Source organism: Vibrio sp. TH_r3 (genome assembly GCF_033101115.1).
Lineage (GTDB): Bacteria > Pseudomonadota > Gammaproteobacteria > Enterobacterales > Vibrionaceae > Vibrio.
Map to the genome: position 1 here is coordinate 1 of NZ_JAWMPW010000020.1, position 57,671 is coordinate 57,671.

Consider the following 57,671-nt stretch of genomic DNA (forward strand, 5'->3'; position numbering starts at 1 on the left):
CAGCGTAAAAACGCTGCCCTCAACTATAAAACGTCTGACTATTTACATCGAATCATTTCGACAAGCCGTCACCTCATTTAGCGAATTCTTCACCAATAGTTATATCGCCATTTAATGTCTCTAACATTCCATCAAGTGCTTGTTGTTCAAATACACTCAATTCACCGTAGCTTAATACTTCTTCAACTCCTTCTTTACCTAACTTAATAGGTTGAGCAAAGAAACGAGTGTGTTCACCAGCACCTTCTACGTACGCGCATTCAATAACATTCTCGTCGCCATTTAAAGCGTTAACTAGAGCTAGGCCAAAACGACAAGCAGCTTGCCCCATAGATAAGGTAGCAGAACCACCGCCAGCTTTTGCTTCAACAACTTCTGTTCCTGCATTTTGAATACGAGTTGTTAATGCTGCCACTTCTTCTTGTGTGAATTCAACCCCTTCAACCTGAGATAGTAGAGGTAAAATGGTAACGCCAGAGTGACCACCAATAACAGGGACACGAACATCGCTAGGATCTTTATCTTTTAATGCAGCAACAAAGGTTTCAGAACGAATAACATCCAAAGTCGTTATACCGAATAAACGACGTTTATCATAAACCCCTGCTTTTTTTAGTACATCAGCCGCAATAGCAACGGTTGTATTCACTGGGTTAGTGATAATACCTACTAGCGCTTTAGGACAAGTTACAGCTATTTTTTCAGCTAAAGATTTAACAATACCAGCATTGACATTAAACAAATCGGCACGGTCCATACCTGGTTTACGAGCAACACCTGCAGAAATAAGTACGACATCAGCACCTTCTAACGCTGGCGTTGGATCTTCACCTGCATAACCTTTTATAGAGACAGGCGTTGGAATATGGCTTAAATCTGCAGCAACACCAGGTGTAACTGGCGCGATATCATATAGGGCTAAATCAGTACCAGCAGGAAGGCGGTTTTTAAGTAATAGGGCAAGAGCCTGGCCTATACCACCAGCGGCACCAATAACGGCTACTTTCATAGTAGTTCTCCTTGATAAGGTTAATTTTTAATTTTGAATCACGTATTTTTATTAAAAGTAAGGTCTATACAGAAATTAAAGGAATCACTAATCGAATACAATTAATTAACGTCAGCTTTGCGACTTCGCGCAATTCACAGACAACGTGCTACAAAAGTTGCATTGAAATCTTCAACTTACCCAATATAGCACTTGTTAACTAAGTGTTGCCAATATGTTTATTGTTGGTTTTAATATTCAATGATAAAAATAACAAATATCAAGCGATTATTTGATGCTTATAGAAAAAATATGAGAAGATGTCCTTCTCTAATGGTATGAGACGAATAAACATCATGCGCAATACAGAAAAACAAGATAATTTAGTAAAAGCCTTTAAAGCTATTTTGAAAGAAGAAAGATTCGGCTCTCAAGGCGAAATTGTTGATGCTTTACGGATTGAAGGTTTTGACAATATAAACCAATCCAAGGTGTCTCGAATGCTCACTAAGTTTGGAGCAGTTCGAACCAGAAATGCAAAAATGGAAATGGTGTACTGCTTACCAGCTGAACTAGGCGTTCCCACCACATCTAGCCCGTTGCGTGAACTTGTTTTAGATATTGACTATAACAATGCTATTGTCGTCATTCATACAGGACCAGGAGCGGCGCAACTGATCGCAAGATTACTAGATTCACTAGGAAAGTCAGAAGGAATTCTTGGTGTAGTGGCTGGTGATGATACGATATTTATTACCCCAACTATTACCGTCACAACTAAGCAGTTATTTAATTCCGTTTGCTCTTTGTTTGAATACTCAGGATAGAATCTTTTAGAGACCCTGTAAAAATCTTACTTAGGCTATTTTGTTGCCTAGATTTTATATCGTATTTATCATTTTATTATTTTTCATCATTTTGAAAAATGGGCTACTGTACCCGTAACAATAGTAAAGATAAAATAAGCAATTGATTTTTAAATATTAAATAAAAAATTCGACTCACCGCCAGTCTCCTTGCATCTTGAATGTTTTGTATTAATAAGGATTATTATAATTAGATCTGTTTTTTTGGTATTATACGCGCGCTTTTTCGAGATATATCTTGAAAAAATGCCTTTTCCAAAAGGAAAAATCTGTAAATAGCCAGTAAGTTAGCGCTAACTACAGGGACTATAATGAATAAAAAAGGAACATGCATGGCATTTAAAAAACTTATTCAATTTGGCGCTATTGCCATTACTGTATTAGGCGTACACGCTGCAAATGCACAGTCATTCATTACGATTGGTACTGGTTCAGTGACTGGTGTTTATTACCCTACAGGTGGAGCAATCTGTAAGTTAGTTAACAAAGGTAGAAAAACGCATAACATTCGCTGTTCTGTTGAATCAACCGGTGGATCTATTTATAACATCAATACGATGAAAGCAGGCGAACTTGATTTCGGTATCGTTCAATCTGATGCTCAATATAATGGCTATAATGGTACTGACAAATTCCAAAATGAATTTAAACAATTACGGGCCATATTCTCTCTACATACTGAGCCGTTTAATATTATTGCGCGTGCTGACTCTGATATTAACAATGTCGCAGACTTAAACGGTAAGCGCGTTAACATTGGTAACCCTGGTTCAGGAGATCGTTCAACTATGAGCGTGGTTATGGACGCATTTGGTTGGACTCGAGACAGCTTTAAACTTGCCTCAGAACTAAAAGGTTCAGAACGTTCACAAGCCTTATGTGACAATAAAATTGATGCCTTTATTTACATGGTTGGCCACCCGAATGGTTCTATCAAAGAAGCAACAACATCTTGCGATGCAAAACTGGTTTCTGCTACAGGTCCAGAAATCGATAAAATTGTTTCTGAGCATCCGTACTATGCGTACACAAATCTACCTGCCGGAACTTATCGTGGGACAGAGAGTGACATTAATAGCTTTGGTGTAGCCGCGACAATGGTTACCACAACTAACGTGTCAGACGATATCGCCTATAATGTAACCAAAGCTGTGTTTGAAAATTTTGACACATTTAAGCGTTTACACCCTGCCTTTGCCCAGCTTAAAAAAGAACAAATGGTGCAAGCAGGCATTTCTATTCCCCTCCATCCTGGAGCGGAAAAATACTATAAAGAAATTGGCCTCCTTAAATAGTTTTTTATAAGCCAATTAAAAATTAAGGAGGCGATAGCCTCCTTATTCGTTTTAGTGCTGAATGTATTACTAGGCACTCATTTTTTTAATCAATTACTTTGCTACACTTGATCAAACTAACTTGGTTGAATTTTTTGATTCACTGTCCATCATTCTAGTTTTGATCTGTAACAATAGACCGTCACTATAAGGAAAAAGTACATGACGCAGGCAACAAAACCGTCTCCAGATGTGCAAGAAATGGTGGCTCAAGTCGATACCGGTGCTCGAAACCCAAAAGGTTTTCCAGGACGTATTTTATGGCTTGTACCACTTTGCTGGTCACTCTTTCAACTTTGGTACGCATCCCCACTACCGTTTATTTTTAATTTTGGTGTATTGAATGACACGGAAGCTCGCTCTATTCATTTGACGTTTGCCATTTTCTTAGCATTTACTGCTTATCCAGCACTAACTAATTCTCCTAGAGATAGAGTCCCGTTAATCGACTGGATATTAGCATTAGCAGGAAGCTTTGCAGCGTGCTACATCTACCTGTTTTATGCGCAACTTGCCGAACGTTCTGGTGCACCAACCACTTTTGATATTGTTGCAGCGGTCATTGGCATGGTATTGCTATTGGAAGCCACTCGACGCGCCTTAGGTCCACCACTCATGGTCGTTGCCGCTGTTTTTTTACTTTACACCTTTGCTGGTCCACATATGCCAGACGTTATTGCCCACAAAGGAGCGAGCTTAAACAAAGCAATGTCTCACCTGTGGTTAACCACAGAAGGTGTATTTGGAGTTGCGTTAGGTGTTTCTACTTCTTTTGTCTTTTTATTCGTTCTGTTTGGAGCGATGCTTGATCGAGCAGGTGCAGGTGCTTACTTTATAAAAGTCGCTTTCTCTTTACTTGGTCATATGCGCGGTGGCCCGGCAAAAGCTGCGGTTGTGGCTTCGGGGTTATCAGGCCTAGTATCCGGTTCTTCAATAGCAAACGTAGTGACAACCGGAACCTTCACTATTCCTTTGATGAAAAGAGTCGGATTCCCAGGGACAAAAGCCGGTGCAGTAGAGGTTGCAGCTTCTACTAATGGGCAATTAACACCTCCAATTATGGGCGCTGCTGCTTTTCTCATGGTTGAATACGTTGGTATCTCATATGTAGAAGTCATTAGAGCGGCTCTTTTACCTGCGCTGATTTCTTACATTGCTTTACTGTACATTGTTCACTTAGAAGCGTGTAAAGCGGGTATGACTGGGTTACCACGTCGCCACACACCAAAACTGTTACATAGCATGCTCTCTTTTGTTGGAACTATCCTAGGTTTATGCATTATCAGTGCTGCAGTTTATTATGGTGTAGGTTGGACAAAAGACGTATTTGGTGAAGCTGCCACTCCTATTGTCACTGTTGTATTGCTCATGGCTTATGTTGGCTTAGTGAGTATTTCCGCTCGCTATAGAGAACATGCTCTTATGTCGATAGACGAAGAACTACTCGAAGTACCAGAAGCGGGACCGACAATTAAATCCGGATTGCACTTCTTATTACCGATTGTTGTGTTGGTATGGTGTTTAACGGTAGAACGTTTTTCTCCCGGCTTATCGGCTTTCTGGGCAACGGTGTTTATGATCTTTATTTTATTAACACAACGACCTCTTATGACCTTATTTGCTAAAGAAGGGGATATTAAGCAAAGTATTAAAGAAGGCTTTATCGACCTTTCCGAAAGTTTGGTCTCTGGTGCTCGCAACATGATAGGTATTGGTGTAGCAACAGCAGCGGCCGGCACAGTAGTTGGCGTAGTAACTTTAACAGGCATCGGTTTAGTAATGACCGACTTTGTTGAGTTTATCTCAGGCGGTAGCATTATTTTAATGTTGTTATTCACTGCTGTTATTAGTTTAGTTTTAGGTATGGGCCTTCCAACAACGGCTAACTATATCGTTGTGTCTACCCTTATGGCTCCGGTTATTGTGACACTTGGGGCGGCACATGGACTGATTATTCCCTTGATTGCTGTTCACTTGTTTGTGTTCTATTTTGGTATTCTTGCCGATGATACTCCTCCGGTTGGTCTGGCAGCATTTGCTGCAGCAGCTATCGCAAAGTCCGATCCTATTCGAACGGGTATTCAAGGTTTTACCTATGACATTCGAACCGCAATATTGCCGTTTATGTTTATATTCAATACCCAATTATTACTTATGGGTGTGGATACATGGTGGCACTTATTCCTCACAATAATGTCTTCAATCACAGCGATGCTTATTTTTTCCGCTGCGACTCAAGGATGGTGGTTCACTAAGAATAAGTGGTGGGAAACACTGCTCCTTCTCGTGTTAACCTTTACCTTCTTCAGACCGGGGTTTTGGTGGGATATGATTTATCCAGCGAAAGATCATTACCCTGGAGTTGAGATAGCTCAAGTAACCGAAAATCTCGCTGTGGGACAATCACTTGAGTTAAGAGTTGCTGGTGAGACCCTAGAAGGTAAAGCGACTGAGAAAACCGTAATATTACCATTTGAAGATGACGCAAAAGGTTCAGAGGAACGCATTGCATCAATGGGTTTAATGTTAATTGAAAAAGATAACAAGATGATCGTTGATATGATTGAATTTGGTAGCCCAGCAGAAGCCGCCGGTATCGACTTCGACTGGGAAATACAATCGGTAATCTTACAAGCGGATAGACCAATGAAAGAATGGGTTTTTGTCCCTGCTTTACTGATATTGTTTGGTCTAGGCTTTAACCAGAAACGCCGTGCTCGTAAGGATGAACTGAGCGCATAGTACGTCTAATCGCATAGTATGGTTTATATCGTACTATGCGAAGTACATACGATATTAACAAACGATTTAAGCTGAATTATTTTCTGCTGCTCTTGTTGTTAAGATCGTAACGTAATGAATAGGGATAACTTGGGGTAACTCCCTTCCTAATTGTAGAGATAACGAAATGTATAAACAAATCCTTGTTCCTGTCGACTTAAATGATAAAGGCTTTTCTGATAGAGCAATTGAGCTCGCGGTATGGCACGCGAAGACATCCAATGCAGAGGTGCACTTATTAACCGTTCTTCCTGGAATTCATATGTCGATGGTTGCTACTTACTTCCCAAAAGATGCTGCCAATAAAATGAAGCAGGACGTAAAACATCAACTGCAAAAATTTGCCATAGAACATATAGATGAAGATATCGTTTATAAAACCCACGTAGCAGAAGGAAAACCTTACGCTACGATTTTAGAGTACGCAAGTAAATTGGGCGCAGATTTGATTGTTATGCCTAGCCATAAACGCTCTAAAGTTGATAAAGTCGTATTAGGTTCAGTGGCAAGTAAAGTCGTTCAAAACTCACCAATTAACGTTTTAGTCGTCAAGCCTCAGGGCTAGCTAACCACGAGATTAACTGCTGGTTAATAGCTTATAATCGGGCAGTATTTTAGTCGCACTAAAATGCTGCCAAATTTGTTCTTGCGCGGCTTGATAAAAATCACACGCCACAAAAGCACTGGTTAATTCATTATTGCTTGGATGATAGTAACTCAACTCCGTTGAATGAAGTTGCAATCGGTCTGAATACCCTTTCGCTGCTGGGTGTGCATAAAATTCATCGCCAACGATCGGATGACCAAGTTCCATCATATGAACTCGAAGTTGATGCGAACGGCCTGAAATGGGTAATAGACGAACCAGCGTGGTTTCTTTCTCTCTTTCAACCACCTGATAGTTAGTTTGAGATGGCTTACCATGTTCGTAACAGACTTTTTGTCTCGGTCGATTTGGCCAATCACAAATAAGCGGTAAATCTACGCAACCTTCATCTTGCTCTACCTGTCCCCATACTCTTGCATAGTAAATCTTATGCGTTAAACGATATTGAAACTGCTTTTTAATGTGTCGTTCAGCTTGTTTGGTCAAGGCAAACAGCATTAAACCTGATGTTGCCATATCCAAACGATGAACGACTTGAATATCAGGATAATCCACCACCAACCGGCTCCATAAACTATCGTAATGTTGTGCTAGTCTTCCGGGAACAGACAACAGTCCGGCAGGTTTATTTGCCACCAAAACATGTTCATCTTGGAATGTTATTTCAATGGGTTGCTGTGAAGGAGAATAGTCGATCATAGGTAATGATTATCTTATTAAAATAGAGAAGTAAATAAACCGCAAGCACTCTCAATACTTTGCTTACGGTTTGTTGACTACATCATGAATATACTGAGTATTAATTATGTGAAACAACAATAAGTCGTAATGAATCCAATTGGATTTGCGCCTGAGAAATATAACCCGTGAGTTGTTGGATTTGATTCTCGATGGCTTGTAGCTCTTCATCACGAATATTTGGGTTCACGGCCTTTAGCGCTTGTAACCGCTCTAATTCTGCGTTTAGCGAACTCGACATTTCGTTTTGCGCTTTCTCCCGTACTGCATTCAATTTACTATCAATACACTTCTCACCCGCTTCAATCAGCTTGTGAATATCCGCCTGAACACTTGATACAAGCTTATTAGCCAGATGACGATTTACTGGGCTCAATTGACGATTAAAACTGTCAAATTCAACTTGCTCAGAAAGATCATTGCCTTTGCCATCCATCATTAAACGAATTGGAGTTTTAGGCAAATACCCACTAATACCACTGCGTTTAGGTGCTTGGGCATCCACTAAATAAATCAGCTCCAGCAACATGGTTCCCACTGGTAACGCTTTATTCTTTAGCAAAGATACCGCTGTTGCTCCTACTCCTTCACTCAACAAGAGATCAATCCCTCCTTGAATCATAGGGTGTTCCCAACTCATAAAGTTCATATCTTCACGAGAAAGTGCCGTTTCACGATCAAATGTTATGGTTGCACCATCGTATGGAAGCCCCGGATAACTCGGTACCATCATGTGCTCCGATGGTGTCACAACCAACGCTTTATCACCTTTGTCATCTTGGTTTAAACCAATCGTGTCAAACAAGCTCAACGCAAAAGAGACCAAATTAGTGTCTCCATCAGTGCTAGCGATCTTTTCTACTAATTCTAATGCTTGCTCACCGCCATTAGAATGCATTTCTAATAAGCGATCTCGTCCGCTCTCCAGTTGCGCTTTAAGAGTTCGATTTAACTTATTTGACTCCTCTATGAGTTGCTCTAAATCGTGCTCTTTTCCACCAGCCAATAAATCGATCAAATCATCTGAATATTGATCATAAACCGCTCTTCCTGTTGGACAAGTCTCGGAAAAAGCTTGTAACCCTTCTTCAAACCAACGAGCAAGAATACCTTGTGAGGAACCTTCTAAGTACGGAACAAAAATATCAATATCACGTAACTGACCAATCCTATCAAGGCGACCAATACGTTGTTCTAGCAAATCTGGATTAAACGGTAAATCAAACATAACTAACTGATTTGCAAATTGGAAGTTGCGTCCTTCTGAACCAATTTCAGAACAAATAAGTACCTGAGCTCCCCCTTCTTCTTGAGCAAAATACGCCGCAGCTTTATCTCGCTCAATAATCGACATTCCTTCATGAAATACCGTTGCACGAATCCCTTCACGTTCTCTCAACGCTTGTTCTAATTGCAATGCTGTGGTCGATCTTGAGGCTATTACCAATATTTTTTCTGAACGTTTTTCTTTTACTTTATCAATCAACCAATTAACACGTGAATCAAATTGCCACCATGATCCACCTTCTAGTTCCTGAAAAATTTCTTCTGGATAAAGCTTTCTCATTGCTTGGGCTTCAGGCAATAAATCTTTATCTAACATATTGGAAACACGGATCGCGCGCGCATATTGATCCGGCATTTCCATCGGTAGAAGATGGACATTCCTTTGTGGAAATCCTTTGATTGCAGAGCGGGTATTTCTAAACAGAACTCGTCCTGTTCCATGACGATCCATTAGATTTTCAATTAACTCATGACGAGCATTAGCTTTGTCTTGTTCAGAAGCATCGGATTCAATAATTCTAAATAAAGGTTCTACATCCTGCTCCGAAAGCAACTCTGTTATTTGGTTTTTAGCGCTATTTTCCAGTGTTACACCTGAAAATAAATTACTCACCGCATCGGCAACCGGCTCATACTGTTTTTCTTCTTGCACAAACGCTTGATAATCATAAAAACGATCTGGATCTAACAAACGCAAACGCGCAAAATGACTCTCATGTCCTAATTGCTCAGGCGTGGCGGTTAATAACAATACAGACTCGGTATTATTAGCTAAACCTTCTACCACTTGGTACTCACGGCTAGGCGCATCAACACTCCATTCCAAGTGGTGTGCTTCGTCCACAACTAAAAGATCCCAATTACCATCCACAATCTGCTCAAAGCGCTTTTGATTTTTAGTTAGAAAACCTAACGAACACAGTACATACTGAGCTGTGTCGAAAGGATTAGACGCCTCAAAACAAGCTTCTATACAGCGTTCTTCATCAAAGATAGAAAAATGCAAATTAAAACGGCGCATCATCTCGACCAACCACTGATGCTGCAATGTCTCCGGTACAACAATCAACACTCGTTCAGCTCGACCTGATAAAACTTGTTGATGAATAATCATCCCGGCTTCAATGGTTTTACCTAGCCCTACTTCATCGGCCAATAAAACACGAGGCGCATGCCTACGTCCGACTTCGTGGGCAATAAATAACTGATGTGGAATAAGCCCAGCTCGCATGCCACAAAGACCACGCATTGGGCTTTTATGCTGCTGATATTGGTTGTGTAACGCGTTATAACGCAAGACAAAATTATCCATACGATCTATTTGACCAGCAAATAACTTATCTTGTGGTTTATTAAAGCGAATTTGATTACTCAGAAAAATCTCACGAAGCGCAATCTCGCTTTCTTGATTATCTTGTCTAGTACCTACATAGGTAAGCAAACCCTTATCTTCTCGTACTTCTTCGACGAAAAGAGACCAACCTTCTTGGCTTTCAATTGTATCTCCAACATGGAAAATAACTCGTGTTATTGGGGCGTCTTTTTGGGCGTAGACTCGGTTTTCTTCTGACGCAGCAAACATCAATGTTACGGTTCTTGCGTCTTGTTCTACGATGGTACCTAAACCCAAATCGCTTTCTGTATCACTTATCCAGCGTTGACCCAAAGCAAATGCCATATACTTGATTACCTCTATATTGGAGTAGACCGATTTAAGTGTATCGATTCTGGTCTATCTATTCTGTAATGCCTACCTGTACATATTATAGGCTGATAAAAACAACGATTCTGCATTTTATCTGCAAAGAAAAGTCGAGAATTTTTAAGGTCGCCAATATTACTTCAAGCCGTGATGCAGGTCACGACTAAAAGAGAATAAACTGACAATTATCAAATCGAATAGATATTTACATAAAACCGTCATATATCTATGAGAAATCTAAATACCAAGTTCACATTTATTACATATACTTATAATGGATGTACCATCAATATCGGCGCATCGAATTGGATAAATTTTGGCCAAAACTGGTTTGTCACTAACGAACAGAATCAATTATTAGTAACAAATATGTTAATTAAGCTAACCGCAATACGCGGTAAAGGAGACGCTTATGGGCGATACCGATAGGAAAATTTTTGTTTTAGATACCAATATTCTTCTGCATGAACCTTTCGCAATCTATTCCTTTCAAGAACACGACGTAATTATTCCCATGACTGTCCTCGAAGAATTGGACAGAATTAAAGACAGCAAACGAGACGTAGCACGCGATGCTCGAGTCGCTATTCGCGCTTTAGAAGATATATTTCGCGATGCAACCCCAGAACAAATTTCCGAAGGCATTCCATGTTCAAAAGAGATCAGCGCAACAGGAAGTATTGCTATTCTGGCCGATTTTGGCTTACAAGAAACCGTTAAGGCATTCGCCGATAAAGCAGGTGATAATCGTATATTAAACGCCGTATTATCTCTCCAAAATAAAAAGTCATCACGAGATGTTGTATTAGTAACCAAAGATATCAACATGCGCTTGCGAGCGAAAGGAGCTGGAGTCCGTTTTGTTGAAGATTACCGTTCTGACCAATTAATCGATGATGTGCAATACTTAACCAAAGGTTTTTATAATTACACAGGTAACTTTTGGCAAAATTTAGAAAATGTCGATAGTTATAACGTTGAAGGCCGTACTTATCATTCAATCGATAAAGCGGCGTTACAACCAACCTACATAAACCAATATTTGATCGATGAAGAAACAGATTTTGCAGGGCGAGTAGAATCAATAAAAGATGACAAAGTCGCAATAAAGGATCTCAGTAGAGAAAGGATAATGCATAGAAAAGTGTGGGATATTACACCGAAAAATGTCTATCAAGCAATGGCATTTGACGCTTTAATGGACCCAGAAATCGACCTTGTTATCTTAACTGGCGCAGCAGGTAGCGGTAAAACCTTGCTCGCAATGGCTGCTGCACTGGAACTTTCTATCGAAAAATTTCAATTTGATAAAATAATCGTTACTCGCAACACACCCGATATTGGAGAATCTATAGGTTTTTTACCAGGAACAGAGGAAGAGAAAATGCTGCCTTGGTTAGCCGCTGTTACCGACACTCTTGAAGCATTACACAAACACGATCATTGTAGTGAGGGTTCTCTCAAATATATTTGCGAGAAAGCAAATATTCAATTTAAATCAATCAACTTTATGCGCGGTCGTTCTATTCAAAACGCCTTTGTTTTGCTAGATGAATGCCAAAATCTAACCGCTTCACAAATTAAAACCATTATCACGCGTTGTGGAGAAGGAACCAAAATCGTTTGCTCCGGTAACCTAGCACAGATCGATTCACCTTATTTAACACCTGTAACCTCTGGGCTTACTTATATGGTGGAACGCTTTAAAAACTTTGAAGGAAGCGCCAATGTGCATTTAAATGGGGTAGTAAGAAGTCGCTTGGCGGAATTTGCAGAAGAAAATTTGTGATTAACCGTCTCACGATAAGTTATTAAACGCTATTCTGAGATGCCTTACGGTGTACTCAGATTAGCGTTGTTGTTTTATCAATAATAGAGGTAATGAAGATCAGGAAGCGAACAAGAATACATCATCAGCATAACAGCTATAAAGTATTACTCAGCAAGTGGAGGATAACATTCTAAAATTTCTACGCCATCGCTCGCTTCTACAGTAATAGAGTCGATACCATGTGGGCAGAAAAATTTATCAAATCGAGTTAAACGTGTTTGTTCACCACCACAAGTAATCGTACATTCACCGTTGACGATTAAACCAATATAGAAATCTGGTTCCGATTTTTCCACCACACCTTTAATCACCGATTTACATACACGAAAGCTTTTGGTTGCTCTAGAATCAACCAGTGATTCTTTATGTGATTGCTCATTATACTGAGTCAACAGTAACGGTGTTTGTTGGTATCTTTGGTAAACGTCTTGTTTAGATACCTGTTCAAAGTTAAATACATCTAAGCAAAAATCCAGATCGCGACTCATAAATCGTGCTTCTTCAGGCATAACATAACCTGATTTTTCAAATTCAAAACGCACAGCAAGATCAGAAGGTTCCATGATTTCAATAATAAGTAGCCCTTCCCCAATCGCGTGAGGAACACCACCAGGAATATAAAAACTATCTCCTGGTTTTACCTCTATTTTCTCAAAGCAACCGCTAATCGCATCAATATCCTGTGCTTCGATCATTGATTTTAACTTGTCTCTTTCTGGTGGATGTTGAAAACCTAAATAAATATATGGTTGAGCAACCTCCTCTCGAGCTTGCAGCACATAGTAAGCTTCGGCTTTACCACAAGGAGAATTCAAATTTTCCTGAGCAAATTCGGCCGTAGGATGAACCTGAAAATGCAATCTAACGGATGAATCTAAATACTTAACCAGCAACATAGGATTGTTACCGAATTTATCTACATGATGAGCGCCCAAAAAATAGTGTGGATTAGAATCAATTAAGCAATCAAACTTAACCACTTCATCATTAATAATAACAGACGAGACACCTTCAGAAATATGCTCTCTTCCTTTGTTGGTTGCTTGTGTTGTAGAACCGACCCAATCTTCAGGAAAGTGATTATCTTTAGCAACATCGACATTGGCAATTTGGTCTAAGGTTCGTCCTCCTGTATATGTTCTCCAAACTCTATTTTGAGTAAAAGTTAGTACTTTTCCTTCATAATTCATGTGTCACTCACTTATTTTTAATACCAAAAAACCAAGTCACTTTTTACCGATACAAATAGCTTTATAAATTAAGATAAGATCTATGAATAAAAGCAGTTCGTATAAAGATAAATAGCATCAATAATGCAAAAACATCAATAACTTAGTAAGATTATATTAATCAGACAACAACAGTTTAATTGTTTTTTTAGCCCCGTTAGCGTTCAACAAATCATATTTTTTGAGAACCGATGTTACAAACTGCTCATCTTTAATTAACTCCACACCAAAAATAGATGTTATTGCCAGTAGATTAAGCCCAATATCTCGACTCTCTGGGTATTTTTTATAAATAATGTCAAATTGTTTTACTAACGGGTCAACAACGTCGATAGTTCTACCAAGGTCGTCACAACGGCCAACATATTTCATCCACGCAGCAATACCTAAACTCAACCATTTAGTTGATTTATGTTTGGCTTTCAAAATAGAGATTGATTCACAAAATCTAGGCGGTACTTTCTGGCTACCATCCATGGCTATTTGCCATGTTCGATGCTTTAAGCTTGGGTTAGAGAAACGTTCAATAAGCCTATTGGCGTACTCATTCAAATCGATATCTGGTGGCGTATTTAAAGATTCAGCTTGCTCATTCATCATTAATTCATACACAGCCGATCGAAAGTTTTGGTCAGTAATAACTTCAGAAATGTAATCATACCCCGCTAAATAGCCCATATAAGCCATAAATGAATGACTACCATTTAACATGCGTAACTTCATCTCTTCAAAAGGCGCGACATCGGTTACAAACTGAGCGCCTACTTTATCCCACTCTGGTTTTCCATTAACAAAATCATCTTCAATCACCCATTGTCTAAACGGTTCACAAACAACCGCGCAAGGATCGCTATAGCCTAAGATAGTCGCGATGTCTTTTTCATCTTCAGCTGTGACAGCAGGTGTAATGCGATCAACCATGGTGCATGGAAAGGTAACATGTTGGTCTATCCAAAGGCCTAAAGCCGGATCGATAAGGTTAGCGTAATCTAAAATCACCGCTTTCGCTACGTGACCATTACTATTGATATTATCGCAAGACATGACGGTAAACGGTTGTATGCCTAGGTCTTTTCTTATTCTTAAGCCTTCAACTATATATCCTATCACCGAGCAAGGTTGATGTGGATTAGCCAGATCTTTTTCGATCAAACTATTGCTAACGTCTAATTTTCCACTAACAAAATCGGCACAATAACCTTTTTCAGTAATCGTCATAGAAACGATCGCAACCTGTTGCTCTGTCAATTTTGCTATAATGGCGGCTGGGCCATCAAGATTGGCATGCAGAGATTCATTAATTGAACTGGAAAGTTTTAAAGTATTAGATTCTGCTCCCTTTTCTAATACATGATAACGATGGTCTTGCTGGCGTAGCTGCTCTATATTTTTTTGGCCAAATAAATCAACTTCACATATCCCCCAATCTCCACCAACCAAATTGTGTAACTCGCTAGTATAAAGAGCTTGATGGGAACGATGAAAAGCACCAAAACCAAAATGAACAATACGGCTCTTCAGTAGAGAATTTTGATAAATGGGCGCTTTTTTCTCTTGTTGATCGTCTTTATCTAACATATTCACTTAGCCTTAAAGATTGTTTATTGTCTGATAATATGAATAAGTAAAATATATCACCAACAAAATTGGTCAACCTAAATAAGATAAAAACATGATTTTAGTCAACCAATTCTGTTTATTATTTGAAAAAAGCCAGAAAAACGAACGTGAACGGATTGAGAAATTCTAACCGCCCATAATTGGTCGACCAAAAAAACAAGATAGATAGGTATGAGACAATAGTGAGTTTAATGTCATGCTACGCTAGATTTATCAGACCATCCTAATTGGACAAAGGTGCGCAGTTTTTCATTGTTATGCTTATGACTTAATGAAGATATAGAGTCATACACTAACACTTTTAATTCATCAACAAAGATAAAATCAGTAGCGATAGCTTTTGCATCGCTAACATGATGCGTCACCATGACAACAGTAATGCCTCTTTCTTCAGCAAGCTGTTTAACCAAAAACAGCATTTCATTTCTTAAAATAGGATCTAACGCAGAAAAGGGTTCATCTAGCAGCCAAATTGAATGTGGTTGAACAAAGCAACGCGCCAATGCGACACGCTGTTTCTGACCACCAGATAGTTTTTCTGGTGTCCGATCTAGTAACTCTTCAATTCCAACCTGTTTTGCAGCCGAAACCACTTGTATTTTTTGCTTGTTTGTTAGCTTTAAACCCGGGTGTAAACCTAAACCAATATTTTCTCGAATCGTTAAATGACTAAATAAATTGTGCTCTTGAAATAACATGGAAAAAGGTCTTTTATGAGGAGGTATATTAAGTAACGATTTACTATCCACTTGTATGTCTCCTTTCTCTGGCTGTATAAAGCCAGCAATTAAAGACAATAAAGTCGACTTACCCGCGCCACTCGGGCCCATCAACGCCACAATACTTTCATCGTTTATCGATAAGTCGAATTGAAAAATATCTTTATGATAGCGGTATTGAATATCATCAACTCTGAGCATGTGCTCTCCCAAATAGCTTTTCTACTAACGTGAAACTGCCAACACTCAATAAAAGAAGAACAAGCGAGACAACCGCAGCAGCTTCCATTTGATAACTGCCTAACAGTTGGAACAAATACAACGGTAACGTTTTAAAATCTTGACTACCAAATAAAGCTATAGCACTTAGATCTCCAATGGAAAGCATAAAACTGATAGTAAACGCTTGTGCAATGGGCTTTCGTAGTGCTCGCCATTCAATCAATAAAAAACGACGCCATCCTTTCATCCCTAAACTCATAGTAAGCAGCTGGTACTGTTGTACTATTTGAAAGAAAGGTTCAGATAACGTTTTAATCACATATGGTAATGCGGTTAAAGCATTCACCGCTACCACAATAAAAAATGCGAGACTGTAAACGTCTGTTGTTTTTCTCAACAACAAAAATAACCCTGTACTTATCACTAAACCAGGCGTGACCAAAATAATGGTTCCCATCATCTCGATGCTGTTCGCCAAATTTAGCCTGCCCTGTATTCTCCATATTCGGCTGGTTTGCAATATGCAGATCCCTATAAAAACAGCTGACACACTGGCAAGGCTCGCAATGCTCAATGATGCTTCAACCGCTTGCCAAAACTGACTATCTTGTAGTACTTGCCATAGTTTTGAATTAATACCACTAATCACCACCATCAATAATGGGGGTAAGACAATCAATACAGATAACAGAACCCACAAAACGTCCCAACATTGAGATATTTTTCTGTCATCAGTGAGTGGAATTAGCTGAAAAATGGCTTCAATCGACAATCTATTTTTTTTACTTACTTTTTGTATTACTAAAGACACACCCCCGCATAACAACATTTGCCATATCGCCAACAATGCACCTGCTTGTAAATCGAAATCAAACTTTATCGCCTGATATATTGCGAGTTCGATGGTGGTTGACTTAGGCCCTCCACCTAATGCCATTACCGTCGCAAAACTGGTAAAACAGAGCATAAAAACCAAACCACAAACATGAGGAAGTTGTTGACGCAACCTTGGCCATTCAACCCATTTAAACTTATACCAGTGGCCCATACCGAGATGAGCACAGAGTTTATGTTGCTCTATAGGTACCCCCTCTAAAGACAGTAATAATAAACGGCTAGCGTAAGGTAAATTAAAGAAGATATGCGCCAGTAAAATACCGTTTAATCCATAAATTGAGAAAGGTAATTCGTTGTCAAACCAATCAAACAGCTTGGCTAATAATCCATTATTGCCATAAATAGCTAGTAGACCAAAAACACCAACTAATACTGGTAAAACCAAGGTACAAGAAAATAATTTAAGCAACAGTGATTTACCCATAAACTGTCGTCGTGACAGAGCATGAGCAACAGGAATAGCTAACCCGACACTGAACACGGTCGACAATAACGCTTGATAAAAACTAAACTTGGTTACATGTAGATAGTAAGGATCAGAGACAATTTGACTTAGATTGAGATTAGGAGCGTAGGAGATTAACGCTCCTAACGCCGAAAGCACAAATAAAGCAATACATACCGCAATAATCAGTCCTAATTTCGGCGCTTGGTTCATAGGGTTATTTCACTAACGCAGACTGCCATTCACGGATCCATGTTTTACGCATTTTTGCCACTTCATCGGGAGTATAAGACAAAGATTGTTGTGGGGTAGTAAGAGTTTCAAACCCTTCTGGTAAGGAGACATTCGTAACAGGGTACATCCAGTTTCCTGTTGGCATTACCGTTTGGAATTCATCACTTAAAATGAAATTCATAAACTGATCGGCCAGTTTAGGGTGACGAGAACTTTTCACTTTAGCTGCGACTTCCGTTTGCATGTAGTGTCCTTCACTAAAGTTAGCGGCAGCATATTTATCGTCATTTTCTGCAATCAAGTGATAGGCAGGTGATGTGGTATAAGACAAGACTAAATCCGATTCTCCCTCTAAAAACATAGAGTAAGCTTCTGACCAACCTTTAGTGACTGTAACCGTCTTTTTAGCCAGTAAACTCCATGCTTCGCTAGATTCATCTCCATATACGGATTTCATCCATAACATTAAACCTTGGCCCGGAGTCGATGTTCGCGGATCTTGATAAATAACCTTCAAGTCATCACGTTTTTCAACCAATTCTTTTAGGCTGGTTGGTGGATTTTTTAAGGTTTCTTTGTTGTAGACAAAAGCAAAGTAACCAAAATCGAAAGGAACAAAGGTATTATCAGACCAACCATTAGGTAAAATAGTTGCAGAGGTATCAACACGGTGTTCAGCTAACAACCCAGTACTTTTTGCTTCAGCCATCAAGTTAGTATCTAAACCTAAAATAACATCTGCTTTGCTATTAGTGTCTTCTAAGCGAAGACGATTTAAAATTGAAACACCATCATCTAAGGCAATAAACTCTAAATCACAGTCACACTGTACTTCAAACGCTTTTTCGATTTTAGGCCCTGGCCCCCAATCGGAAGCAAACGAATCGTAAGTATAAACGGTTAATTTATCAGCGGCGAAAGTAGAAAATGAAAGGGTTATTGCTAAAGTTGAAATTGTGTATTTCACTGGGCGCTCTCCATGTCTATGAGCGGCACAGGGTTGAGGGAGGATGTCGATAAATCCTAGCTCAATTCCTACGCCAGTATTATCTGGTTCAGGTGTACGGGTTCTAAGAAAACTTAATCTCAGCCCAATAGTTTTTGATTGAAGAAAGCCAATAACTATGAGCACCCCGATGAGTCGGTAGTGATTGTAACCGCAAAGCCAAAAGTTTGCTAGCAAGCAAAAAACGACAAAAAAAGTAAAATAAAACCTACAAAATTCAATGGATCATTTACTTATCGATTATCGTATCCCCAACGCGCAACCAATTTTTGCTCTATTTCAAGATGGTCTAATATTCTTGCTACCATAAAATCAACCAGATCATCAATGCTGGTTGGTTGATGATAAAAGCCCGGTGCAGCGGGCATAATGGTCACACCCATTTGGGATAATTTATGCATATTACCTAAATGTAGAGTAGAGAATGGCGTCTCTCTGACAACCAATAAAAGCTGACCTCGCTCTTTCATAACAACATCGGCAGCTCGTTCAATTAAGTTATCCGACATACCATGAGCTATTGCTGCCACCGTACCGACAGAGCAAGGACAAACAATCATTTTCTTAGGCGCTGCACTTCCTGACGCAACAGGAGAAAACCAATCTTCTTTACCGCATACTACTAATAATTCTGGTTTACATTTTAAATGCTTCACCAATGCTTGTTTTGCAGCATCTGGACCACTAGGTAACTTTAAACCATGCTCTGTCGCTAATACCACTCGAGCTGCGGATGAAATTAGCAAGTACACGGTATAATCAGCTGCGAGTAAACATTCTAGTAGGCGCAACCCATATGGAGCACCGGACGCACCAGTAAATGCCAATGTAATTGTTTTTTTTGTACTCATGAACATTCTCTATTTATTTTCATCACATTATTCACGACGCAAAATTATTATAAACGTCATACAGTTAATAAGGCTTATTGCATTAATGTTAAACCATTTATGATTTTATCGTGTATACCTTCAAACCCACCGTTACTCATGACCACAATTTGATCCCCGTGTGAGGCTTCCTTAAGAATCTCAGACACAAACAAATCAATGTCATCACTAACAAAACTCTTCTGTGGTGCGTTATTTGATTGGTTATCTTGTAAACACAACTTAGCAACATCCTCTACTGACCAATCTATATTCTTAGGCTGAAATAAATACACCGAATCGGCCAATGATAATGAATCAGCTAATGTCGCTTTATGAACGCCCATTTTCATCGTCGCCGATCTTGGTTCTAAAACGGCGATGATTTTTTTATCTCCCACTTTATTACGCAAGCCATCTAAGGTTAATCTTATCGCAGTAGGATGATGAGCAAAGTCGTCATACAGTGTTACCCCTGCTATTTCACCTTTTAATTCTAACCGTCTTTTGGTATTGATAAATCGAGACAAGGATTCACAAGCTAAATCAACCGTTACGCCCACATGTCTTGCTGCTGAAATCGCCATTAATGCATTATTTACATTATGATCACCCACCAAATCCCAACTCACCGTACCAGCTAATTTATTATGTAAAAACACATCAAATGCACTGCCATCTTTATTGGTTTTTTCTACCGACCAATCACAAGACTGGTCACCAATGAACTCTTGTTCACTCCAACAGCCACGTTGTAAAACATCTTGCACCGCATTATCAAATTTAGGTGAAAAAATACGTCCATTGCTAGGTACAGTACGAACTAAATGATGGAATTGTTTTTTAATGGCTTCAAGATCATCAAAAATGTCCGCATGATCAAATTCAAGATTATTGAGCACTAACGTTCTTGGATGATAATGAACAAACTTAGAACGCTTATCAAAAAAAGCACTGTCGTATTCATCAGCTTCGACAACAAAAAAGGGGCTGTTGCCAAGACGGGCAGAAACACCAAAGTTTCCTAACACGCCACCGACTAAAAAGCCCGGTTCATAACCACAATCTTCTAAAATCCATGTCAACATACTTGAGGTTGTGGTTTTACCATGCGTTCCAGATACGGCGAGGACCCATCGTTCATGGAGTAAAAACTCGTGTAACCATTGGGGCCCCGATGTGTATTTAAGATTATTATTTAATAGATATTCGACACATGGATTACCACGGCTAAGTGCATTACCAATAACCACTAAATCAGGTCGAGGTTCTAACTGTTCTGGGTCAAATCCTTTTATAATCTCAATACCTTGAGACTCAAGCAAGGTACTCATTGGCGGGTAAACATTAGTATCACTACCCGTCACTTTATGTCCCAATTGTCGAGCTAATACAGCCGCTCCGCCCATAAAAGTCCCACAAATTCCCAATATATGAATGTGCATTAACTATGTATCCTAAATTTATTCATTGCTGATTATTGTTATTAGCCATTAACCGCTTTCTTGATTTTTCATTTAACCGTTCCCGATCTATTCGCCTGTTCATCAATACATAAATAAGCTAATACACTAACTGCTGATTTATTTTTTAATGTCAATCGTCATCGCGGCTTAATACAAAACAGTGAATAATGTCTCATAAATAAGTAATCATGAAACATTTTTACAAAATTTCTGTGATGGAAATAAAAAACAATTTACATATCATTGAGTTACTTCATTACTCATAAAAAGTTTTTTGTCATACAATTGACACTGTTACTAATAATGACTAAAGCTATAAGCCATTGTAACTAAAAAGTCTCCTAAATAATCAGAAAACGTAAAGGATATAACATGTCTGAATTTCGCACGCTGGGCGAATTTATCGTAGAGAAACAACATGACTTCCCTCACGCAAGTGGCGAGCTATCTTCATTATTAGCTTCTATCCGTCTTGCTGCAAAAATCGTAAACCGTGAGATTAACAAGGCAGGACTCGTTGATATTACCGGTTCGGTTGGCGCTGAAAATATACAAGGTGAAGAGCAACAAAAATTAGATTTATACGCAAACGATAAATTCAAAGCAGCACTAGAAGCCCGAGATCAAGTTTGTGGGGTAGCCAGTGAAGAAGAAGATGAAACTGTTGCATTTAATAAAGAGCTCAACAAAAATGCTAAATATGTTTTGTTAATGGATCCATTGGATGGTTCAAGTAACATAGATGTTAACGTATCTGTTGGTACGATTTTTTCTATTTACCGTCGAGTTTCTCCAGTCGGAACCCCTCCAACACAAGAGGATTTCTTGCAACCAGGAGAGAAACAAGTCGCTGCTGGATATGTAATTTATGGTTCATCAACCATGTTGGTTTATACAACCGGTAATGGTGTTCATGGCTTCACATATGACCCTTCTATTGGTTCATTTTGTTTGTCTCATGAGAAATTGGTAACACCAGAAACAGGGAATATTTACTCAATTAATGAAGGAAACTATATTCGTTTTCCTTTAGGCGTAAAAAAATACATTAAATATTGCCAAGAAAGTGTTCCAGAAGATAATCGTCCTTATACCTCTCGGTACATTGGATCTCTTGTTGCTGACTTCCATCGAAACTTATTGAAAGGCGGGATTTATCTATACCCAAGCACAGAGAGCCATCCGAATGGTAAACTTCGTCTTTTGTATGAATGTAATCCAATGGCCTTTTTAATTGAACAAGCGGGTGGGATAGCTTCAGATGGAAAACAACGAATTATGGAATTAAAACCAACTGAATTACATGAACGCGTGCCTTTCTTTGTTGGTTCTAAAGCTATGGTAGAGAAAGTAGAAGAGTTTATTGCGAAATATCCGAACGAATAATCTGTTGACGCACCTATCTTAATAGGTAGTCGCGTACTTTTTACTTTTCTGCACGACCGTTTTATATAGGGTATTTATACGTCAAAGCCGTTCATAATAAAATGAACGGCTTTCTATTATTTAACTTTCTACCATTAAGATAGCTTTAAACAAAACAGCTAAAACTAATCAAATTCAAATTGATATAACAGATCCACAGCACTATCAACTCCAGATACTGCTTCTAAATATAGATCTGTCAACAACTTATACCTAACGGTAAACTCACCAAAAGAATCAAAAATACCCACGCCATATTTCAGTTGAAGCTCTGGAGTAATATAACCACTTACCGTTACTTGAGAGTCATCTCCAGAACCGGCTGTATCTAGCTGTAAGTCTGATACGCCAAATGTTTCTCCTATCTGTCCAACCAAACGCCCACTCTTAGCAATACTCAATCCTATCAATGCAGTTGTCATACCATTACCGCCAGAAGATGCATCTAGATCTTGGCCTCTTAACAAGTAAGAAAGTGCATTTTGTTGAGGCATAGATGGTTCAGAGTAGACCTCTATCGACGGTTCATTAGCAGGTCCGGTAACACGAATGCCTGCCACCACGTCATCTTGTGTATTGTCTGGATTCCGCACCGCTTCGATAGCTAAATAAGGTTGATCTGCGGGCCCGTTCATTAGGACTTTACCTTCTTCGATAATCAAATCTTGACCAAAAGATCGATAAGTCCCATTAACAATTTCAATTTCTCCAACAATAAAAGGGCCTTTATCCTTTTCTGTTACATTTAACTGACCGACTAACTCACCTTCTAATCCAAAAGCAGCTAACGTAAACTCATCACCAATATGAATATTCACATCTGTTTCTATCGCCATTGGTATCGGGTTTTCAGCTTCTATCGGCTCTAAATTCTTATCTAAAATCACTTCATCAGAAGAAACAGACACAGCACTTGGTGGCAACTCTTCTACTACAATTTCACCCCATGGCAAATAGATGTCACCTTCTATTTTAGCCAATTGAGGATTAACAATTATCGTCATATCGGGCTTAACTTTAATATCGACCATTGGAGGTAGCTCAACATTAAGCTCTTCTGCAAAAACACGTACTTTACTATTCCAAGCTTGCAAATCACGCCAATTAGCATCACCGTCAATTTTCAACACCCCATCAGCGGTTTCTATATCGGCATCAAGTAATGCATCATAACCAGAAAAATCAACTTGAAGTTTACCGAGTAAAACTTCTACTGGTGTAATATCACCTTGAGCAATAATGTTATCTACCGTAAATTGACCATTAACACTAGGATGCTTAACCGGTCCCGACACTTTAATATCGGAATGAATATCGGCATTCACCTTACTGTATTCTCCCAGTAAAGGTTGAATCATATCCAAATTGATATTATCTAAAATCAATTGTGCATCCAGAGCCTCCTCAATCGATTGCACATCTTCAACAGTAATGTTCCCTTTAATATCACCGTTATCCGTTATATCTAGCTGCCAATCGGCCAGTAATTTATCATTATGTAATTGCGCATTAACAGCAATGGACTCCCAGCCAACAATTAAAGGTTGGTCAGCAGAATACAGCACGTTCCCTTGAGGAAGTTGAATGGTAACATCAGCGTTAGGGCTTTCATTGGGTGACCAGCTAGCAGAAGCAGTGAGGGCGACTTCACCATCTACGTCAATATTTGGAGGGATAAACATATCCAGTTGATTAAATGAAAAGTTTTCTACAGCTAAATGGGCATCACCAGATTGACCTGCACTCAAATCTTCGGTTAAACAAATTTTTGAGTTTGATTGTAACCAACAGTGAGCTTGGACATTGAGCAATTGGCTATCCACAATAAAGCCCAAATCAACTTGATGATCAATTCGCCATGTTCCTTGTTGAGTTGAAAGATTAGCATTCTCTAACACGCCTTTCCAAGCCAATTCCGGCTCTTGCTGTAAGCCACCTTGAATACGAATATCGGTGGATAATAAGTCCGATAACAAATCTAAACTCAATTGATGATCGGTTTGTGTACCAGAAAGGGACAATTCAACATTATCGATTTTTTTACCTTGGTAAAGTACCTCTCTAACCTCGATATCAAGATTGCCATCAGGAGAAGGTAATGGTTTCAAATTACTCGAGAGCTTCAAGTTGGCCACGTCCACCAAATCTAAATATTCAATTTCGGTTGCAGATATATCTGTAATAACTTGAGGTATATCGAGACTGCCTCGTAAAGAAACTGTTCCACTAATACTCCCTTTTACACCTTCAATGGATTTTTCAATATCAGGAATATTTACCAACGTGTCTATCGCTAGGGCTTCATCTAGTTTTCCGGAAATTAGAATACCATTAGGACCATGATTTATGCCTAGTCCTTCTGTTTCTATCTTTATATCCCCTTTACCGGACGGATCACTGGCCGACAACTGCCCTTCTATATCTAATGGGTAATCTCTTAGGTTTCCATTAATATCTAACAAAGGTAAATCAACCAACCAACCACCAGAGTCTAATAACTTACCAGTGGTTGATAATGAGCCATTAATGATTCCTTCAGCTTGTTCCCATTCCATACCGGGTTGAATATCCTTCAAGCCTAGCGTCGCTTGCCAGTTAATTGGGCTTTGCCAATTGGCTATGACTTGACCGGAAACTTCACCACCTAACGTTTTAATTAATAACGATTCCAGCGTGATTTCGTTTAAGTTACCATCGCCTTTAATAGCAAGATCTAATTCAGGAATAGATTCGCCATCAACAACCGTTGCAATATTTAGGTGGTAACCATCTAATGAACCGGCAACTTTTATTTGCTCAACATCAACAACGTAATCTGCCTGCCCAGTAAGTGGCCACTGCATCGCACCATTAGACAGTGCAAAATCAAAAGGTAAATTTGATTTTAACGGTTCTAATTGTCCATTAATCGCTAATTCAATGACCCCAGAAAGAGTTGAATCTAGTTGTAGATCTGCCACGCTACCTGTCGCTGAAAGCTGTAATTTTTGTCCTTTCAACTCTGTTTGTTTTACCTGTGCTTTCGCATCAAGAGTTAGAGGATAATTATCTTTCAGATCAACCTTTGAACTGAGTTCTACATCAGCTTGAGGTACATCTAAAACTAATTGGTCAATATTAACGTTGTACTGATGTACATTAGCCGATAATCCTAAGTGATTAACAACAACAGGCGTCTCTCCTTTTAAGGTAAAACTTTTCAAATCAAACTGTTGTATATCAATTTCTAGAGGAACAAGAATATCAGGCAATACGATATCTTGCTTAACTTGCTTCTCAGTCGCTGTGCTCTGCTCTTTTGAAGACGGGTTACTCTCATTCGTGGATGTCAACTCTACATTGACCTGCTCAAACAAAGTAGGATAAAGCGTTAATGTGCTGTCAACCATAGCTATTTTGCTAGAAAATGTTTTCCAGTCGACGACATTACCAAGCACATTCAGATTGATATTCGTAAGTTTTAACTCATTAATATAAATAGGAAAAGGTACTTGAACTTCCGTTAAAGGCTCAGAAGGTGGTTCCGGTTCTTCTGTGTTTGAGGGAGGAAGCTCTGAAAAAACCACATCAAGTCCGTCAATTTGAATTAGCTCAACACACACAGAAGGCGTTAAAAAACATTTCGGTGTAATTCCTAATGTAAGCGCTTTGCTTTCAACAGTAAGATTCAAGTCTTCATTTTTGTATTTAACATCATAAAGAGAAAACTGCGGGAAAAAAGATCCTTTAGAGTCGGCTATTTGCAACTCTGGCAATACTTTCTCTAGGCTCCAAATAACTGTGTTTAAGCCACTATTGGTCGAAAGGCCTGCAACTAAAAGTGTTAATATCAATAATATTAATACAAATAAGGCCAGTACTGTTCTTAGCAGCCACTTAACTAAACGACTCATAATTCAGGCCCTAAAGCAAAATGAATTCGAAATTGATCGCTACTTTCTAGAGCTAGCCCCCAAGCAAAGTCGAGCCGAACAGGGCCAACCGGAGAGGCCCAACGAACACCAAATCCCGTTCCCAGTTTTATATCAACTGTTGAGGTCCAAGCGTCACCAGCGTCAACAAAGGTGGCCAACCACCAATCCCCAACCAGTCGGTATTGATACTCTAATGAACTGGTTGCCATATACTTAGCCCCAATTAAAGCACCAGTATCATCGGTAGGAGAAATCGATTCATAGTCGTATCCACGTAAACTATTATCGCCACCAGCAAAAAAACGAATCGAAGGAGGAACGTCTAAAATATTGTCGACGATATTGGCTGATAAATCGATCCGAGCAATACCTCTATGATTACTACCAAGGCTATTAATCCACGAAGATCGGGTCTGAATTCTAAACATACGCGCTCTAGAAACAATGTTTTTATCTGAAACTTCAAAACTAACAGAATATTTATTGCCCGATGTAGGCATCGCCCCACCTGATGTTTTAGTTCTAGAAAAACTAATCCCAGGGATGATCATTTTTATATCATCATCTTGAGATCCTTGGGTAAAGTCTTCATGAAGATATCTTAAAAAAACATTTCTATGCCAACCATTATCGAGCTGCCAATGCCTTTCTATTACCGCATTCGCCTCTAAACTATCGGTATCGAGGTTATCTTCATATTTCATACCATATTGAAGTCGATAATATTCATTCAAGACGTCTTCTAATGGAATGGTGTAACCTGCAACGATCGTTTGTTCTGGTTCTGAAAGCGACAAACTGGAATCAAAGCTATGTCCGTACCTGTTCACCCATGGTTTATTCCACTTTAACGTACCTCGAATCCCAACATCGGTTGAATAACCAATCCCAGTTTCTATTTGATTCTGTGACTGTGGTGCCAATGATGCCACCATAGGTAATACTTGATCTGACTGAACGTGTTGCATATCGGGTTTAACGAAAACAGAGGAGAACCACTCGGTATTAGACAAATTCTGATTAAATAGACCAACATCTGAGGCCAAGTAAGGGTCACCCTGTTTATAAGGAATAAGAGATCGAACTTTTTCTTCTTCGATTTGACTACCAATAATTTCAGTTTTTCCAAATCGGTATCTAGCACCACTGTTATAATGCAAATGAACAAAAGCCTGATGCAATTCAGGAACGACTTCTAATGTTGTTTTGGTATAGTCGCCATCAAAATATCCCTTGGACAAAGCCAAGTTTCGAATTGCCGATTTAAGTCCATCATATTGGCTATGATTCAATATCGCCTGTTGCTTCAAGCCAGATTGATTGATTAAAGCTAAAAATTCATCATCATCCTTGGCTTCGCCGGTCAACTGAATATCAACAATCTCAATAAGAACGGGGTCGCCTGCGGCAATATTGACCGTCAGGGTTTCTTCATCCTCTGAAATAATAAAATCAATAGTAGGTTGGTAGTATCCTAATGCCTTGAGTGCCGTTTTGATATTATCTCGCAGCCGAGATTGAAAACGCAATGACGTTGCATAATCCTCTTCAGGAATAGCCGACAGATAAACGTCCACATTGTCACTAAGTGCACCTTTCAACCCTTCTACTTTCAATGACATACTTGCCCAAGTTTCCATACTACATGATAGAAATAGCAATAAAATACAGATATTTTTTTTCATTATTTCGACATATTGGTACACAGCCTAACTCTTACCTATAACCATTAAAGAAACGACTATTAAAAAATAATCTTGAACAAATAACCTAAATAACTCACGTTACCATTACGCGAATCTTGTTGCACAAAGCTTACCCGATAACGAGACAAGGTTATAGCAAAGTGTTTTAAAGATGCTACCACTATGATAAAAACAATATCAATTCAGTTATAACCAAACGGATAGAGTTCGCTTCGAAAAATAAATAGACGTAACTTATGAGCACAAAGTTACGATATAGTGGAAGTCATATATACCAATAAATGTCGTTAACATTAGACATAGATAGGTTATATGTATTAATTTGTTTTTATCCTATTTTGATATAAGGAAATTAACATTCCTTCTTCTATACTGCTTTTCTAATGCAAAAAACACATCTTGTAACGCACAAAATATGGATAAAATAATGTCAGCTGAACACACTAAGATTACAGAAGAAACGGCAATTAAAGGTCGCAAGGTAGCAATATCACTCAATAAACCTCACTTTGTAAATGGAACAGATTTATTGGCTGCACCAACTGATAGCCAACAAGAAATTATATTTGGTTTAGGCTGCTTTTGGGGAGCGGAGAGATTATTTTGGTCACTAGATGGAGTCGAATCAACATCAGTGGGATATAGCGGTGGCTATACCAAAAATCCAACTTATGAAGAAGTTTGTACTGGCAATACAGGCCATACCGAAGTAGTACGCGTTATTTTTAACCCTAGTAAAATAACGTTATCTCAATTGCTGAACCATTTTTGGGAAAATCACGACCCAACCCAAGGAATGCGACAAGGTAATGATATTGGCACACAATATCGATCCGCTATCTATTATTTTAATAAAGCACAATTAGACAATATAAAAGAGAGCAGAGCGATCTATCAAGCCGCATTAACAGCCGAACATAAAGGCACTATTACTACCGACATCTCCGCTTTTGAAGACTATTATTTTGCTGAAGAATACCACCAGCAATATTTAGCAAAAAATCCTGAAGGATATTGTGGGCTAGGTGGAACAGGTATTTGTTTCCCTCCAAATCTATAACTGTTTATTTTATAAACCGTCTATTTTGTAAATTCATTACTGTAGACAGTGAAATTTTTACCGCCTGTTATGCCATTTTTACTATATAACAGGCGAAGACAAACTAACGTTCTTTTTATGCGGTAGCCATTGTCAGGTTATCGATAGTGTCATTCACCTCTCTCATTATCGATAGCTTAGCCTTCTCAGATAAGTCTGGAAGCAATACTTTTCCACTATCAAAATAGAACATACCAATACCTTCTATAATAAATTCACCCTTAAAAAGGGTTTTGACAAAACGGGCAACTTGAACTGGACGATAAATAGAAAATACTCTCGACATAATGGCCTTATTCTCTTTTAATTATTCTTTATTTCAGCAAGTAAATGCAAAATTCAAGCCACAACTAAAAACATAAAAAACTTCAGTTAAAAAAGTATTCACCTCTTAGATAACAATGAAGATAACCTCTTTTTTGTCTAAAAAAGTAACACTTTAGAAGTGAATGCGAATATAAAAAATAAGTTGCAGTGCATCAACACTGTGCATTTCACCATTATTGGGCTTTAGCCAGCTCAAGAATAGCCAGTTAAGAGCGTTCATTGTTAAAATAAAGCTTATGGATTGAATGATAATCAATTCATCTAAGATATAGTTTCCCTGTAAAGCATTTTCTTACACACAATTACCTTGCAGAATAATTGTTATATTATTACATTAACGACTAAACATTCATCTGAACGCAAACAAGACTTCATGCCAATCGATACAAATCGCTCCTCGATACAATGGCTACCTTCAATCGTCCTAGTACTTGTGCTTTGGACCGGTTTTGCGTTTCTCGATCATATGGTCGACATCGATTCATCTCATCATGAGCATCACCATTGTCAACTTTTTGCACAAGCATTACATGGCATAACTTCGCCTTTTACGATATTACCTCTCATACGCCAAAAACCAATTGAACATAAACCTAAGATAATTGCCGAATTATTCAAACCATTACCAAACAAAAAAGCACGTTCACCACCAAAAATATCGAATCAATTACTACTTTTTACTTAGATATTAATTTTTTAAATTGAGGTTTACCTTATGCAACGTGTAATAAAATATTCTTTACTAACCACTCTTATTCTAGCGGCATCTAGCCAAGCAGAGGAAGGTTTCCGACAGCATAGCGCCCATGTTCATGGCCATGTTGAGTTTAATATTGCCCAAGACGGCGATGAATTATTGGTAGAAATTACAGCACCTGGAGCCGATGTCGTCGGGTTTGAACATGCACCAACTAATGAACAACAACATTTAATGTTCGACAAAGCAAAACAGACTTTAGCCGACTCCAGTCAACTTTTACGCATATCTCAACAAGCTGGTTGTCAAATTGAGCATACTAGTGTGACAAGTACACTGGATCATGATGACCATGATCATGAAGAGCACGCCGATCACGATGACCATAATCATGAAGAACACGCCGATCACGATGACCATGATCATGAAGAGCACGCCGATCATGATGACCATGATCATGAAGAACACGCCGATCATGATGACCATGATCATGAAGAACACGCCGACCATGATGACCATGATCATGAAGAGCACGCCGATCATGATGACCATGATCATGAAGAGCACGCCGATCATGATGACCATGATCATGAAGAACACGCCGACCACGATGACCATGATCACGAAGGTTCAACTCATAGTGAATTCACTGTTGAATACCATTTCGAGTGTAATGATATGAGCAAATTACAAAACATTGAAACAACTTGGTTTACACATTTCCCTTCAACTGACAACATCGCAGTAAATCTGTTGACTGATACTGACCAAAAAGCATTAGAGCTTAATGAAGATGATTATGTAATCTCGTTCTAGGTTTATATGTCTTATCAGACACACTTGAAGTTAATAAGATTTAATTGACTAATGTGTTGGTAATCAAGCTTTAGATGAATAAACTTCAAGTTAAAATTTTATAGAAAACCTTTGTGACTACTTACTTTTAATAAAGAAGAAGTAAGTAGTCACTACTTTCACATTGGATATAGGCCATGGACACAGTCAAAAAAGTAGTTTCTTTGTCTGATATTGAGTTCAGTTGGGCAGAGCAAGAGACCCCTACTCTCAAATTCGATTTGCTAGAGATAAATCAAAATGAGCACGTATTTATAAAAGGTCCGAGTGGTAGCGGAAAGTCGACACTGCTTGGACTATTAACCGGAATTATGTCTCCTCAACAAGGCAAAGTTCAAATACTTGCAACCGATATCTCACAACTAAAGCAGAATCAGCGGGATAAATTTAGAGCGGATCACATAGGTTATATTTTTCAACAGTTTAACCTATTGCCTTATTTATCTGTGATTGACAATGTGATTTTACCTTGCCATTTTTCTAAAATTCGAAAAAAAAATGTAGCGGGTGATCTAAAAGCAAAAGCGATTCACTTATTAGATCGCTTGCATTTAGATACAAATCTACTCCACAAACCAATCATTGAACTTAGTATTGGTCAACAACAACGAGTTGCCGCTGCAAGAGCTCTTATCGGTCAACCTGAACTATTAATAGCGGATGAGCCTACTTCTGCTTTAGATTTTGATAATCGCAGTGCATTTATCGAATTATTAATGGAAGAAGCTAAACAAGCTAATTCAACCCTTATTTTTGTTAGTCATGACCCAACTTTAGAATCTTTGTTTGATACCAGTATTCATCTCAATCAATTGAACAAACAAGCACAAATGATAGCTAAGGAGGCGAAATGAAAACCATGGCGCAACTAGCATGGAAAAGCCTAGCTAACAGAAAAGCAACCGCATTACTCACTATATTGACTGTGGCAATTTCGGTTATTTTATTAATGGGTGTAGAAAGAATTCGAACTCAAGCAAAAAGTAGTTTTGCCAACACCATATCAAGTACAGATCTAATTGTTGGAGCTCGTTCTGGTTCAGTTAACTTATTGCTCTACTCTGTATTTCGAATAGGCAATGCCACAGCAAATATTGATTGGAAAAGCTTCGAAGAATTAAGCCAACAACGCTCTGTAGACTGGGCAATACCGATTTCTTTAGGGGACTCTCATAAAGGGTTTAGAGTAATGGGGACTAACCAAGATTATTTTAAACACTTTCGGTATGGTAGAAAGCAACCACTAACCCTACAACAAGGGAGACCGTTCAATCATCTATTTGAAACTGTACTAGGATCAGATGTAGCAAAAGCACTTGGTTACAAAATAGGCTCAGAAATTATCATCGCACATGGTATCAGCGATGTAGCATTTAGCCGGCATGAAAATCTTCCTTTCAAAGTCGTCGGTATCTTCGAGCCAACGGGTACTCCGGTGGATAAGACGGTTCATGTTTCCTTAGAAGCGATAGAAGCAATACATGTAGGTTGGGAATCGGGAGCCAACTTAGGTAACACACCTGATGCTGAATTTTTACAAAAACAATCTTTTCAACCAAAGCAGATTACGGCTATTCTACTTGGACTAAAATCTAAAATTTATACCTTTGCTTTACAAAGACAGATAAACACCTATAAAAAAGAGCCATTGAGCGCTATTTTACCGGGTATCGCTCTTCAAGAACTTTGGGGAATGATGTCGATAGCTGAAAAAGCATTAATGGCGGTATCTGGTTTTGTTGTAGTTGCTGGATTACTAGGGATGCTTAGTAGTTTGCTCACCAGCTTACAGGAACGACGTCGTGAAATGGCTATCTTACGAGCGATGGGAGCAAGACCAAAACACATCTTTATCTTATTAGTCAGTGAAGCTAGTGCATTAACGTTTATTGGGATACTTGCTGGTACACTTGGGTTATATTCTTTGCTTGCAATTGCTCAACCTATTATTCAACAAATGTATGGTATAAATATTGAGTTATCATTATTGAGCAGTCACGAATGGATGCTACTCGCACTCGTTCAACTAGCTGGAATCATTATTGGTTTTATTCCTGCATTGAGTGCATATCGAAAATCACTATCTGATGGCATGACCATCAGGATATAAATATGGCGGAAAAAATGTCTAAATTAATGTTAATAGCCTGTTGCTTGGGTATCTTTTCATTACCCATCCAAGCAAATTCAAATACAGATACATCTCAGGTAGAACAATCTGACATACTGCAATTAGAGTGGATTGACCTAATCCCAGAAAGCGAAAGAAACTTAGTCGACAGTGTAGGGATGCCTCTACAATTAGATCATACTCAAGATGCGCCAGCACAATCAACCTTAGGTAGTGTTAGACAAGAACTTAATGGAAGTCTGGTTAAAATCCCGGGGTTTGTTATTCCGTTGGAAGGGGATGATAAAATGGTCACAGAGTTTTATTAGTACCATTTTTAGGGGCTTGTATTCATGTTCCACCCCCACCACCAAATCAACTAATCTATGTTCGTTTTAAAGAGGGTGCGCCAATTCAAGAGCTATGGGATGTCGTTTATATTGTAGGAACATTGAGAACAGAAACCGTTAACCACGAACTTGCCGAAGTTGGTTACGTTATTGATGGAGTCTCTCTAGAAGCATACGATGATCTATAACTCTCAGGCACTTTATACTAAAAAGTTGGATAAATAAGCCAAAACAGCAATATAGACCATAAACAGTAACGTAGTAGATAGTTGCCTTTTAAACTTATTGTTGTTTTTAAACTTATTATTGTGTGGTTGCGCCATTGCAGCCTCCAATTATTTAACAAATTTAACATTTAATTATCAAATCATAGCAGAGTAACCTAATAAAACGAATAAAACCGTATCGTCAATTCCATTGGTTTCGGTTATTAATCAAAAATAAGACAATTTCAAGGCTAATGATGATAGTTAACAAAAACCACCTACAATGATTAAATCAGTAGCATAACTCTCAATAAAACGTTACATTTTTGATGATTATATTTAAATAGGACGACTTGGCATGGCTGGACACAAAGCACCCGTGACGATTACTCAAGACCAATCTGATCCTGACAGTCATTCCAATAAAAAATCCACCTACATCAAAGATAGTGGCAGCAGAGTAAAAAGCATTGCAGAAACCTATGGGTTAGATGCAAGGTTAACGTCGACTAAATCAGAAAAGTCCACTTTAGAAAGAGCGCTAAACAGAGATAGACAAAGAAGAGAACAGAGACAAAAAAATCTAGAAAAAATAATTCAATATTCACACACCTTTTGCAACGATGAAGCTGCGGGCGATCCTGATCAAGATTGGCTAAATCGATTTTTTGATATGGCACAAGACATTCACAACACTTCAATGCAAAAATTGTGGGCTCAAATACTTAAACTGGAAGTCACTAATCCTGGTTCAACTTCTGTCAAAGCACTCAAGGTACTAAAAGATATGACGCCCAAAGAAGCACAGTTCTTGCAAAAAGCGGCTTCATTATCTTGTAGTTTTGGTCATGGCGATAGTAATAAGAAACTACTTATCGGATATAGAACTCAAACCGGATTATTTTCACTGACCAAACGTGATATTGAAGAAACTATAAATCTTGGTAGTTATCACTTACCCTATTCGAGTATTCTACTATTAGTTGAATTAGGTCTAGTCATTGGTACTGAATTAGAATCAGGCGAAATCGAATTCGATCCAGCATTAACACTGAACTACCAAGGGAAAATAATTTCATTGCAACCAACAGGCAAAGGTAGCAGGTTGCTTTATTATCGGTTAAGTCCGGTTGGCAACGAGTTGTGTAAATTATTAGGCAACAAACCTAATATGAAATATTTTGATCAATTGGTTAATTTACTAAACCACAAGTTCACCATCCAAACTGAAGTAAAAAATACCGTAAACCAAATTGTTTAGTGCCACTACGAATTCATTTCCTACCTCTTGATTTTAGGTACTGCATAAGTCTTATTCAAATCATTTCATCCCGATTTAAATTGAATCAAAATAGTTGAAAAAGAGATAATGCATACAAAAATACAACATTTATCCAACCAATGTCACATTTTGTGAGCTAGTTACAACAAATGTTTCATAAAAATCTGATAAGTTCGACATATCACCGATGGATCAGCTATACAGTCTAATAGACCTTACCAACTAGACTATACACCTGCATCCCAAATTCAATACGAAATGGAGTTATTCGATGAGCATTAAACCACTCTCTCTTGCGGTCTTATCTGGCATATTAACTTTGTCCGGTTCTACTTATGCACAAACAATTAACCTACGAATAATAGAAACAACTGATATTCATGGCAACGCTTATGCCTTTGATTATTATAAAGGTAAGGCCTCTGAAAAAATTGGTTTGTCGCGTGCAGCAACACTCGTTAGACAAGCAAGAAACGAAGTCAAAAATAGCGTTCTTGTCGATAATGGTGACCTTATTCAAGGCAGCCCAATGGCGGATTATATGGCTTCAAAAGGCATTATTCCGAGTGAAATCCATCCTGTATACAAAGCAATGAACCAACTAGGTTATGAGGTAGGTAACCTTGGTAATCACGAATTTAATTACGGCTTAGATTTTCTTGCCGAATCAGTAAACGACGCAAATTTTCCGTATATAAATGCAAATGTTTATGATAGCTCAACTGGTCAAAACTACTTCACTCCATACATAATCAAAGAGTATTCCTTCAAGGATTCAGATGGATTCCCGCGCTCAATTCGCATTGGTTACATTGGTTTTACCCCACCACAAATACTAACTTGGGATAAAAAAAATCTCAGCGGTAAAGTTATTGCCAAAGATATTAAACAAACTGCTGAAAAATTTGTTCCTGAAATGAAAGCACAAGGTGCAGATGTAATCGTAGCAATTCCGCACTCTGGTATATCTAAAGACCCTTACAAAAAAGGGGCAGAAAACTCCGTAATCTACTTATCGGAAGTGGAAGGCATTGATGCTATTGCATTCGGACACTCCCATTCAGTATTTCCAGGTAAAGGATTTGATGGAATTCAAGGCGTAGATAATAATAAAGGAACGGTTAACGGTGTTAGTGCCGTCATGCCGGGTCGTTGGGGCAGCCATGTTGGGATAATGGACCTTGAGCTTAACTTCGATAAGAATAAGGGTGAATGGAACGTTGTAGATAGCCAATCTGAAGCTCGTGCAATTTACGACAATAAAGCAAAAACATCTCTTGCTGCCAATGATGAATCAATCGTAAAAGTACTAGAAGCGGATCACTCTGCTACTCTCGAATTTGTTAATCAACCTATTGGTCAGGCTAATGATGTAATGTACAGTTATTTGGCACTCGTACAAGACGACCCAACTATTCAAATCGTCAATGCAGCACAAAAAGCCTACGTAGAAAAATTTATTCAAGGCGACCCAGATTTAGATGGTCTTCCAGTATTATCTGCTGCTGCACCCTTTAAAGCCGGCGGACGTAAGAATGATCCGTCTGGTTATACCGAAGTTGAATCTGGCCAATTAACATTCCGGAATGCTGCGGATTTATATTTGTATCCAAATACATTAGTAGCACTTAAAGTGACTGGCAAAGAAGTAAAAGAGTGGTTGGAATGTTCTGCTGGACAATTCAACCAAATAGATGCAACTAGCTCAGCACCACAATCATTAATTAACTGGGATGATTTCCGCACATATAACTTTGATGTCATTGATGGCGTAAATTATCAAGTCGACCTCACTCAACCAGCAAAATATGACGGCAGCTGTAAAGTAATTAACCCTAACTCTCAACGGATTGTAAACCTAACTTATCAAGGTAAAGCCGTAGACATGTCAAAAGAGTTTATCATTGCCAGTAACAATTACCGAGCATATGGTGCCAAATTCGCTGGAACTGGGGCAGAGTTTGTTGCGTTTGACTCTCCAGACGAAAACCGTAGTATTCTAGCCGCTTATATTAGTGAAGTAAGCAAAGAAAAAGGTGAAGTAACACCAAGTGCTGACAACAATTGGTCTTTTGCTCCAATAGTGAGCGAGCAAACATTGGATATTCGCTTTGAAACATCACCAACAGAAAAAGCGACCGAATTTGTGCAACAAAAAGGTCAGTACCCAATGGAAAGAGTAGCGACAGATGATGTGGGCTTTGCTGTGTACCGTATTAATTTACAAAAATAACCATGGTCCTATAAAGCCACTATTGTTTTACAAGTAACACCGAGAGCTGAGCAGGTTTTGATTTTTCAAAACCTGCTCAATCTAACAAACTAAAACATTTTATTATCTAATCATTCAGAGAGCTCCATATGATAACTTGGCAACGAGTCCCTTTAGAACAATTAAGTACCAAACAGTTATATGAAATTCTAAAGATTAGAGTTGATGTGTTTATCGTTGAACAAAACTGTGCTTATCCAGATCTAGACGGCATAGACTTGCTCACAGGTGTATATCAGCTAATAGGTTATGAAGATAATGAAATAGTCGCTGTAGCTAGATTAATGAAACCTGGCCTGCATTTCAGCAATGCTTCAATTGGTCGAATCGCAGTCAAGGTAAGCGCTAGAAAGAAAAATTTAGGCCACATGTTAGTGAAACGAGCGCTAGAAGAATGCCATATTTTATGGCCAGAACAAGACATTGACATTCAAGCTCAAGAATATTTACTGAATTTTTACCAGCAACATGGATTTAAACCATATAGCGAGTCTTATCTTGAAGATGGAATTCCCCATGTCGATATGAGATTGAGAAAGTAAACAACTATTAAACTATTTACTTCTGCCATATCCACCATCAGATAACCGGAAAAACATAACTGATGTCCCTGATTTTTCTAACTGTAAAATATCTAAATGTCCTTCAGACGCCAACTTAAAACGAATCAGTTGGCCTTCGCGAATTTTACTTAATGGCTTGTCTAATCCTTCTATATCCACTAACGCGTTTAGATCTGCCATAGGTAGGTTATTTGCTCGAAAAACTTTGGCTAACGTATCGCCACTTTGTACCACGTACTCTTGCCATTGCTCTGTTTTAGTCACTCTTGGCTTATTATTTCCTTCTTCACTCAATGACACGGTTTCTATCGCAACCTCTTTACGAGTCGAATCAACCTCAACCACTGAGGATTGAGTAGTTGAAGGGGACATATTTGGGGTTGGCAATAAGATAAGAACCAGTACGATAGGAGACAAGATCATCAATGCTCGTTGATGAAACTTAGGCAAGTTAGCCCAGAATTTGATTCGTGAATGCGGTTGAGATTGCTCTATATTATCTGAATCAATGTCTGCTGAATCTGCAGCCCCAGAATTAGTGCTAAATTGAGTGACCTTTTTTTGAATTCGATCAAACAGGCTAGTTTTATTTTTGTTCCTATTTCGACGATTCATTGAACTGGCTCCCTATACGTTTCAACACAACAATATAATGATTATTAACAACATAAAAATCAATTTCGATTATTCAATTATAGATTTTTCAACCAATACAAGATAGTCATTAATCGCATGCCGTTCGATAGTTTCTTATGTAGGCTATTACTGGTATCCTGTCGGACTTATTTACCTCAAACATAATTAAGAGAGAAGAGATGTCTGACATCAAATTGGAAACAGTAGAACAAAAAGCAAGCTACGGTATTGGTTTGCAAATGGGTCAACAACTTGCTGGAAGTGGCTTAGAAGGTCTTAATGTTGATGCAATTGCTAAAGGCATTGCAACATCACTTACTGGTGATATGCCAGAAATTGAAGTTGACGAAATTAACGCTGCACTTCAAGAAATTCATACACGTGCTGAAGCTGCTCGTGCTGAATTATCTAAAGCCGCTGCTGCTGACGGTGAAGCGTTTCTAAAAGACAATGCTCTTCGTTCAGAAGTAACCGTTCTTGAATCAGGTCTACAATACGAAGTTATTACGCAAGGAACTGGTGATATCCCTTCTTCAGACAAACAAGTTCGCGTTCACTATCACGGTCAATTAACTGATGGTACGGTTTTTGACAGCTCAGTTTCACGTGGTCAACCTGCTGAATTCCCTGTAACAGGTGTTATCCAAGGTTGGGTAGAAGCATTACAACTTATGCCTGTCGGCTCTAAGTGGAAACTATACATCCCACAAGATCTTGCTTACGGCGAACGCGGTGCAGGTGCAGCAATCCCTCCTTATGCTGCATTAGTATTCGAAGTGGAATTACTTGCTATACTGTAAGTTATTTAGATTATGATTAGTTAGCGGTATTTTTATCGCTAACTAATATTTTTTCATCCAAACCATCGAAACTTCAATTTTTCCACTAACAATAACTCACTAAGCAAATACTAAAGCCTACCCACTAGTCTTTTTTACAATAGATTGTCCAAAAGTCTTATATATAACTCATCTTTCTAATAACTTTTTTGTTGCTACACAGCTATACTAGTGCACTTCAAATTATTGATATAATAATTTTTTATGGAGAAACAACGTGAATAAAATTAAACTAATCACGCTAGCAGCAACACTACTACTATCAATGCCAAGCCATGCTCTATTCGGCTTAGGTTCCGATTCTGATACCAAAGTCGATACTGATGCAGCAAAATCCTTCGCATCTGGTCTTCTAGAAGAGGCCACCCAACAGGATGAATCATCAATAATTAGTGCACTAACAAGTCAATTAGATGTATCAACCGAACAGGCAACAGGCGGAGCAGGTGCACTTCTAGCACTAGCATCAAATTCATTATCAAGCAGCGAATCGTCGGAACTTAATAACTTAATTCCAGGAATGAGCAGCTTAACCAGCTCTGCAACCAGTTTACTTGGTATGGCAGACAGTATGAGTGCTGTTACTGATATCTTTAATAAACTCGGCTTAGATGCGTCGATGATAACAGAATACGCGCCAGTTCTACTTGAATACCTAACCGAGCAAGGTGCATCAACTGAACTCCTAGGATCATTAAGCTCTCTCTGGTCTTAGCATAAATAAGCTAAATTCGTCTACTAGGCGAATTTAGCTCACACAAAATATCAATCCTCTATCTAATCACTTGTTTATTACTTTCTATTTATGCGATTCTGTTATCCCTATATCAAGGAAGAACGAAGAGAGCATAAAATGAGAGATGAAACATTATCCATCCATTTTGGTTATGACACTGACCCTACAACAAAATCTGTTGCAACCCCAATTTATCAAACCGTCGCATATGAATTCGACAATGCACAACATGGCGCCGATCTGTTTAATTTAGACGTTCCGGGCAATATATACACACGTATAATGAATCCAACTAACGATGTGCTTGAAAAACGTATGGCAGCACTTGAGGGTGGTATCGCGGGTTTAGCGGTAAGTTCTGGAAGTTCAGCAATTCATTACTCTATTTTAACACTCGCAAAAATTGGCGATAACATTGTTTCCACACCCCAGCTATATGGTGGTACCTATACGTTGTTTGCTCATATGTTACCCAACATGGGTATTGAAGTGCGTTTTGCTAAAGATGATAAACCTGAAAGCATAGCCGAATTGATTGATGACAATACCAAGGCAGTGTACTGCGAATCGATCGGCAACCCCGCGGGCAACATTATTGATTTAGAAAGGCTTTCTGAACTAGCGCATGCCCAAGGGGTTCCAGTCATTGTTGACAACACAGTCGCAACACCAGCAGTGTGTAAACCTATCCAGTTTGGTGCCGATATCGTCGTTCACTCATTAACTAAGTATGTTGGCGGCCACGGAACAACACTAGGCGGAATCATTATCGACTCTGGTAAATTCCCGTGGGCAGAGCACAAAGGCCGTTTTCCACAACTAAATGAACCCGAACCCTCTTATCATGGAGTGGTGTATGCTGATGCATTTGGACCTGCAGCCTTTATTGGTCGAGCAAGAACGGTTCCACTGCGTAATACTGGTTCAGCGCTTTCACCAATGAATGCCTTTATGCTTATGCAAGGTCTAGAAACATTATCACTACGTATGGAAAGACATTGTCAAAACGCTTTGAAAGTTGCTCAATTTTTACAACAACATGAAAAGGTGAGTTGGGTTAGTTACGCTGGTCTTGAGGAGTCTCCTTACTATCAACTCAGCAACAAGTACATGGATGGCAAACCGTCAGGGATTCTCTCATTTGGCTTAAAAGATGGTTATGATGCTGGTGTACGATTCTACGACGCCTTGCAAATTTTTAAACGATTAGTGAATATTGGTGATGCTAAATCATTAGCTTGTCATCCTGCGTCAACAACCCATAGACAACTTGATGAAGCAGAACAAAAACAAGCAGGAGTCAGTCCTGAAATGATACGGCTATCGGTTGGTATTGAACATATTGATGACATAATAGCGGATCTAAAACAAGCATTAAGCGCTTAAACTGGAAAATATATAGGAGAGAGGTGCTATAAGTAATGGCACCTTCGAATCGTATATTCATCAGGTCTTAGTAGCCATAGTAGAAAGTAAAAAGCCGAGCATTGCGCTCGGCTTTTTATTTTTTTTAACAACTTATTCAGCAGCCGCTTCTTCAGAAGCTTCTGGGCGATCTACAAGCTCAATGTATGCCATTGGAGCTTTATCACCTGTACGGAAACCACATTTTAAAATGCGAGTATATCCGCCCTGACGACTCGCGAAACGCGGGCCTAGTTCATTAAATAGTTTTGCTACAACTTCGTTATCACGAGTGCGAGCAAATGCTAGACGACGGTTAGCAACACTGTCTGTCTTAGCTAATGTAATCAAAGGCTCAATTACGCGACGTAGTTCTTTTGCTTTAGGCACGGTAGTTTTAATAACTTCGTGACGAACAAGAGAGCTAGCCATGTTGCTGAACATCGCTTTGCGATGACTGCTGTTGCGGTTGAGTTGACGACCACTCTTACGATGGCGCATGACCTAATCCTTCTAACTAGTATCGATTAATCTTCAGCGATTGACGCTGGCGGCCAGTTCTCTAGGCGCATACCAAGAGAAAGACCACGTGAAGCAAGTACGTCTTTAATCTCTGTAAGAGATTTTTTACCAAGGTTTGGCGTTTTAAGTAGCTCAACCTCAGTGCGCTGTACTAGATCACCGATGTAGTGAATCGCTTCTGCTTTCAAACAGTTAGCAGAGCGAACTGTTAGTTCAAGATCGTCTACAGGACGCAGTAGGATCGGATCGAATTCTGGCTTCTCTTCCTTCTCCTCAGGTACACGTACATCACGAAGATCTACGAACGCATCCAATTGTTCAGCTAGGATTGTAGCTGCACGACGGATAGCTTCCTCAGGTTCTAGAGTACCATTCGTTTCCATATCGATAACAAGCTTATCCAAATCGGTACGTTGTTCTACACGTGCAGCTTCTACAGAATAGGCGATTTTATCGACTGGACTGTAAGTAGCGTCAACAAGCAGACGACCAATAGGACGCTCATCTTCTTCGGTATGAATACGAGCAGAAGACGGAACATAACCGCGACCACGTTCCACTTTAATACGCATAGCGATTTCAGCGTTGTCAGCCGTTAGGTGACAAATAACGTGCTCAGGGTTAGCGATCTCTACATCACCATCGTGGGTGATGTCACCTGCAACAACAGGGCCTGAGCCTGACTTGTTCAGTGTAATAAACACTTCATCTTTGCCTTCGGCAACGCGTACAGCCAAACCTTTAAGGTTTAAAAGAATTTCAAGAACATCTTCTTGAACGCCTTCTTTAGTACTGTACTCATGCAAAACGCCTTCGATTTCTACTTCAGTCACGGCACAACCCGGCATTGAAGATAGTAATATACGGCGAAGCGCATTACCTAGAGTATGGCCAAAGCCACGCTCTAATGGCTCAAGAGTTACTTTCGCATGTGTCGTGTTGATCTGTTCAATGTCAACAAGACGTGGCTTAAGAAATTCTGTTACAGAACCCTGCATTGTGTCCTCTCTTTAGTTTAACCTTACTTAGAGTAAAGTTCGACGATCAAGTGTTCGTTGATGTCAGCTGACAGATCTGAACGTTCAGGCATACGCTTGAATGTTCCTTCCATTTTGCCACCATCGACTTCAATCCAAGTTGGTTTTTCGCGTTGTTCAGCAACTTCAATAGCTGCTTTTATGCGAGATTGCTGTTTAGCTTTCTCACGAATTGAAACAACATCGTTAACCGCAACTTTGAAAGAAGGAACGTTTACAACTTTACCGTTAACTAGAATAGCTTTGTGGCTAACTAATTGACGTGCTTCTGCGCGAGTTGCGCCAAAGCCCATGCGGTAAACTACGTTATCAAGACGACCTTCAAGAAGCTGAAGCAGGTTTTCACCTGTGTTGCCTTTAAGGCGTGCAGCATCTTTGTAGTAGTTACGGAATTGTTTTTCTAGAACGCCATACATACGACGAACTTTTTGCTTCTCACGAAGCTGAACGCCATATTCAGATAGACGGCCTTTACGAGCACCGTGCACACCTGGTGCGTTATCAATTTTACACTTGGTATCTATCGCACGGACACCAGACTTAAGAAATAAGTCAGTACCTTCGCGACGGCTAAGCTTTAGCTTAGGACCCAAATATCTTGCCATGATTCTTCTCCAATATTCCTAGAAACGTAACGTTATACGCGACGTTTTTTAGGTGGACGACAACCGTTATGAGGGATCGGAGTTGCATCAACAATGTTAGTGATGCGGTATCCAGCTGCGTTTAACGCGCGGATAGTTGACTCACGACCAGGACCTGGGCCCTTAACCATAACTTCCAAGTTCTTAAGGCCATATTCTTTGGCCGCTTCGCCTGCTCTTTCTGCTGCAACCTGTGCGGCGAACGGAGTAGACTTACGAGAACCACGGAAACCTGACCCGCCAGCAGTAGCCCAAGCTAATGCATTACCTTGACGGTCGGTAATCGTAACGATTGTATTATTGAAAGAAGCATGAATGTGCGCTACGCCATCAGCTACTTGCTTGCGTACGCGCTTACGAGCGCGTGTTGGTTGTTTTGCCATTGTACTCTCTACCTTATCCGATTATTTTTTGATCGGCTTGCGCGGACCCTTACGGGTACGAGCGTTGGTTTTAGTACGCTGTCCACGTAGTGGTAGACTGCGACGATGACGAAGACCGCGATAACAGCCAAGGTCCATAAGACGCTTGATGTTCATCGAGACTTCACGACGTAGATCACCTTCTACAGTGTACTTGGCGACACCATCACGCAGTTGATCAATCTGCTCTTCAGTTAGTTCACTGATCTTGACATTTTCAGCAATACCTACGCCAGCTAGAATAGCCTGTGCGCGAGTTTTACCAACGCCGTAAATCGCAGTAAGCGCGATTACAGCATGCTTTTGATCAGGAATGTTAATGCCAGCTATACGGGCCACTATTCACTCCTAGTACTTATATAAGAAATTATCCGCAACAAAGCCCGTAGAGGATACGTTGCGGTTTACTACTTCTTTTGCACGCAAAAGGTAGGCCGAGCAATATACTCGACCAACCTTTACATTTCAAGTAAAAATTTCTGTCAGATTAACCTTGGCGTTGTTTATGCTTTGGTTCGCTGCAAATCACACGCACAACACCGTTGCGCTTAATAACTTTACAGTTTCGACAGATTTTTTTAACGGAAGCACGAACTTTCATTGCTAAACTCCGTAAATGGGAATCTAAAGTTATAATCGCTAATTAGCGACCGTAACCTTTAAGATTCGCTTTTTTCAACACAGAATCATACTGTTGTGACATCAGATGAGTCTGTACCTGTGCCATAAAGTCCATGATGACAACAACTACAATTAGTAGTGATGTACCGCCAAAATAGAAACGTACGTTCCACATGACCATCATAAACTCGGGAATCAGACAGATAAAGGTAATATATAGAGCACCAGCTAGGGTTAATCTAGTCATTACTTTATCGATATATTTCGCTGTCTGCTCACCTGGGCGGATGCCTGGTACGAAAGCGCCAGACTTCTTCAAGTTGTCTGCTGTTTCTCTCGGGTTAAATACTAACGCCGTATAGAAGAAACAGAAGAAAATAATCGCTGATGCATAAAGCATTACATATAACGGTTGACCTGGGCTTAAAGCTAGCGACACATCAGTTAACCAACCGAAGGTTGAGCTTTCACCGTTTTGACCTAACCATTGAGCTAATGTTCCTGGGAACAAAATGATGCTCGATGCAAATATTGCAGGTATAACACCAGCCATGTTTATCTTAAGTGGCAAGTGTGTACTCTGCGCTGCGAAAACTTTACGACCTTGTTGACGTTTTGCATAATTAACGACGATACGACGTTGACCACGCTCCATGAAAACAACGAAATAAATCACAGCGAAAGATAATACTGCAATAAACAACAGAAGAAGTACGTGCAATTCACCTTGACGCGCTTGCTCGATTGTTTGTCCAATTGCCGAAGGCAATCCAGCGACGATACCCGAAAAAATAATTAACGAAATACCGTTACCAATTCCGCGCTCAGTAATTTGTTCACCTAACCACATTAAAAACATGGTACCAGTTACTAAACTTACAGTTGCAATCAGGGTAAACATGGTTTGGTCGATAACGACCAGATTGTCGACCATGTTTGGTAGGCCTGTTGCTATACCTAAAGCTTGGAATGTAGCTAAAACAAGCGTGCCATAGCGTGTATATTGGCTAATCTTACGACGCCCTGCTTCACCCTCTTTTTTGAGTTCAGCTAACGCTGGATGTACTACAGTTAGCAACTGGATAACAATTGATGCCGAAATATACGGCATGATACCCAGTGCTAATATAGATGCACGCTCTAAAGCACCACCGGAGAACATGTTAAACATCTCTACGATAGTACCCTTTTGCTGTTCGAACAAATCGGCAAGTACAGTTGCGTCAATTCCAGGTAGCGGTACAAAAGAACCGGCTCTGAATACTAATAACGCTATTACTACGAATAGTAAGCGCGACTTCAGTTCAGCTAAGCCGCTCTGAGTACTACGAAAATCTTGTCCTGGTTTCTTAGCCATCTGTACCTCAACCTTCGAGATTATTCCTCGATTTTACCGCCTGCAGCTTCGATAGCAGCTTTAGCGCCTTTAGTCACGCGTAGACCTTTAACAGTTACCGCTTTGCTTAATTCACCAGAAAGAACAACTTTAACAAACTGGATGTTCTTAGTGACAACGTTAGCCGCTTTAAGACTGTTTAAATCTACAACATCACCCGTTACTTTCGCTAGTTCACCTAGACGAACTTCAGCACTCACTAAGCTCTTACGAGAAGTGAAACCGAATTTTGGTAGACGTTGTTTCAAAGGCATTTGACCGCCTTCAAAACCTGGACGAACAGTGCCGCCAGAACGTGACTTTTGACCTTTGTGACCACGGCCACCTGTTTTACCAAGGCCTGAACCGATACCACGACCTACGCGCTTCTTAGAAGGCTTAGAACCCGCAGCCGGTTGTAGAGTATTCAAACGCATTCTGATTACTCCTCAACTTTAACCATATAGCGAACTTTGTTGACCATTCCACGAATAGATGGAGTGTCTTCAAGTTCAACCGTATGGTTGATGCGACGAAGGCCTAAACCTTTCAAGCACAGTTTGTGCTTAGGTAAACGACCAATTGAGCTTTTAGTTTGAGTTACTTTAATAGTTGCCATCGTGTTCTTACTCCGAAATAGATTCAACAGTTAGACCACGTTTGGCTGCAACCATTTCTGGTGACTTCATGCCGCTCAAACCATCAATAGTCGCGCGTACAACGTTGATCGGGTTCGTAGAACCGTATGCTTTCGCAAGAACGTTGTGAACGCCAACAACTTCTAGTACTGCACGCATCGCACCACCGGCGATGATACCTGTACCTTCTGCTGCTGGCTGCATGTAAACTTTAGAGCCAGTATGACGACCTTTCACCGCGTGGTGTAATGTGCCGTCGTTTAGCGCGATCGTAACCATATTACGACGTGCTTTTTCCATTGCTTTTTGAATCGCAGCTGGTACTTCACGAGCTTTGCCGTAACCGAAACCAACACGACCATTACCGTCACCAACTACTGTTAGTGCAGTAAAGCTAAAGATTCTACCACCTTTAACCGTTTTTGAAACACGGTTAACAGCGATTAACTTTTCGTTAAAATCTGTAGCTTGAGCTTGTTGTTGTTCTTTAGCCATCTTCCAAACCCTACCTTAGAATTTAAGACCAGCTTCGCGAGCAGAATCTGCTAGCGCCGCCACTCTGCCGTGGTATTGGAAACCAGAACGATCGAATGCAACACCAGAGATGCCTTTTTCGATAGCACGCTCTGCAATAGCTTTACCTACTGCTTTAGCGGCGTCTACGTTACCAGTATTCTTCACTTGCTCACGGATTGACTTCTCTACAGTAGAAGCTGAGGCAATAACCTCAGAGCCATTCGCGGCAATTACCTGCGCATACACATGACGTGGAGTACGGTGTACAACTAAGCGAGTTACGCGAAGTTCTGCAATCTTACGACGTGCACGTGTAGCACGACGGATGCGAGATGCTTTCTTATCCATAGTGTTACCTTACTTCTTCTTAGCTTCTTTAGTACGCACATATTCATCTGCGTAACGAACACCTTTACCTTTATAAGGCTCAGGTTCACGGTAAGAACGAATGTCAGCTGCAACTTGGCCAACAAGTTGTTTATCACAACCCGTTAGAACGATTTCAGTTTGGCTTGGACATTCAGCCTTAATACCTTCAGGTAGAGCATGCTCTACAGGGTGTGAGAAGCCAAGAGTTAGGTTTACGTTGTTGCCTTTAACAGCAGCACGATAACCGACACCTTTAAGAACTAACTTCTTAGTAAAGCCTGCAGTAACACCAACAACCATGTTATTTACTAGTGCACGAGCAGTACCTGCTTGTGCATTCGCTTTAAACACACCTTCAACTGGGTTGAAAGTTAAGTTGCCGTCTTCCTGTGCGACTACTACTGCGTTATTAATAACGCGAGATAGTTCACCCTTACCACCTTTTACAGTGATTTCTTGGCCGTTCAATTTCACCTCTACGCCTGCTGGAATAGAGACTGGTGCTTTTGCGACACGAGACATGATCTACTCCTATTAAGCTACGTAGCAGAGAATTTCACCACCAAGACCTGCCTTGCGAGCAGCACGGTCGGTCATAAGACCCTTGGAAGTGGACACTACAGCAATACCCAAACCGCCCATCACAGATGGTAGCGAGTCTTTATTTTTATAGACGCGCAGACCAGGACGTGAAACACGTTGGATTTGCTCAATTACAGGGTTAGCTTGGAAGTACTTAAGAGTAACTTCTAGCTCTGGTTTCACTTCGCCTTCAACAGCGAAGTCAACAATATAACCTTCAGCTTTTAATAAAGTAGCAATTGCAACTTTAAGCTTTGAAGAAGGCATTTTAACAGCAACTTTATTTGCTGATTGACCGTTACGAATGCGGGTCAGCATATCCGAAATCGGATCTTGCATGCTCATAATATTTACTCCAAATGATTAAGTGGCAATTACCAGCTAGCCTTACGAAGTCCAGGAATCTCGCCTTTCATACAAGCTTCACGAACCTTGATGCGACTAAGACCGAACTTACGTAGGTAACCGTGTGGGCGACCAGTTTGGTTGCAACGGTTGCGCTGACGAGATGCACTCGAATCACGTGGAAGAGACTGCAATTTAAGAACTGCATTCCAACGATCTTCTTCAGATGCGTTAATATCGCTGATAATAACTTTTAGCTCAGAACGCTTTTCAGCAAACTTAGCTACAAGCTTTGCACGTTTTACTTCACGTGCCTTCATTGATTGTTTAGCCATAACAGTAACCCTTCACCTTACTTGCGGAATGGGAAGTTAAAGGCAGCCAGCAGAGCACGGCCTTCCTCGTCGCTTGCAGCGGTTGTCGTGATAGTAATATCAAGACCGCGCACACGATCGACTTTATCGTAGTCGATTTCCGGAAAGATGATTTGCTCGCGAACGCCCATGCTGTAGTTACCGCGTCCGTCAAAAGACTTAGCGCTAACACCACGGAAATCACGTACACGTGGAAGAGCGATAGAAATCAAACGCTCGAAAAAATCCCACATACGTTCGCCACGCAAGGTTACTTTACAACCAATTGGGTAGCCTTCACGAATTTTAAAACCTGCAACAGATTTACGCGCTTTAGTGATAAGTGGCTTTTGACCAGAAATGATCGCCATATCAGAAGCTGCGTTTTCCAGCAGTTTTTTATCGTTGATTGCTTCACCAACGCCCATATTTAGGGTGATTTTATCAATCCTAGGGACTTGCATGACGCTTGAGTAGCTGAATTCTTTGGTCAATTCAGCGACTACAGACGACTTGTAGTAATCATGCAGTTTCGCCATAGTAGAACTCCAAATTACTTCTATTAGTTAGAAACGATTTCGTCATTAGATTTAAAGAAACGAACTTTCTTACCATCTTCAATACGGAAACCGATACGGTCTGCTTTACCAGTTGTAGCGTTAAAGACTGCAACGTTAGAAGCATCAATAGCTGCTTCTTGTTCAACGATGCCACCTTGTTGACCTAGAGCCGGAACCGGCTTTTGGTGCTTCTTAACAAGGTTGATTCCTTCAACAATTACTTTACCAGTAGTTAGAACCTTAGTTACTTTACCTTTCTTGCCTTTGTCTTTACCAGCAAGAACGATTACTTCGTCATTACGACGGATTTTAGCTGCCATTTTGTTGCCGCTCCTTACAGAACTTCTGGTGCCAGAGAGACTATTTTCATAAATTTCGCATTGCGAAGTTCACGAGTCACTGGACCAAAGATACGTGTACCGACTGGTTGCTCAGTAGTGTCGTTTAACAATACACAAGCATTACGGTCGAAGCGAATGACAGAACCGTCAGGGCGACGTACGCCTTTACGGGTGCGAACTACCACCGCCTTCAGAACATCACCTTTTTTTACTTTACCGCGAGGAATTGCTTCCTTAACAGTAACTTTGATGACGTCTCCGATATGTGCATAACGGCGGTGAGAGCCACCCAGAACCTTAATACACATTACTCTACGAGCGCCGGAGTTGTCCGCAGCGTCGAGTGTACTTTGCATTTGGATCATGTTAGTGCTCCGCTAAAAATTAATACTAGACCCTCTCGGGTCGGGCTGCCCCTTTTACAAGGGCTGCGAATTGTACCACCCTTTTTTGCAATTGGGTAGACAAAAAACAAGCGGCCCCAAAAATAATTTGGAGCCGCTATATTAGTTAAAGAAATATACGAAAATTAAATTGTTTTCGCTTTTTCTAAAACTTTAACCAAAGTCCAAGACTTAGTCTTAGACAGTGGACGACATTCTGAAATTTCAACAGTATCGCCTAGGCCACACTCGTTGTTTTCATCATGTGCGTGCAGTTTGGTCGTGCGTTTTACGAACTTGCCGTAAATTGGGTGTTTCACCATACGCTCGATAGCAACAGTAATAGACTTGTCCATCTTGTCGCTAACTACACGGCCTTGCATAGTACGGATTTTGTCGCTCATTATGCGCCTGCCTTCTCAGTCAAAACAGTTTTCACACGTGCGATATCACGACGTACAGCTTTCAGAGTATGAGTTTGCTGTAGCTGACCAGTTGCTGCTTGCATACGCAAGTTAAACTGTTCGCGAAGCAATTCTAGTAGCTCTGCATTAAGCTCTTCAGCGTTTTTTTCGCGTAGATCTTGTGCTTTCATCACATCACCTGCTTAGTTACAAATGTTGTTTTGATTGGCAGTTTACGAGCCGCTAGGCGGAACGCTTCACGTGCCAACTCTTCAGGTACACCGCCCATTTCGTACATTACTTTTCCAGGTTGGATTTGGGCAACCCAATATTCTACGTTACCCTTACCTTTACCTTGACGAACTTCAAGCGGTTTTTCAGTGATAGGTTTGTCTGGAAAAATACGAATCCAGATTTGACCTTGACGCTTAACGTGACGCGTCATCGCACGACGTGCTGCTTCGATCTGACGAGCAGTTAATCGACCACGGCCGACTGCTTTCAGACCGTATGTGCCGAAGCTTACATCAGTACCTTTAGCTAGACCACGGTTGCGACCAGTCTGAACCTTACGGAATTTAGTACGTTTAGGTTGTAACATCAGTCGTCTCCTTATTTACGGCCTTTACGCTGCTTCTTAGGCTTGTCAGCCTTTGGCTCTACTGCGTTAGCAGCTGGCATTCCGCCTAGAATTTCACCTTTGAAAATCCAAACTTTAATACCAATCACACCGTATTGGGTGTGAGCCGAAGAAGTTGCGTAATCAATATCAGCACGTAGTGTATGTAGTGGCACACGGCCTTCACGGTACCATTCAGTACGCGCGATTTCAGCGCCGCCTAAACGACCGCTTACTTCAACCTTGATACCCTTCGCACCTAGGCGCATTGCGTTTTGTACAGCGCGCTTCATAGCACGACGGAACATTACACGACGCTCTAGCTGAGACGCGATGCTATCAGCCACTAATTGACCGTCTAGCTCTGGCTTGCGTACTTCTGCAATATTAATTTGCGCCGGTACACCTGCAATTTTAGCTACTGCTGCGCGTAGCTTCTCAACGTCTTCACCTTTTTTACCGATAACAACGCCTGGACGAGCGGTGTGAATAGTCACACGGATGCTCTTAGCAGGACGTTCGATAACGATACGTGATAAAGATGCTTTTTGTAGTTCCTTAGTTAGGAACTGACGTACCTTGAAGTCGCCGTCTAGGTTGTCAGCGAACTCTTTGGTATTAGCAAACCATGTAGCATTCCAAGGCTTAACGATGCCAAGACGAATACCATTTGGATGTACTTTCTGACCCATTGCTTACTCTCCTAGTCTCTAGCGCTCTGCTACAACAACAGTGATGTGGCTTGAACGCTTCAAGATACGATCGGCACGACCTTTAGCACGAGGCATAATACGCTTCATGATAGGGCCTTCATCTACGAAGATTTTTGCGACATTAAGATCGTCAATGTCCGCACCTTCGTTGTGTTCCGCATTTGCGATTGCTGACTCTAGAACTTTCTTAATCAATACAGCCGCTTTTTTGTTGCTGAATGTTAGAATTTCTAAAGCTTGGTCAACAGATTTTCCGCGAATTTGGTCTGCAACTAAGCGAGCCTTTTGAGGCGAAATACGAGCAAAGTTATGTTTAGCTAAAGCTTCCATTATCTACTCCTTATTTCTTTTTCGCTTTCTTATCAGCAGCGTGGCCGCGATAAGTACGAGTAGGTGCAAATTCACCCAGTTTGTGACCGATCATTTCATCAGTTACAAATACTGGAACGTGCTGACGACCATTATGGACAGCGATGGTCAAACCGATCATAGTTGGTATGATCATTGAGCGACGGGACCAAGTCTTAATAGGCTTTTTGTCTCCGCTTTCCACCGCTTTCTCTACCTTCTTCAGCAAGTGTAGGTCAATAAAAGGACCTTTCTTGAGAGAACGTGGCATGGCGATTCCTCTTTATAGATTATTTATTACGACGACGTACAATGTACTTGTCAGTGCGCTTGTTCTTACGAGTCTTAAAGCCTTTAGTAGGCATACCCCAAGGTGATACAGGATGACGGCCACCAGAAGTACGGCCTTCACCACCACCATGTGGGTGATCGACTGGGTTCATTACCACACCGCGAACGGTTGGGCGAACACCACGCCAGCGACTAGCACCAGCTTTACCAAGTTCACGTAGCATATGCTCAGAGTTACCAACTTCACCAACCGTTGCACGGCCTTCAGAAAGTACTTTGCGCATTTCACCTGAACGTAGGCGTAGAGTTACATATGCACCGTCGCGAGCGACGATTTGTGCGTATGCACCTGCAGAACGAGCAATTTGTGCACCTTTACCAGGTTTTAGTTCAACACAGTGAACAGTAGAACCTACTGGGATGTTGCGCATTGGCAGAGTGTTACCTGCTTTAATAGGCGCATCAACACCAGATTGTAATTGGTCACCCGCTTGGATGCCTTTTGGTGCAATGATGTAGCGACGCTCACCGTCTGCGTACAGAACTAGAGCAATGTTTGCGCTACGGTTTGGATCGTATTCGATACGCTCAACTTTCGCTGGGATACCGTCTTTAGTACGTTTGAAGTCAATCAAACGGTAATGATGTTTATGACCACCACCGATGTGACGTACAGTAATACGACCGTTGTTGTTACGACCACCGTTTTTAGAGTTTTTCTCTAAAAGTGGCGCGTATGGCTTACCCTTGTGTAGGTCAGCGTTAACAACTTTAACTACGTGACGACGACCAGGGGAAGTCGGCTTACATTTAACAATAGCCATTCTAAACTACTCCTGTTATTCCGCACCGCCAACGAAGTCAAGATCTTGACCTTCTTTCAAAGTAACGTAGGCTTTTTTCACGTCTGAACGACGGCCTTCACGTTGACCTTGACGCTTGGTCTTACCCTTAAGAATAAGAGTATTTACAGTCTTAACTTCAACTTCAAATAGCTTTTCTACAGCTGCTTTGATCTCTTTTTTAGTTGCATCTTTTGCTACTTTGAAAACGATAGTGTTCGCTTTCTCTGCAGCCATCGTTGCTTTTTCAGAGATATGTGGAGCACGTAGAACTTTTAGTAGACGCTCTTCGTTAATCATGCCAGCATCTCCTCAACTTGCTTAACTGCTTCAGCAGTTATAAGAACCTTGTCAAATGCAATCAGACTTACTGGATCAATCGCAGTAACATCACGTGCATCAACTTTATAAAGGTTACGAGCAGCTAAGAATAGATTTTCATCTACTTCGCCAGTTACGATTAGAACATCATTAAGCTCAAGTTCTTCAAGCTTAGCTACTAGCTCTTTAGTTTTTGGTGCTTCTACTGAGAAGTTATCAACAACGATTAAACGCTCTTGACGAACAAGCTCAGAAAGAATGCTTTTCATAGCACCACGGTACATTTTCTTGTTAACTTTTTGGCTGTGATCTTGTGGTTTCGCAGCAAAAGTAACACCACCTGTACGCCAGATTGGGCTACGAATTGTACCGGCACGTGCACGGCCAGTACCTTTTTGACGCCAAGGCTTAGCACCGCCGCCAGATACTTCAGAACGAGTTTTTTGAGCACGAGTACCTTGACGAGCACCTGCTGCATAAGCAACAACTACTTGATGTACTAGAGATTCATTAAACTCACGTCCGAAGGTAGTCTCGGAAACAGTTAGTGCATCAGCACCTTTAACTATCAATTCCATTACTTACTCCTAGACGTTATGCTTTAACAGCTGGTTTTACGATCACGTTGCCACCTGTTGAGCCTGGTACTGCACCTTTAATAAGGAGCAGATTGCGCTCAGCGTCAACACGTACGATCTCAAGGTTTTGAGTCGTAACACGCTCAGCACCCATGTGACCTGCCATTTTTTTGCCTTTAAACACACGACCTGGAGTTTGACATTGGCCAATTGAACCCGGTGCGCGGTGAGACAAAGAGTTACCGTGAGTCATATCTTGGGTACTGAAGTTCCAACGCTTAATTGCGCCTTGGAAGCCTTTACCTTTAGATGTACCAGTAACGTCTACTTTTTTAATTTCATTGAATAGTTCTACATTTAGCTCAGCGCCAATTTCAAACTCTTCTCCGTTTTCTAAACGGAATTCCCAAAGACCGCGTCCAGCTTCAACACCTGCTTTCGCGAAGTGACCTGCTTCTGGTTTTGATACACGGTTAGCTTTCTTAGCACCAGCAGTAATTTGGATAGCTGCATAGCCGTCGTTTTCAAGAGTTTTTACTTGAGCAACACGGTTAGCTTCTACTTCAACAACTGTAACTGGGATAGAAACGCCTTCTTCGGTAAATACGCGGGTCATACCCACTTTACGTCCGACTAGACCAATCATTCTACTAATCTCCCTTAACCTAAGCTGATTTGAACATCAACACCAGCTGCAAGATCTAAACGCATTAATGCGTCTACAGTCTTATCAGTTGGCTCAACGATGTCGATCAGACGCTTGTGAGTACGAATTTCATACTGGTCACGCGCATCTTTGTTAACGTGTGGAGAGACTAGAATAGTGAAACGCTCTTTACGTGTAGGTAGTGGAATAGGACCACGAACCTGCGCGCCGGTACGTTTTGCTGTTTCTACGATTTCCGCTGTAGACTGATCGATTAGTTTATAATCAAACGCTTTAAGACGGATACGAATACGTTGGTTCTGCATGAGACAGAGCTCCAATAATAAATAAATTACACAAACAATATCGCCACTCAAACCTATCTAACTAGGTGAATGCCGATTGATTCATGTGAAACCGTAGTTTCCAAGATTAGGAAACATTGTCAGCTAAATTTGAACTAGCACTTAGACTAGTATTTTATTAACTGCGAACATAAGCTGAGTATACGTTACTAGGTAATTTCTAATTAGAAACCCTACTCCTCAATGCTCATTGGTTCACAACTGACTTAAGCCAGTGGGCGGTATTATACAGATCACAAAGTGCTATGCAAGCAGTGATTACTATTTAATCGCAAGTTATTGTCTGTTGTAGATTAATCGTCCGCTAATAAATAGCCTCGCAGAGACGATATCTCTAATCGACTTTAACTATTGAAACTTTGCTAACGAGATGGCAATTACCATCCCTGCAACCACTAGACACCCGCCAATCCTACGTAGCTTGTTGTCTGGCTGTTCACCTAATTGAGCCACCATCGATCGCCAACCTTTTGGACTTATAAGTGGTCCAAGCCCCTCTACAATGAGAACTAGACCTATCGCTAACCATATTGAATTACCCATCTTTATAACCTTTACCAAGTAAAGAGTGCACAACAAAAAGGCTCCCTTGGGTAGGAGCCTTGTTGATACATAAAATCAATTGGATTCTAAAAAAGAGCTTACTCTTTTATCACACCGTTTGAATCATTCATGTATTTGAAGAAATCACTTTTAGGATCTAGAACCAATATATCGCTCTTATCTGCAAAGGATTTTTTGTACGCACTTAGAGAACGCATGAAGCTATAAAATTCAGGATCTTTACTATAAGCTCCAGAATAAATAGAAGCAGCTTCCGCATCTGCTGAACCACGTGTTACTCGTGCTGTTTTATCTGCTTCAGCTAGCACTGTTGCAACTTCTAACTCAGCTTGTGCTCGAATAATCTCAGCTTTCTCTCTACCTTGTGAACGGTGTTTACGAGCAACCGATTCACGTTCTGCACGCATACGACGGTATATCGATTCGCTGATTTCATCTGGAAGATTAATTTTCTTCATTCTGAAGTCAACAATATAAACACCTAAGTCGTTTCGCGCACTTGGACGTGTATCAGCCAATACTTCAGCCATAATCATATCTCGTTCACCGTCTACTTCCAGTGCTTCCAAAGCAGAAACAGGAACAGGCTCAGACCCTTCACCAACTTCAGCAGCGATTAAATCGCTACGTGGGCCAGATACAATTTGCTTGATTTCTCGCGAACCAATTTCCGAACGAAGAATATCTGTCACTTTACGTTCTAGAAGCGCTTTTGCAGTAAGTAGATTACCACCGCCCGTCGCTAGATAGTATTGACCGAAATCTTCTATACGCCACTTAACATAAGTATCAATGATAACGTCTTTTTTCTCAGCAGTAACAAAGCGATCAGAGCGTCCATCCATAGTAAGGATTTTTGCATCTAGCTTTTTAACCGTATCAAACAGAGGCATCTTAAAATGCAAGCCTGGCTCGTAGATACGAGAAATTTCGTTGTTATCTTTTAAAATCCTACCGAAACGAACAACGATTCCGCGTTCACCCTCAGGAATAACAAACAGTGACATTAGCATTAACGCCAGCGCAGCAAAAATTACAGGGATTATTAACTTACGCATTCTTAGTATCTCCCTTGACGTGTGCTAGTTGAACGGCTATCTGTTGTTTGATCTGAAGCATCTGAACGTTGTGGTTCTAGATCTAAATCATCATACGTTGATGTTGATTCACGTTTAGCAGTTGAACTTTGTGAAGTTTGCCCAAGTTTATCCATCGGTAAATACAACAAGTTGCCACTTGATTCAGAATCAATCAGTACTTTAGATGTTGATGTATAAACGTCTTCCATTGTATCAAGATACAAACGGTTACGTGTTACTTCAGGAGCGGCATTGTATTCAGGAAGTAATTTTTCAAATTGAGCAACCTGACCAAGTGCTTCATTGATTGTACGTTCAGTATAGCCTTGTGCTTCTTTTTTCAAACGCTCAGCACGACCCGTTGCTTTAGGAAGTATTTCATTCTTATAAGCTTCGGCTTCACGAATGAAACGCTCTTCATCTTCTCGAGCTGCAATCGCGTCATCAAAGGCATCTTTTACTTGCTCTGGTGGACGAGCAGACTGGAAGTTTACATCTACAATGATTAAGCCCATATCGTACTTATCAATAATACGGTTTAGCGTTTCTCGTGTATTTTCACGAATTTGTTGACGACCGCTAGTTAAAATAGCGTCCATTAATGAATCGCCAATAACCGCACGCAAAGCAGAATCAGTTGCTTGACGTAAGCTATCATCGGCACTAGTCACACGGAACAAATATTTATACGGATCAGAAACGCGATATTGCACACCCATTTCTACCGTAACCACGTTTTCATCTTTAGTTAACATTGTTCCAGAGGCACGTAAGGCTCTAATTGCTTGTACGTTAACTGGTGTAACTTCGTCGATGAATCGTGGACGCCAGTTCAAACCCGGTTCAACCACGTGGTCATATTTACCTAGGCGTAATACAACACCTCTTTCGGCTTCACCTATGGTGTAAAATCCAGAAAACACCCAAATAG

Annotated in this window: 62 protein-coding genes, 1 pseudogene and 1 riboswitch (1 of these 64 running past the window's edge); of the genes and pseudogenes, 18 read left to right on the top strand and 45 right to left on the bottom strand. The window is 40.2% G+C overall.

What is annotated here, in order from left to right:
* Positions 1-73: 73 nt before the first annotated feature.
* Positions 74-1,009 (bottom strand): malate dehydrogenase, encoded by a 936-nt coding sequence (gene mdh / locus R3X26_RS14550; protein ID WP_317718059.1) that lies wholly within the window; start codon positions 1,007-1,009, stop codon positions 74-76.
* A 335-nt stretch (positions 1,010-1,344) separates the two neighbouring features.
* On the opposite strand from mdh, the gene argR reads away from it, so the two are divergent.
* The 4 genes from argR to R3X26_RS14570 all read left to right on the top strand — a co-directional run bounded on the left by argR (position 1,345) and on the right by R3X26_RS14570 (position 6,534).
* Positions 1,345-1,815, top strand: a complete 471-nt coding sequence (gene argR, locus R3X26_RS14555) for a transcriptional regulator ArgR (protein ID WP_317718060.1) — start codon at positions 1,345-1,347, stop codon at positions 1,813-1,815.
* Between the two features lie 371 nt (positions 1,816-2,186).
* Positions 2,187-3,149: a TAXI family TRAP transporter solute-binding subunit gene (locus tag R3X26_RS14560; protein WP_317718061.1), complete on the top strand. Its 963-nt coding sequence runs from the start codon at positions 2,187-2,189 to the stop codon at positions 3,147-3,149.
* 201 nt (positions 3,150-3,350) lie between these two features.
* Positions 3,351-5,930: a TRAP transporter permease gene (locus R3X26_RS14565; protein ID WP_317718062.1), complete on the top strand. Its 2,580-nt coding sequence runs from the start codon at positions 3,351-3,353 to the stop codon at positions 5,928-5,930.
* A gap of 166 nt (positions 5,931-6,096) precedes the next feature.
* Entirely contained in the window at positions 6,097-6,534 is a 438-nt protein-coding gene (locus R3X26_RS14570) for a universal stress protein (RefSeq protein ID WP_317718063.1), read from the top strand.
* A 12-nt stretch (positions 6,535-6,546) separates the two neighbouring features.
* Here the strand turns inward: R3X26_RS14570 and rluA are convergent, their stop codons facing one another.
* Complete coding sequence (rluA, locus tag R3X26_RS14575; RefSeq protein WP_317718064.1) at positions 6,547-7,275, bottom strand: bifunctional tRNA pseudouridine(32) synthase/23S rRNA pseudouridine(746) synthase RluA; 729 nt, start codon at positions 7,273-7,275, stop codon at positions 6,547-6,549.
* Positions 7,276-7,375: 100 nt separating this feature from the next.
* Positions 7,376-10,279 (bottom strand): RNA polymerase-associated protein RapA, encoded by a 2,904-nt coding sequence (gene rapA, locus R3X26_RS14580; RefSeq protein WP_317718065.1) that lies wholly within the window; start codon positions 10,277-10,279, stop codon positions 7,376-7,378.
* Positions 10,280-10,715: 436 nt separating this feature from the next.
* Between rapA and R3X26_RS14585 the strand changes: the two genes are divergently transcribed.
* Positions 10,716-12,092 (top strand): PhoH family protein, encoded by a 1,377-nt coding sequence (locus R3X26_RS14585; RefSeq protein ID WP_317718066.1) that lies wholly within the window; start codon positions 10,716-10,718, stop codon positions 12,090-12,092.
* 146 nt (positions 12,093-12,238) lie between these two features.
* Here the strand turns inward: R3X26_RS14585 and R3X26_RS14590 are convergent, their stop codons facing one another.
* From R3X26_RS14590 to mpl, 7 genes are all read right to left on the bottom strand, one after another.
* Positions 12,239-13,324 (bottom strand): class I mannose-6-phosphate isomerase, encoded by a 1,086-nt coding sequence (locus R3X26_RS14590; RefSeq protein ID WP_317718067.1) that lies wholly within the window; start codon positions 13,322-13,324, stop codon positions 12,239-12,241.
* Positions 13,325-13,480: 156 nt separating this feature from the next.
* The gene (locus R3X26_RS14595) at positions 13,481-14,941 is read right to left on the bottom strand and encodes a fructuronate reductase (protein ID WP_317718068.1); all 1,461 of its coding nucleotides are present in this window, start codon (positions 14,939-14,941) and stop codon (positions 13,481-13,483) included.
* A gap of 236 nt (positions 14,942-15,177) precedes the next feature.
* Positions 15,178-15,903 (bottom strand): thiamine ABC transporter ATP-binding protein, encoded by a 726-nt coding sequence (thiQ, locus tag R3X26_RS14600; protein WP_317718069.1) that lies wholly within the window; start codon positions 15,901-15,903, stop codon positions 15,178-15,180.
* On the bottom strand, positions 15,890-17,479 hold the full coding sequence (thiP, locus tag R3X26_RS14605; RefSeq protein WP_317718070.1) for a thiamine/thiamine pyrophosphate ABC transporter permease ThiP: 1,590 nt from the start codon (positions 17,477-17,479) through the stop codon (positions 15,890-15,892). The genes thiQ and thiP overlap by 14 nt, the downstream gene beginning before the upstream one ends.
* 4 nt (positions 17,480-17,483) lie before the next feature.
* Entirely contained in the window at positions 17,484-18,467 is a 984-nt protein-coding gene (gene thiB / locus R3X26_RS14610) for a thiamine ABC transporter substrate binding subunit (protein ID WP_317718071.1), read from the bottom strand.
* A gap of 48 nt (positions 18,468-18,515) precedes the next feature.
* A riboswitch (TPP riboswitch) is annotated at positions 18,516-18,646 on the bottom strand.
* A 93-nt stretch (positions 18,647-18,739) separates the two neighbouring features.
* Positions 18,740-19,357 (bottom strand): flavin prenyltransferase UbiX, encoded by a 618-nt coding sequence (locus R3X26_RS14615; RefSeq protein WP_317718072.1) that lies wholly within the window; start codon positions 19,355-19,357, stop codon positions 18,740-18,742.
* 74 nt (positions 19,358-19,431) lie between these two features.
* Positions 19,432-20,820: a UDP-N-acetylmuramate:L-alanyl-gamma-D-glutamyl-meso-diaminopimelate ligase gene (gene mpl / locus R3X26_RS14620; RefSeq protein WP_317718073.1), complete on the bottom strand. Its 1,389-nt coding sequence runs from the start codon at positions 20,818-20,820 to the stop codon at positions 19,432-19,434.
* A gap of 393 nt (positions 20,821-21,213) precedes the next feature.
* Between mpl and fbp the strand changes: the two genes are divergently transcribed.
* Positions 21,214-22,227, top strand: a complete 1,014-nt coding sequence (fbp, locus tag R3X26_RS14625; protein WP_317718074.1) for a class 1 fructose-bisphosphatase — start codon at positions 21,214-21,216, stop codon at positions 22,225-22,227.
* Positions 22,228-22,391: 164 nt separating this feature from the next.
* Here the strand turns inward: fbp and R3X26_RS14630 are convergent, their stop codons facing one another.
* On the bottom strand, positions 22,392-26,159 hold the full coding sequence (locus R3X26_RS14630; RefSeq protein ID WP_317718075.1) for a translocation/assembly module TamB domain-containing protein: 3,768 nt from the start codon (positions 26,157-26,159) through the stop codon (positions 22,392-22,394).
* Positions 26,156-27,868, bottom strand: a complete 1,713-nt coding sequence (locus R3X26_RS14635; protein ID WP_317718116.1) for an autotransporter assembly complex family protein — start codon at positions 27,866-27,868, stop codon at positions 26,156-26,158. The genes R3X26_RS14630 and R3X26_RS14635 overlap by 4 nt, the downstream gene beginning before the upstream one ends.
* Positions 27,869-28,313: 445 nt before the next feature.
* Here R3X26_RS14635 and msrA point away from each other — a divergent pair, with 445 nt between their 5' ends.
* The gene (gene msrA / locus R3X26_RS14640) at positions 28,314-28,946 is read left to right on the top strand and encodes a peptide-methionine (S)-S-oxide reductase MsrA (RefSeq protein WP_317718076.1); all 633 of its coding nucleotides are present in this window, start codon (positions 28,314-28,316) and stop codon (positions 28,944-28,946) included.
* A gap of 115 nt (positions 28,947-29,061) precedes the next feature.
* Here the strand turns inward: msrA and R3X26_RS14645 are convergent, their stop codons facing one another.
* Positions 29,062-29,271, bottom strand: coding sequence for a DUF1107 family protein (locus R3X26_RS14645; protein WP_317718077.1), 210 nt, complete (start codon positions 29,269-29,271; stop codon positions 29,062-29,064).
* 414 nt (positions 29,272-29,685) lie between these two features.
* Between R3X26_RS14645 and R3X26_RS14650 the strand changes: the two genes are divergently transcribed.
* The 8 genes and pseudogenes from R3X26_RS14650 (at position 29,686) to R3X26_RS14685 (ending at position 37,626) form a co-directional block, all read left to right on the top strand.
* Positions 29,686-29,997: a DUF2607 family protein gene (locus R3X26_RS14650; protein WP_317718078.1), complete on the top strand. Its 312-nt coding sequence runs from the start codon at positions 29,686-29,688 to the stop codon at positions 29,995-29,997.
* A 30-nt stretch (positions 29,998-30,027) separates the two neighbouring features.
* Positions 30,028-30,825 (top strand): zinc uptake protein ZrgA, encoded by a 798-nt coding sequence (gene zrgA / locus R3X26_RS14655; protein ID WP_317718079.1) that lies wholly within the window; start codon positions 30,028-30,030, stop codon positions 30,823-30,825.
* Positions 30,826-31,001: 176 nt separating this feature from the next.
* The gene (locus R3X26_RS14660; protein ID WP_317718080.1) at positions 31,002-31,718 is read left to right on the top strand and encodes an ABC transporter ATP-binding protein; all 717 of its coding nucleotides are present in this window, start codon (positions 31,002-31,004) and stop codon (positions 31,716-31,718) included.
* Entirely contained in the window at positions 31,715-32,974 is a 1,260-nt protein-coding gene (locus R3X26_RS14665; RefSeq protein WP_317718081.1) for an ABC transporter permease, read from the top strand. Before R3X26_RS14660 ends, R3X26_RS14665 begins: the two co-directional genes overlap by 4 nt.
* A 14-nt stretch (positions 32,975-32,988) precedes the next feature.
* Positions 32,989-33,512, top strand: a pseudogene (locus tag R3X26_RS14670) (DUF3299 domain-containing protein).
* Between the two features lie 376 nt (positions 33,513-33,888).
* Entirely contained in the window at positions 33,889-34,791 is a 903-nt protein-coding gene (locus R3X26_RS14675; RefSeq protein WP_317718082.1) for a TIGR03899 family protein, read from the top strand.
* A 292-nt stretch (positions 34,792-35,083) separates the two neighbouring features.
* Entirely contained in the window at positions 35,084-37,045 is a 1,962-nt protein-coding gene (cpdB, locus tag R3X26_RS14680; protein WP_317718083.1) for a 2',3'-cyclic-nucleotide 2'-phosphodiesterase, read from the top strand.
* Between the two features lie 128 nt (positions 37,046-37,173).
* A complete protein-coding gene (locus tag R3X26_RS14685) occupies positions 37,174-37,626 on the top strand; it encodes a GNAT family N-acetyltransferase (RefSeq protein WP_317718084.1) in 453 nt (150 codons plus the stop codon).
* A 12-nt stretch (positions 37,627-37,638) separates the two neighbouring features.
* Here the strand turns inward: R3X26_RS14685 and R3X26_RS14690 are convergent, their stop codons facing one another.
* Entirely contained in the window at positions 37,639-38,262 is a 624-nt protein-coding gene (locus tag R3X26_RS14690) for an OapA family protein (RefSeq protein ID WP_317718085.1), read from the bottom strand.
* 200 nt (positions 38,263-38,462) lie between these two features.
* Here R3X26_RS14690 and R3X26_RS14695 point away from each other — a divergent pair, with 200 nt between their 5' ends.
* The 3 genes from R3X26_RS14695 (at position 38,463) to R3X26_RS14705 (ending at position 41,244) form a co-directional block, all read left to right on the top strand.
* Positions 38,463-39,083, top strand: coding sequence for an FKBP-type peptidyl-prolyl cis-trans isomerase (locus tag R3X26_RS14695; RefSeq protein ID WP_317718086.1), 621 nt, complete (start codon positions 38,463-38,465; stop codon positions 39,081-39,083).
* A 256-nt stretch (positions 39,084-39,339) separates the two neighbouring features.
* The gene (locus R3X26_RS14700; protein WP_317718087.1) at positions 39,340-39,837 is read left to right on the top strand and encodes a DUF2780 domain-containing protein; all 498 of its coding nucleotides are present in this window, start codon (positions 39,340-39,342) and stop codon (positions 39,835-39,837) included.
* A 138-nt stretch (positions 39,838-39,975) separates the two neighbouring features.
* Complete coding sequence (locus R3X26_RS14705) at positions 39,976-41,244, top strand: O-acetylhomoserine aminocarboxypropyltransferase/cysteine synthase (protein WP_317718088.1); 1,269 nt, start codon at positions 39,976-39,978, stop codon at positions 41,242-41,244.
* A 132-nt stretch (positions 41,245-41,376) separates the two neighbouring features.
* Here R3X26_RS14705 and rplQ read toward each other — a convergent pair whose 3' ends face one another.
* The 31 genes from rplQ to hflK form a co-directional block, all read right to left on the bottom strand.
* Entirely contained in the window at positions 41,377-41,763 is a 387-nt protein-coding gene (gene rplQ, locus R3X26_RS14710; RefSeq protein ID WP_171754184.1) for a 50S ribosomal protein L17, read from the bottom strand.
* A gap of 26 nt (positions 41,764-41,789) precedes the next feature.
* The gene (locus R3X26_RS14715; protein ID WP_317718089.1) at positions 41,790-42,782 is read right to left on the bottom strand and encodes a DNA-directed RNA polymerase subunit alpha; all 993 of its coding nucleotides are present in this window, start codon (positions 42,780-42,782) and stop codon (positions 41,790-41,792) included.
* 23 nt (positions 42,783-42,805) lie between these two features.
* The gene (rpsD, locus tag R3X26_RS14720) at positions 42,806-43,426 is read right to left on the bottom strand and encodes a 30S ribosomal protein S4 (RefSeq protein ID WP_272131842.1); all 621 of its coding nucleotides are present in this window, start codon (positions 43,424-43,426) and stop codon (positions 42,806-42,808) included.
* Between the two features lie 32 nt (positions 43,427-43,458).
* Positions 43,459-43,848 carry a 30S ribosomal protein S11 gene (gene rpsK / locus R3X26_RS14725; RefSeq protein ID WP_171754181.1) on the bottom strand — a complete coding sequence of 130 codons (390 nt, stop codon included), beginning with the start codon at positions 43,846-43,848 and terminating at the stop codon, positions 43,459-43,461.
* A 21-nt stretch (positions 43,849-43,869) separates the two neighbouring features.
* On the bottom strand, positions 43,870-44,226 hold the full coding sequence (gene rpsM, locus R3X26_RS14730; RefSeq protein WP_272131843.1) for a 30S ribosomal protein S13: 357 nt from the start codon (positions 44,224-44,226) through the stop codon (positions 43,870-43,872).
* Positions 44,227-44,374: 148 nt separating this feature from the next.
* Positions 44,375-44,488, bottom strand: a complete 114-nt coding sequence (rpmJ, locus tag R3X26_RS14735; RefSeq protein WP_000868186.1) for a 50S ribosomal protein L36 — start codon at positions 44,486-44,488, stop codon at positions 44,375-44,377.
* Between the two features lie 42 nt (positions 44,489-44,530).
* Positions 44,531-45,865: a preprotein translocase subunit SecY gene (gene secY, locus R3X26_RS14740; protein WP_317718090.1), complete on the bottom strand. Its 1,335-nt coding sequence runs from the start codon at positions 45,863-45,865 to the stop codon at positions 44,531-44,533.
* 20 nt (positions 45,866-45,885) lie between these two features.
* Positions 45,886-46,320 carry a 50S ribosomal protein L15 gene (rplO, locus tag R3X26_RS14745; protein ID WP_317718091.1) on the bottom strand — a complete coding sequence of 145 codons (435 nt, stop codon included), beginning with the start codon at positions 46,318-46,320 and terminating at the stop codon, positions 45,886-45,888.
* Positions 46,321-46,325: 5 nt separating this feature from the next.
* Positions 46,326-46,502: a 50S ribosomal protein L30 gene (gene rpmD, locus R3X26_RS14750; protein ID WP_317718092.1), complete on the bottom strand. Its 177-nt coding sequence runs from the start codon at positions 46,500-46,502 to the stop codon at positions 46,326-46,328.
* Positions 46,503-46,509: 7 nt separating this feature from the next.
* Positions 46,510-47,016 (bottom strand): 30S ribosomal protein S5, encoded by a 507-nt coding sequence (gene rpsE / locus R3X26_RS14755; RefSeq protein WP_272131972.1) that lies wholly within the window; start codon positions 47,014-47,016, stop codon positions 46,510-46,512.
* A 15-nt stretch (positions 47,017-47,031) separates the two neighbouring features.
* On the bottom strand, positions 47,032-47,385 hold the full coding sequence (rplR, locus tag R3X26_RS14760) for a 50S ribosomal protein L18 (protein WP_317718093.1): 354 nt from the start codon (positions 47,383-47,385) through the stop codon (positions 47,032-47,034).
* Between the two features lie 9 nt (positions 47,386-47,394).
* A complete protein-coding gene (gene rplF, locus R3X26_RS14765; RefSeq protein ID WP_317718094.1) occupies positions 47,395-47,928 on the bottom strand; it encodes a 50S ribosomal protein L6 in 534 nt (177 codons plus the stop codon).
* Positions 47,929-47,940: 12 nt separating this feature from the next.
* Entirely contained in the window at positions 47,941-48,333 is a 393-nt protein-coding gene (gene rpsH / locus R3X26_RS14770; RefSeq protein WP_317718095.1) for a 30S ribosomal protein S8, read from the bottom strand.
* Positions 48,334-48,362: 29 nt separating this feature from the next.
* On the bottom strand, positions 48,363-48,668 hold the full coding sequence (rpsN, locus tag R3X26_RS14775; protein WP_317718096.1) for a 30S ribosomal protein S14: 306 nt from the start codon (positions 48,666-48,668) through the stop codon (positions 48,363-48,365).
* Between the two features lie 17 nt (positions 48,669-48,685).
* A complete protein-coding gene (rplE, locus tag R3X26_RS14780; protein WP_317718097.1) occupies positions 48,686-49,225 on the bottom strand; it encodes a 50S ribosomal protein L5 in 540 nt (179 codons plus the stop codon).
* A 23-nt stretch (positions 49,226-49,248) separates the two neighbouring features.
* A complete protein-coding gene (gene rplX / locus R3X26_RS14785; RefSeq protein WP_317718098.1) occupies positions 49,249-49,566 on the bottom strand; it encodes a 50S ribosomal protein L24 in 318 nt (105 codons plus the stop codon).
* Between the two features lie 14 nt (positions 49,567-49,580).
* Entirely contained in the window at positions 49,581-49,952 is a 372-nt protein-coding gene (gene rplN, locus R3X26_RS14790) for a 50S ribosomal protein L14 (protein WP_017036074.1), read from the bottom strand.
* A 164-nt stretch (positions 49,953-50,116) separates the two neighbouring features.
* Entirely contained in the window at positions 50,117-50,374 is a 258-nt protein-coding gene (gene rpsQ / locus R3X26_RS14795; RefSeq protein WP_317718099.1) for a 30S ribosomal protein S17, read from the bottom strand.
* On the bottom strand, positions 50,374-50,565 hold the full coding sequence (gene rpmC / locus R3X26_RS14800; protein ID WP_272131987.1) for a 50S ribosomal protein L29: 192 nt from the start codon (positions 50,563-50,565) through the stop codon (positions 50,374-50,376). The genes rpsQ and rpmC overlap by 1 nt, the downstream gene beginning before the upstream one ends.
* Positions 50,565-50,975, bottom strand: a complete 411-nt coding sequence (gene rplP, locus R3X26_RS14805) for a 50S ribosomal protein L16 (RefSeq protein ID WP_317718100.1) — start codon at positions 50,973-50,975, stop codon at positions 50,565-50,567. Before rplP ends, rpmC begins: the two co-directional genes overlap by 1 nt.
* 11 nt (positions 50,976-50,986) lie before the next feature.
* Entirely contained in the window at positions 50,987-51,685 is a 699-nt protein-coding gene (gene rpsC, locus R3X26_RS14810; RefSeq protein ID WP_317718101.1) for a 30S ribosomal protein S3, read from the bottom strand.
* 18 nt (positions 51,686-51,703) lie between these two features.
* Positions 51,704-52,036 carry a 50S ribosomal protein L22 gene (gene rplV / locus R3X26_RS14815; RefSeq protein WP_317718102.1) on the bottom strand — a complete coding sequence of 111 codons (333 nt, stop codon included), beginning with the start codon at positions 52,034-52,036 and terminating at the stop codon, positions 51,704-51,706.
* 10 nt (positions 52,037-52,046) lie between these two features.
* The gene (gene rpsS / locus R3X26_RS14820) at positions 52,047-52,325 is read right to left on the bottom strand and encodes a 30S ribosomal protein S19 (RefSeq protein ID WP_001138114.1); all 279 of its coding nucleotides are present in this window, start codon (positions 52,323-52,325) and stop codon (positions 52,047-52,049) included.
* Between the two features lie 19 nt (positions 52,326-52,344).
* Positions 52,345-53,169 (bottom strand): 50S ribosomal protein L2, encoded by an 825-nt coding sequence (gene rplB, locus R3X26_RS14825; protein ID WP_317718103.1) that lies wholly within the window; start codon positions 53,167-53,169, stop codon positions 52,345-52,347.
* Positions 53,170-53,184: 15 nt separating this feature from the next.
* A complete protein-coding gene (gene rplW / locus R3X26_RS14830; protein ID WP_317718104.1) occupies positions 53,185-53,487 on the bottom strand; it encodes a 50S ribosomal protein L23 in 303 nt (100 codons plus the stop codon).
* Positions 53,484-54,086 (bottom strand): 50S ribosomal protein L4, encoded by a 603-nt coding sequence (rplD, locus tag R3X26_RS14835; RefSeq protein WP_317718105.1) that lies wholly within the window; start codon positions 54,084-54,086, stop codon positions 53,484-53,486. Before rplD ends, rplW begins: the two co-directional genes overlap by 4 nt.
* Positions 54,087-54,102: 16 nt before the next feature.
* Positions 54,103-54,732 (bottom strand): 50S ribosomal protein L3, encoded by a 630-nt coding sequence (rplC, locus tag R3X26_RS14840; protein WP_317718106.1) that lies wholly within the window; start codon positions 54,730-54,732, stop codon positions 54,103-54,105.
* A gap of 14 nt (positions 54,733-54,746) precedes the next feature.
* Positions 54,747-55,058 (bottom strand): 30S ribosomal protein S10, encoded by a 312-nt coding sequence (gene rpsJ, locus R3X26_RS14845; RefSeq protein WP_017053625.1) that lies wholly within the window; start codon positions 55,056-55,058, stop codon positions 54,747-54,749.
* 387 nt (positions 55,059-55,445) lie between these two features.
* Positions 55,446-55,640: a DUF2065 domain-containing protein gene (locus tag R3X26_RS14850; protein WP_317718107.1), complete on the bottom strand. Its 195-nt coding sequence runs from the start codon at positions 55,638-55,640 to the stop codon at positions 55,446-55,448.
* A gap of 98 nt (positions 55,641-55,738) precedes the next feature.
* Positions 55,739-56,719 (bottom strand): protease modulator HflC, encoded by a 981-nt coding sequence (gene hflC, locus R3X26_RS14855; RefSeq protein ID WP_317718108.1) that lies wholly within the window; start codon positions 56,717-56,719, stop codon positions 55,739-55,741.
* A 2-nt stretch (positions 56,720-56,721) separates the two neighbouring features.
* Positions 56,722-57,671: the 3' portion of an FtsH protease activity modulator HflK gene (gene hflK / locus R3X26_RS14860; protein ID WP_317718109.1), read on the bottom strand. It continues 250 nt past the right edge of the window; 950 of the gene's 1,200 nt are visible here — the last part of the coding sequence; its start codon lies beyond the right edge, outside the window; it ends in the stop codon at positions 56,722-56,724.

What these genes read in the sequence shown, in the direction of transcription:
- rpsN (WP_317718096.1), bottom strand. Translation starts at nt 48,668, where the DNA reads ATGGCTAAACAATCAATGAAGGCACGTGAAGTAAAACGTGCAAAGCTT.
- R3X26_RS14595 (WP_317718068.1), bottom strand. Translation starts at nt 14,941, where the DNA reads ATGTTAGATAAAGACGATCAACAAGAGAAAAAAGCGCCCATTTATCAA.
- rplR (WP_317718093.1), bottom strand. Translation starts at nt 47,385, where the DNA reads ATGGATAAGAAAGCATCTCGCATCCGTCGTGCTACACGTGCACGTCGT.
- argR (WP_317718060.1), top strand. Translation starts at nt 1,345, where the DNA reads ATGCGCAATACAGAAAAACAAGATAATTTAGTAAAAGCCTTTAAAGCT.
- msrA (WP_317718076.1), top strand. Translation starts at nt 28,314, where the DNA reads ATGTCAGCTGAACACACTAAGATTACAGAAGAAACGGCAATTAAAGGT.
- thiQ (WP_317718069.1), bottom strand. Translation starts at nt 15,903, where the DNA reads ATGCTCAGAGTTGATGATATTCAATACCGCTATCATAAAGATATTTTT.
- rpsQ (WP_317718099.1), bottom strand. Translation starts at nt 50,374, where the DNA reads ATGAGCGACAAAATCCGTACTATGCAAGGCCGTGTAGTTAGCGACAAG.
- rapA (WP_317718065.1), bottom strand. Translation starts at nt 10,279, where the DNA reads ATGGCATTTGCTTTGGGTCAACGCTGGATAAGTGATACAGAAAGCGAT.
- rpsE (WP_272131972.1), bottom strand. Translation starts at nt 47,016, where the DNA reads ATGGCTAAAGAACAACAACAAGCTCAAGCTACAGATTTTAACGAAAAG.
- rpsJ (WP_017053625.1), bottom strand. Translation starts at nt 55,058, where the DNA reads ATGCAGAACCAACGTATTCGTATCCGTCTTAAAGCGTTTGATTATAAA.
- zrgA (WP_317718079.1), top strand. Translation starts at nt 30,028, where the DNA reads ATGCAACGTGTAATAAAATATTCTTTACTAACCACTCTTATTCTAGCG.
- rpsH (WP_317718095.1), bottom strand. Translation starts at nt 48,333, where the DNA reads ATGAGCATGCAAGATCCGATTTCGGATATGCTGACCCGCATTCGTAAC.
- R3X26_RS14685 (WP_317718084.1), top strand. Translation starts at nt 37,174, where the DNA reads ATGATAACTTGGCAACGAGTCCCTTTAGAACAATTAAGTACCAAACAG.
- rpsC (WP_317718101.1), bottom strand. Translation starts at nt 51,685, where the DNA reads ATGGGTCAGAAAGTACATCCAAATGGTATTCGTCTTGGCATCGTTAAG.
- R3X26_RS14715 (WP_317718089.1), bottom strand. Translation starts at nt 42,782, where the DNA reads ATGCAGGGTTCTGTAACAGAATTTCTTAAGCCACGTCTTGTTGACATT.
- R3X26_RS14565 (WP_317718062.1), top strand. Translation starts at nt 3,351, where the DNA reads ATGACGCAGGCAACAAAACCGTCTCCAGATGTGCAAGAAATGGTGGCT.
- rplW (WP_317718104.1), bottom strand. Translation starts at nt 53,487, where the DNA reads ATGATTAACGAAGAGCGTCTACTAAAAGTTCTACGTGCTCCACATATC.
- thiP (WP_317718070.1), bottom strand. Translation starts at nt 17,479, where the DNA reads ATGAACCAAGCGCCGAAATTAGGACTGATTATTGCGGTATGTATTGCT.
- rpsD (WP_272131842.1), bottom strand. Translation starts at nt 43,426, where the DNA reads ATGGCAAGATATTTGGGTCCTAAGCTAAAGCTTAGCCGTCGCGAAGGT.
- rplX (WP_317718098.1), bottom strand. Translation starts at nt 49,566, where the DNA reads ATGGCAGCTAAAATCCGTCGTAATGACGAAGTAATCGTTCTTGCTGGT.
- rplF (WP_317718094.1), bottom strand. Translation starts at nt 47,928, where the DNA reads ATGTCTCGTGTCGCAAAAGCACCAGTCTCTATTCCAGCAGGCGTAGAG.
- R3X26_RS14690 (WP_317718085.1), bottom strand. Translation starts at nt 38,262, where the DNA reads ATGAATCGTCGAAATAGGAACAAAAATAAAACTAGCCTGTTTGATCGA.
- mdh (WP_317718059.1), bottom strand. Translation starts at nt 1,009, where the DNA reads ATGAAAGTAGCCGTTATTGGTGCCGCTGGTGGTATAGGCCAGGCTCTT.
- fbp (WP_317718074.1), top strand. Translation starts at nt 21,214, where the DNA reads ATGTCTGAATTTCGCACGCTGGGCGAATTTATCGTAGAGAAACAACAT.
- R3X26_RS14850 (WP_317718107.1), bottom strand. Translation starts at nt 55,640, where the DNA reads ATGGGTAATTCAATATGGTTAGCGATAGGTCTAGTTCTCATTGTAGAG.
- hflC (WP_317718108.1), bottom strand. Translation starts at nt 56,719, where the DNA reads ATGCGTAAGTTAATAATCCCTGTAATTTTTGCTGCGCTGGCGTTAATG.
- secY (WP_317718090.1), bottom strand. Translation starts at nt 45,865, where the DNA reads ATGGCTAAGAAACCAGGACAAGATTTTCGTAGTACTCAGAGCGGCTTA.
- mpl (WP_317718073.1), bottom strand. Translation starts at nt 20,820, where the DNA reads ATGCACATTCATATATTGGGAATTTGTGGGACTTTTATGGGCGGAGCG.
- rplN (WP_017036074.1), bottom strand. Translation starts at nt 49,952, where the DNA reads ATGATCCAAATGCAAAGTACACTCGACGCTGCGGACAACTCCGGCGCT.
- rplE (WP_317718097.1), bottom strand. Translation starts at nt 49,225, where the DNA reads ATGGCGAAACTGCATGATTACTACAAGTCGTCTGTAGTCGCTGAATTG.
- rplP (WP_317718100.1), bottom strand. Translation starts at nt 50,975, where the DNA reads ATGTTACAACCTAAACGTACTAAATTCCGTAAGGTTCAGACTGGTCGC.
- rpmD (WP_317718092.1), bottom strand. Translation starts at nt 46,502, where the DNA reads ATGGCAACTATTAAAGTAACTCAAACTAAAAGCTCAATTGGTCGTTTA.
- R3X26_RS14585 (WP_317718066.1), top strand. Translation starts at nt 10,716, where the DNA reads ATGGGCGATACCGATAGGAAAATTTTTGTTTTAGATACCAATATTCTT.
- rplC (WP_317718106.1), bottom strand. Translation starts at nt 54,732, where the DNA reads ATGATTGGTCTAGTCGGACGTAAAGTGGGTATGACCCGCGTATTTACC.
- rpmC (WP_272131987.1), bottom strand. Translation starts at nt 50,565, where the DNA reads ATGAAAGCACAAGATCTACGCGAAAAAAACGCTGAAGAGCTTAATGCA.
- cpdB (WP_317718083.1), top strand. Translation starts at nt 35,084, where the DNA reads ATGAGCATTAAACCACTCTCTCTTGCGGTCTTATCTGGCATATTAACT.
- rplB (WP_317718103.1), bottom strand. Translation starts at nt 53,169, where the DNA reads ATGGCTATTGTTAAATGTAAGCCGACTTCCCCTGGTCGTCGTCACGTA.
- R3X26_RS14570 (WP_317718063.1), top strand. Translation starts at nt 6,097, where the DNA reads ATGTATAAACAAATCCTTGTTCCTGTCGACTTAAATGATAAAGGCTTT.
- R3X26_RS14705 (WP_317718088.1), top strand. Translation starts at nt 39,976, where the DNA reads ATGAGAGATGAAACATTATCCATCCATTTTGGTTATGACACTGACCCT.
- rplD (WP_317718105.1), bottom strand. Translation starts at nt 54,086, where the DNA reads ATGGAATTGATAGTTAAAGGTGCTGATGCACTAACTGTTTCCGAGACT.
- R3X26_RS14590 (WP_317718067.1), bottom strand. Translation starts at nt 13,324, where the DNA reads ATGAATTATGAAGGAAAAGTACTAACTTTTACTCAAAATAGAGTTTGG.
- R3X26_RS14650 (WP_317718078.1), top strand. Translation starts at nt 29,686, where the DNA reads ATGCCAATCGATACAAATCGCTCCTCGATACAATGGCTACCTTCAATC.
- R3X26_RS14675 (WP_317718082.1), top strand. Translation starts at nt 33,889, where the DNA reads ATGGCTGGACACAAAGCACCCGTGACGATTACTCAAGACCAATCTGAT.
- rpsS (WP_001138114.1), bottom strand. Translation starts at nt 52,325, where the DNA reads ATGCCACGTTCTCTCAAGAAAGGTCCTTTTATTGACCTACACTTGCTG.
- rpmJ (WP_000868186.1), bottom strand. Translation starts at nt 44,488, where the DNA reads ATGAAAGTTCGTGCTTCCGTTAAAAAAATCTGTCGAAACTGTAAAGTT.
- R3X26_RS14665 (WP_317718081.1), top strand. Translation starts at nt 31,715, where the DNA reads ATGAAAACCATGGCGCAACTAGCATGGAAAAGCCTAGCTAACAGAAAA.
- R3X26_RS14660 (WP_317718080.1), top strand. Translation starts at nt 31,002, where the DNA reads ATGGACACAGTCAAAAAAGTAGTTTCTTTGTCTGATATTGAGTTCAGT.
- rplO (WP_317718091.1), bottom strand. Translation starts at nt 46,320, where the DNA reads ATGCGTTTGAATACTCTACAACCGGCTGCGGGTTCTAAGCCTTCTAAG.
- rplQ (WP_171754184.1), bottom strand. Translation starts at nt 41,763, where the DNA reads ATGCGCCATCGTAAGAGTGGTCGTCAACTCAACCGCAACAGCAGTCAT.
- R3X26_RS14615 (WP_317718072.1), bottom strand. Translation starts at nt 19,357, where the DNA reads ATGAGTACAAAAAAAACAATTACATTGGCATTTACTGGTGCGTCCGGT.
- R3X26_RS14695 (WP_317718086.1), top strand. Translation starts at nt 38,463, where the DNA reads ATGTCTGACATCAAATTGGAAACAGTAGAACAAAAAGCAAGCTACGGT.
- rpsK (WP_171754181.1), bottom strand. Translation starts at nt 43,848, where the DNA reads ATGGCAAAACAACCAACACGCGCTCGTAAGCGCGTACGCAAGCAAGTA.
- R3X26_RS14645 (WP_317718077.1), bottom strand. Translation starts at nt 29,271, where the DNA reads ATGTCGAGAGTATTTTCTATTTATCGTCCAGTTCAAGTTGCCCGTTTT.
- R3X26_RS14630 (WP_317718075.1), bottom strand. Translation starts at nt 26,159, where the DNA reads ATGAGTCGTTTAGTTAAGTGGCTGCTAAGAACAGTACTGGCCTTATTT.
- rluA (WP_317718064.1), bottom strand. Translation starts at nt 7,275, where the DNA reads ATGATCGACTATTCTCCTTCACAGCAACCCATTGAAATAACATTCCAA.
- R3X26_RS14560 (WP_317718061.1), top strand. Translation starts at nt 2,187, where the DNA reads ATGGCATTTAAAAAACTTATTCAATTTGGCGCTATTGCCATTACTGTA.
- rplV (WP_317718102.1), bottom strand. Translation starts at nt 52,036, where the DNA reads ATGGAAGCTTTAGCTAAACATAACTTTGCTCGTATTTCGCCTCAAAAG.